Origin of the sequence: Actinomycetospora flava (assembly GCF_037400335.1) — a bacterium.
Lineage (GTDB): Bacteria > Actinomycetota > Actinomycetes > Mycobacteriales > Pseudonocardiaceae > Actinomycetospora > Actinomycetospora flava.
Genome location: NZ_JBBEGM010000004.1, coordinates 1 through 56794, shown reverse-complemented (window position 1 = coordinate 56794; position 56794 = coordinate 1). Strand labels below are relative to the sequence as shown.

Genomic DNA, 56794 nt, shown 5'->3' with positions numbered 1-56794 from the left:
GCGGCATCCAGTCCTACCTGCACGCGCTCGCCACGCACCTGCCCTCCGACGAGCTCGTCGTGCTCGCCTCCACGTGGAAGCGCACCGACGAGGCCCGCGCGGCGTGCCGGCGCTTCGACGCCGAGCAGCCCTTCGAGGTGCACCGGCTGCCGACCACGATGATGCTGCCCACCCCGGGCGCGACCCGGCGGGCGGCGGAGCTGGTCCGCGCCCACGGCGCGCGCACCGTCTGGTTCGGCGCGGCCGCGCCGCTGGGTCTCATGGCGCCCGCGCTGCGGCGCGCCGGCGCCGAGCGGGTGCTCGCGAGCACCCACGGCCACGAGGTCGGGTGGTCGATGCTGCCGGGCAGCCGCCAGCTGCTGGCGCGCATCGGGCGCGACAGCGACGTCGTCACCACCGTGAGCCGGTACACGCGCGGGCGGATCGCCCCGGCGCTCGGACCCGACGCCGCCCTGGAGCCGCTGCCGTCGGGCATCGACACCGACCGCTTCCGGCCCGACGCCGGCGCGCGCGAGGAGATCCGCCGCCGCTACGGGCTGGGGGAACGGCCGGTGGTCGGGTGCGTGTCGCGGCTGGTGCGCCGCAAGGGCCAGGACGTGCTGATCGGGGCGCTCCCGCGGCTGCGGCGGACCGTGCCGGGGGCCGCGCTGCTCATCGCGGGCGACGGTCCCGACCGCGACCGCCTGCGCCGGCTCGCGCGCAGCCACGGCGTCGCCGACCACGTCGTGTTCACCGGGCCCATGACCCCCGACGAGGTGCCGGCCCACCACGCCGCCGCCGACGTGTCCGCGCTGCCCTGCCGGACGCTCGGCGGGGGCCTCGACGTCGAGGGCCTCGGCATCGTGCTGCTCGAGGCCCAGGCGTGCGGGGTGCCCGTCGTCGCCGGTCGCTCCGGCGGCGCGCCGGAGACCGTGCGGTCGGGGAGGACCGGGCGCCTCGTCGACGGTCGCGACACCGTCGACGTCGCCGACACCCTCGCCGACCTCCTCGCCGCGCCCGACGCCGCCCGCGCGATGGGCGAGGCGGGCCGGCGCTGGATGCGCGAGGACTGGACGTGGGACGCCCGCGCGGCGCGCCTGCGCGCCCTCGCCGCCGGGTGATCGACGGGGACTTCGGACGCGTCGACGCAGCGAACGCCATGGTCGCTGCGGCCGACGCGCCCGCCCCGCTCAGCGCTGGTAGACGGCCTCGATGTCATCGGCGCGCTTCTCGGCGATGACGTTGCGCTTGAGCTTCATCGTCGGCGTGAGCTCGCCGCTCTCCTCGGTGAAATCGGTGCCGAGGATGCGCCACTGGCGGATGGCCTCGGCGCGCGAGACCGCCCGGTTCGCGTCGTCGATCGCCGCCGAGATCTCCGCCTGGACGTCCGGGTCGTCGGCGAGGGCGGCCGGGTCGGAGGAGTCCTTGCCGTGCTCGGTGCTCCAGCCAGGGAGGGCCTCGGGGTCGAGGGTGATCAGCGCGCCGATGTAGGGCCGGTTGTCGCCGACCACGAGCGCCTGGCTCACGAGGCGGTGCGCGCGGACCCGGTCCTCGAGCACCGCGGGCGCGACGTTCTTGCCGCCGGCGGTGACGATGAGCTCCTTCTTGCGCCCGGTGATCGACAGGTAGCCGTCGTCGTCGAGGCTGCCGAGGTCGCCGGTGTGGAACCAGCCGTCGACGATCGTCGTGGAGGTCGCCTCCGCGTTGTTCCAGTAGCCGCGGAACACGACGTCGCCCTTGGCGAGCACCTCGCCGTCCTCGGCGATGGCGATGGTGATGCCCGGGATCGGCTTGCCGACGGTGCCGACCTTGATCGCCCCGTTGGGGTTCGCGGTGATCGCGGCGCTGGTCTCGGTGAGGCCGTAGCCCTCGTGGATCGGGACGCCGATGCCGCGGAAGAAGTGGCCGATGCGGGCGCCGAGCGCCGAGCCGCCGGAGACCGCGCCGATCACCTTGCCGCCGAGCGCGGCGCGCAGCTTGCCGTAGACGAGCTTGTCGAACAGGGCGTGCTGCAGGCGCAGGGCGATCCCGGGCCCGCCGGTGTCGAGGGACTTGCTGTAGTTCACCGCGGTCGTCTCGGCGAGGTCGAAGATCCGGCCCTTGCCGTCGCCGTGCGCCTTGGCCTTCGCGCCGTTGTAGACCTTCTCGAACACCCGCGGCACCGAGAGCAGGAAGTCCGGCTGGAAGCGGGGGAGCTCGGAGGTGAGCTTCTTGGTGTCGGCGAAGTGGCCGACCGTGTAGCGGTACTCCTGGGCCGCGCACTGGATGACGCGGGCGAAGATGTGCGCCAGCGGCAGGAACAGCAGCGTGCTGTTGCCGGGCTGCATGAGGTCGCTGAACGTGTCGGCGACGGCGCGGACCTCGAACAGCAGGTTGCGGTGGGTGATCTCGCAGCCCTTGGGGCGTCCCGTGGTGCCCGAGGTGTAGATCAGCGTGGCGAGGTCGTCCGCGTGGACCGCGGTGCGGCGCTCCTCGAGCGTCGCGTCGTCGACGCCGGCGCCGGCCTCGCGCAGCGTGTCGACGACGCCGGAGCCGCCGTCGATCTGCCACACGTGCCCGAGCTCGGGGAGCTTCTCGCGCAGCGCCTCGACGATCTCGAGGTGCTCGTCGGACTCGACGACCACGCCGCGCGCGCCGGAGTCGGACAGGCACCACTCGACCTGGTCCGACGACGAGGTCTCGTAGATCGGCAGCGTCACCGCGCCGGCGGCCCAGAGCGCGTAGTCGACGAGCGTCCACTCGTAACGGGTCTTGGAGATCAGCCCCACACGGTCGCCGGGCTCCAGGCCCGCGGCGATGAACCCCTTGGCCACGGCCGCCACCTCGTCGCGGAAGGCCGCGAACGTGACGTCGTGCCACGTGTCGCTGACCAAGCGCCGATACGCGACGTCGCCCCCGTGCGCGTCGGCGTTGGCCCACGGCGCCGAGGTGAGGTTGTCGTCGTCGGCGACCTTGCCGACGGCCGGCTCCGTGTACTGCTGCATCTGCACCACTCCTGACCCCGCCTCACTGCGTCGGCTGTGACCATAGTCGCGGCGACTACTTCCGGGTAGCCGGACAATCCGCCCAGCGGCGTCGGCGGAACGGGTCCGGGTGGGGCCTGTCAGGCTGGTCGGCGTGGCGACCGTCGACGTGGTGGACGAGACCTTCCTCGCCGTGGCGCCCGCGCGGCTGGCCCCCGAGTTCTCCGACCCCGCGGTGTGGCGGCGCCTCTGGCCCGACCTGGCGCTGCGGGTGTTCGCCGACCGCGGCGACAAGGGCGTGCGCTGGAGCGTCGTGGGCGACGCCTGGCAGGGGAGCATGGAGGTCTGGCTCGAGGCCGTCGGGGACGGCACGGTGCTGCACTACTTCCTGCGCGTCGACCCGGTCGGCGCGCAGCTGTCCCCACGCGCGGCGACGCGGGAGGCCGTCCGCCGCCAGCGGGCGGCGAAGGCGCTGGCGTTCGGGCTCAAGGACCGCCTCGAGGCGGGGCGCCCGCCGGGCGTGCCGCCCCGGGACTGAGGGCCCGCTCACGTCGGCGCGGCCCGGTGAGGGCCCGGTCACCCGCTGTCGGCCGGGGCCTACCGGGCGTGCCGCCGCACTCGGGTGCGGCGGTAGCCTCTCGCGCCATGGCCGACGAGTCGACCCAATCCATCACGATCGCGGCGCCCGCCTCCGACGTGCTCGGGGTCATCGCCGACTTCGAGGCCTACCCCGAGTGGGCGGACTCGATCACGTCGGCCCAGGTGCTCACCCACGACGACGAGGGACGTCCCGAGCAGGTCCGGTTCAACCTGGACGCCGGGCCGATCAAGGACACCTACGTGCTGGCCTACGACTGGGTGGACGACGGCGTCACCTGGGACCTCGTGTCCGGGCAGATGCAGCGCTCGCAGCGGGGCCGCTACCGCGTCGCCGAGGGCGGCGACAGCACCGAGGTCACCTACACCCTCTCCGTGGATCTCGCGGTGCCGCTGCCCGGCCTGCTGAAGCGCCGGGCCGAGAAGCGGATCATGGACCAAGCGCTGACCGGGCTGAAGCGTCGCGTGGAGGGCTGAGTGCGGGTCCTGCTGTTCACCGGCAAGGGCGGGGTCGGGAAGACGACCACAGCGGCGGCGACGGCCGTGGCGCTCGCGCGCGGCGGGCGCAAGGTGCTCGCCCTCTCGGCCGACCCTGCGCACTCGCTGGGTGACGCGCTCGCCGGCCCCCTCGACGGCACCCCGCGCGAGGTCGCCCCGGAGCTCTACCCCGGCCTGTTCGCCGCCCACATCGACACGCGCGCGCTCGTCGACGACGCCTGGGAGCCGCTGCGGACCCAGCTGCGCACGCTGCTCGCGGGCGCCGGCGTCGACGAGATGGTCGCCGACGAGCTGACCGTCCTGCCCGGGGTCGAGGAGCTGCTCGCCCTCGAGGACGTCCGCCGCGCGACGGTCGACGGCCCCTGGGAGGTCGTGGTCGTCGACTGCGGGCCGACCGCCGAGACCCTGCGCCTGCTGGCCCTGCCCGAGGCCCTCGGCTCCTACCTCGAGCGGCTCTTCCCCACCCACCGGCGCGCCGTGCGCGGCGTCCTCGCCGGTCTCGCGGGCAGCAACGCCGCCGTCGCCAGGTGGGACGCCGCCGCGGCGTCGCTGTCGCGGCTGGCCGAGCAGCTCGCGGGCCTGCGCGACCTGCTCGCCGACCACCGCACGACGACGATCCGCCTCGTCCTGACCCCGGAGCGCGTCGTCGCCGCCGAGACGCGCCGCACGCTGACCGCCCTGGCGCTGCACGGGCTGCACGTCGACGGCATGGTCGCCAACCGTCTGGTGCCCGACGCCGGCAAGGGCCGCGGCGAGGCCGCCACCTGGGTCCGCGCCCGGCGCGCGGAGCAGGAGGCCGTGCTCGCCGACCTGTCCGGCGCCGGCGGCGACGTGCCGGTCCGCCGGGTGCCCCACCACGCCGGCGAGCCCGTCGGCGTCGAGGCCCTCGCCGCGCTGGCCGAGACCCTCTACGGCGACGACGACCCGCTCGACGGCCCGTCCGGCCGCGCGCTCGTCGCGGTCCGGCGCACCGCCGGGGAGGGGACCCACCCGGACAGCGAGTTCGTGCTCGACCTGCACGTCTCCGGGATCGGGGACGCCGAGGTCGACCTGGCCCGCATCGGCGACGAGCTCGCCGTCACCGTCGACGGGCGCCGCCGCGCGGTCTCGCTGCCGCCGGTGCTGCGGCGCTGCGAGGTCACGGGTGCCGACCTGGACGACGACCTGCTCTCGGTGGTGTTCCGCCCCGACCCCGCGGTGTGGATGCGGTGAGCGCGCCGGGGGGTGACGCCGGGCGGGCCGCCCAGGAGCGGCTCACCGAGGAGGCGCGCGCCACGGCGTCGGCGCTGATCGACTGGCTGGGCACGCGCGTCGACACCGCCGCCGCTCGCGGGACGCCGGGACCGGGCCGGACCGGCAACGCCCGGCTCGGCATGCGCCCGCCCCAGAGCCCGGGGCCGTGCTCGTGGTGCCCGGTCTGCGCGCTCGTCGCGGCGCTGCGGGGCGAGCAGCCGGAGCTCACCGCGCGCCTCGCCGAGCAGGCGTCGGGGCTGATGATGCTGCTGCGGCTGATGGTGCAGGCGCACCAGGACCCGGCCCACGGGCAGCACGCCCAGCACGGCCAGCACGGTCACGGCCACGCGTCGGGGACCGACGGACCCCCGCCCGGCTGGCCGTCCGAGTGGGGCGCGTGGGACGGCTGGGGTGCGGCTCCCGGGCCCGAGGGATCGGGTGACGACGCCCGGGACGCCGACGAGGCGGCACCGACCGCCCCGGAGCCCGGTCCCGCGGAGCCGACGGCGCCCGCGGCCGGAACGGGCGAGACCCCGCGGCCGCCCCGGACGCCCCGACCCACCCCGAGCGGCCCGGCGGGACGCCGGGTGCCGATCCGGCGGGCGTCCCCGCGCTCCGCGACGTTCCGCGACACGACGAGCGACGCGACCGGCCACGTGACGCCGGAACCCACGCCGGACGCCGCGGCCGGCGACGCCCCGAGCGGAGCCGCCGACCGCCCCGCCCGCCCGCGTCCGGCGCCGCGCCGCACGACCCCGGCCGCCACGCCCCCCGCGCCCACCCCGCCCACCGCGCCCACCGCGCCCACCGCGCCCACCGCGACCGCCGGCCCGCCTCACGCCGGGACGGCCACCCCGCCGACGGCATCGACCGCCCCGGGCCCCGCCGCCCCGTCGACGCCCGCGGGCGGCACCGCGCGCCCGTCCGTGCAGCGCATCGCCATCCGCCGCCCGGAGCGCCCGGCCCGCACGAACCGCCGTACCCCCGGCCCCGCCGGCCCTCCCGACAGCCAGGCGTCGTGCTGACCGTCGGCGTCGACATCGGCGGCACGTCGGTGCGCGCGGGTGTCGTGGAGGCCGACGGGACGGTGCTCGCCGAGGCGGCCGCGCCGACCCCGGACCGGGCCGGCGACCTCGACGACACCGTCGCGGACCTCGTCGGCGACCTCGCCGCCGGGCGGCCGATCGGCGCGGTCGGGCTGGCGGTCGCCGGATTCGTCGACCCCGAACGGCGCAGCGTCGCGTTCGGCGCCCACCTGCCGTGGCGCGACGACCCGGTCGTCGACCGCCTCACCGACCGCCTCGGCCTGCCCGTGGTGCTCGAGCACGACGCCAACGCCGCGGGCCTCGCCGAGCACCGGGTCGGGGCCGCCGCGGGCGCGTCCGTCGCCGTGCTGGTGGCCCTCGGCACCGGGATCGGGGCGGCGCTGCTCGTCGACGGCGCCGTGTTCCGCGGGGCGCACGGCGTCGCACCCGAGCTCGGGCACCTGACCGTCGTCCGCGGCGGGCGCCCGTGCCCGTGCGGCAAGCACGGCTGCCTGGAGCGCTACTGCAGCGGCACCGCGCTGGGCCGCTCGGCGGAGGAGCTGATCGCCGCGTCGGAGGACTTCTCGGTGCTCCGGGCGACGTGGGAGCGGGCCGAGCCGGTCACCGGGCGGGACGTCGCGCGCGCGGCCGAGGCGGGCGACGCGGTCGCCGGGCGGGTGGTCGACGAGTTCGCGGAGTGGCTGGGGCAGGCGCTCGCGCTGGTCGCGGACGTGTTCGATCCCGACGTCGTGGTGATCGGCGGCGAGGTCTCGGCGTCGGCGCCCCTGTATCTCGACCGGGCCCGGCGGCGCTACGCCGACGACGTCACCGGCAACGGGCACCGCCGGCTCGCCGAGGTCCGTCCGGCGATGCTGGGCGGGCGCGCCGGGATCATCGGCGCGGCGCTGGACGCGCGCGAACGGGCCGCGGGGTCCTAGAGGATCGCGCCGTCGTCCGGCCCGTCCTCGGGCTCGCGGTGGCGCCGCAGCCCGAACACGAGCCAGCCCAGGCCCGCCGTCATCGCGAGGAGGCCGGGCACGATGCCCAGTCCGACCGGCCCGCCGAGCAGGCCCGGCACCGCCAGCAGGACGACGCCGACCACCAGCAGCGCCAGCCCGAGCAGGCTCGAGAGGCCCAGGCGCGGCAGCGGCGGCGGCTCCGGCGGGACGTAGTGCTCGTCCTCGGGCGGTGTCGGCGGGACGTGTCGGCGGTGCCCCTCCGCGACGGGGTCGACGCGCGGGCGGGCCGCGGGCCGCGGGGTGTCGGGTCGCGGGGTGTCCGGCCGCGGCATGTCGGGGGAGGCCGAGCGCCGGGGCGCGGTCCCCAGCCCCGAGGAGGTGCCGTCGTCGGTGCGCGCCTCGGGGGTCCGCGGGAGCTCCGGGTGGCCGGGGACGTCGTCGTCCGGCCAGCGCGGCGCGTCGTCGGCGGCCCAGTCGGCGACGATCGAGGCGAAGGCGGCGTCGATGTCCTCGGGCAGGTCGGGACGGCGCCCGGCGTTGTCGGGACGGACCCCGTCGGGTCCGGTGGCGTCGGGGTCGGGCGCGGTCATGCGGAGGTCCCTGAGGTGGAGCCGGCGGAGTCCGTCGAGCGGGCGGCGTGCACGCGGCGGACGAACGCCACGCTGTCGGTGAAGATGCGCGGGGCGTCGTTGTCGAGCGTCGCGACGTGGTGGCTGTCGGCCAGGACGACGTCGGTGACGTCGTCCGAGCCGATCCCCTGGAGCACGAGGGTGCTGTTGACCGGCTCCACCACGTGGTCGGTGGGGGAGTGGAACAGCAGGACGGGGCAGCGCACCCGCCCGAGCTCGGGCCGCACGAGCTTCCAGAGGGCCGTCAGCGACACGGCGGCGCGCGTCGGCAGGCGGTCGTAGGCCAGCTCGGTGGCACCCGGCTTCTTGATGTCGTTGGCGACGCCGGGCACCCAGGGCACGACCCACTGGATGTACGGGGCGATCGTGGCGTCCTTGCGCAGGGTGGTGACCGACGGGTTGACCAGCGCGATGCCGGCCAGGTCGTCGCCGCGCTCCTGCGCGAGGCGCAGCGTGAGCGTCCCGCCCATCGACTGGCCGAACACGAACACCGAGCGGTACTCGCGCCGCAGGTCGTCGACCGCGCGCTCGACCTCGGCGTACCAGTCCGGCCAGCGGGTGCGGTTGAGGTCCTGCCAGCGGGTGCCGTGGCCGGGAAGCCGGGGCCCGCGCACACCGATGCCCTCCGCCGCGAGGTGCTCGCCCCACGCCCGCATGCTCTGCGGCGTGCCGGTGAGTCCGTGGCTGAGCACCACCGCGATCTCGCGCGCGCCGTCGCCGGGATCGGAGGCGAAAGGCTCGGCTCCGGGCAGCACGGGCACGGGGTCCTCCGAGCGCCGGACGGCGCGGCGTCAGGCCGCCATGGTGGCGGGGGAGCGGTTCGGGATCCCTATCGTGGCACGTCCCACACGGTCGGGTCACGCGCCGGGTCGTGTGTCGCGCCGGACGGTCCCCACCGGCGGCGTTCCGGGTGGTCGGTGTCCGGTTCCCGGGGCCCTCGACGGGTGTGACCCGTCGCGCGGCGGTGCCGTCGGGTGCCCCCACGACCTAAGCTCACGGGCCGACGGACGGGAGGCCCGGTGCTCTACTGGATCATGAAGTACGTGCTGCTCGGGCCGCTGATGCGGGTGGCGTTCCGCCCCCGGGTCGTGGGGGCCGAGAACCTGCCGCGCCACGGCGGCGCCCTGGTGGCGTCCAACCACCTCGCGGTGATCGACTCGTTCGTCCTGCCGCTGATGGTGCCTCGGCGCATGGCGTTCCCCGCCAAGGCCGAGTACTTCACCCAGCCCGGCCTCGTCGGCACGCTCAAGCGCTGGTTCTTCACCGGCATGGGCCAGGTGCCGATCGAGCGCGGCAACGGGCGCGCCGCGCGCGCCGCGCTCGACACCGGGATCGGCGTGCTGCGCGAGGGCCGGCTGTTCGGCATCTACCCCGAGGGCACGCGCTCGCCCGACGGGCGGCTCTACAAGGGCCGGACAGGCGTCGCCCGGATGGCGCTGGAGGCCGGCGTGCCCGTCGTCCCGGTCGCGATGATCGGCACGGACCGCGCCAACCCCGTCGGCTCGCGGTTCTGGCGCCCGTGCCGCATCGGCATCCGCATCGGCCCGCCGCTCGACTTCTCGCGCTACCTGGAGATCACCGACGACCGGCAGGTCGAGCGGGCCATGACCGACGAGATCATGGACGCCGTCCGGGTGCTCTCCGGGCAGGAGTACGTGGACGTCTACGCGAGCACGGTCAAGGACCAGCAGGACACCCCGCAGGCGGCCTGACGCGCGGCCCGCGACAATGAGGCCGTGGCCCGGTTCTTCTACGACTGCGAGTTCATCGAGGACGGGACCACCATCGAGCTGGTCTCGGTGGGCGCGGTCGACGAGCAGGGCCACGAGTTCTATGCGATCTCCCGCCAGTTCGACCCGATGCGCGCCGGGCCGTGGGTCCGCAGGAACGTCCTCGACAAGCTGCCCTCGATGTCGGACCCGGCGTGGAAGAGCAGGCTCGCGATCCGCGAGGAGTTCTACGAGTTCGTGACCGCCGGCGAGGGCCCCGTCGAGCTGTGGGCCTGGTACGCGGCGTACGACCACGTCGCGATCGCCCAGCTGTGGGGCGCGATGCCCGACCTCCCGCGCGCCCTGCCCCGCTTCACCCGGGACCTGCGCCAGCGCTGGGACGACGTCGGGCGCCCCGAGCTGCCGCCCGCCCCCGCCGACGCCCACGACGCCCTCGCCGACGCGCGCCACAACCTCGCGCGCTGGCAGGTGATCGACGAGCACTGGCGCCGGCGGCTCGGCAACGGCTCCGCGCCGTAGGCGACACGCCACGCGGCGAGGTCGTCACGGGGAACACAGCCGGCGCCGCGGACCGCACCATTACGCTGATGTGTCGTGTGGTCCGTCGACCTTCCCGTGGATGCTCTGCCCGGCCTGCCCCCGCTGCCGTCCCACCTGCGTGACCGCCTGGACGACGCCCTGTCGCGTCCGGCGGCCCAGCAACCGGACTGGCCCGACGCGCAGGCGGTGACGGACGTGCGCACGGTGCTCGAGCACGTCCCGCCGATCACCGTGCCCGCCGAGGTCGACCGGCTGCAGACGCAGCTGGCCGCCGTGGCGCGCGGCGAGGCGTTCCTGCTCCAGGGCGGCGACTGCGCCGAGACCTTCGCCGACAACACCGAGCCCCACCTGCGCGGCAACATCCGCACGCTGCTGCAGATGGCCGTCGTGCTCACCTACGGCGCGTCGCTGCCCGTGGTGAAGATCGGCCGGATCGCGGGCCAGTACGCCAAGCCGCGCTCGTCGCCGACGGACGCGCTCGGTCTCCCGAGCTACCGCGGCGACATGGTCAACTCGCTGGCCGCCCACGCCGAGCGCCGCATCCCCGACCCGGGCCGCATGATCCGCGCCTACGCGAACGCGGGCGCGGCGATGAACCTGGTGCGGGCGCTGACCTCCGGCGGCATGGCCGACCTGCACGAGGTCCACGAGTGGAACCGTGAGTTCGTGCGCACGAGCGCGGCCGGCGAGCGCTACGAGGCGGTCGCGGCGGAGATCGACCGGGCGCTGCGCTTCATGTCGGCGGCCGGGGTCACCGACCACTCGCTGCGCGGCACCGAGATCTTCGCCAGCCACGAGGCGCTCGTCCTCGACTACGAGCGGGCCCTGCTGCGCCTGGACTCGCGGGTCGAGGCCACCAGCCGCGAGGACGCCCGCCTGTTCTCCCTCGGCGCGCACTTCCTGTGGATCGGGGAACGCACCCGCGCCCTCGACGGCGCGCACATCGCCTTCGCGGAGCTGCTCGCCAACCCGATCGGCATCAAGATCGGGCCGGGGACGACCCCGGAGCAGGCGGTCGAGTACGTCGAGCGCCTCGACCCCCACCAGCAGCCCGGCCGGCTCACCCTGATCTCCCGCATGGGCGCGGGCAAGGTGCGCGACGTGCTGCCCGGCATCATCGAGAAGGTCACGGCCTCGGGGCACCAGGTGATCTGGCAGTGCGACCCGATGCACGGCAACACCGTCGAGGCCTCCACCGGCTACAAGACCCGGCACTTCGACCAGGTCGTCGACGAGGTGCAGGGCTTCTTCGAGGTCCACCAGCGCCTGGGCACCCACCCCGGCGGCATCCACGTCGAGCTCACCGGCGAGAACGTCACCGAGTGCCTCGGCGGGGCCCAGGACATCTCCGACACCGACCTCGCCGGCCGGTACGAGACGGCCTGCGACCCGCGCCTGAACACCCAGCAGTCGCTGGAGCTGGCGTTCCTCGTCGCCGAGATGTTGCGCGGGTAGTCAGCCGGGGAGGCCGAGGCCCCACCCGGCGGCCCCGGCCGCCACGGTCGCGATCGCCTCGAGCAGGAGCCAGGCGGCGAGCAGCCGGCGCGAGCGGGACCGCGCGCGGCGGCGCTCGATCTGCTCGATGGCGACGTCGATGTCGTCCACCGGGGCGTCGGCGCGGCGGCGGTCGGCGGGCTGGTCGTCCTCGCCGGCGTCGTCCTCGAGGTCGTCGTCGAGGAGGTCGTCGTCCTCCTCCCAGGCCTCGCCGTCCCAGGTGTCGTCGTCCTGCTCGTCGGCCCGCTCGTCGGGCCGCGGCTCGGCGCGCACCTCGTCGGCGTCGAGGTCCAGCAACCGCGTGCCCCGCAGCGGCCGGGAGCCGCCCGTGCTCGCGCGGCGCGGCGGCAGCGGCACGGGGTGGAACGGCAGGTCGGCGTCCATGCGCACCCCGCGGGCGGCGGCGAGGAACGCGTCGGCGTCGGCGAGCCGCACCTCGGGGTCGCGGTGGGTCGCCGCGATCACCAGGCGGTCCAGCGCCCGCGGGACGCCGCCGACCACCGACGACGGGGGCGGCACGTCGTTCCGGACGTGGCGGCGCGCGACGGACACCGCGTCCCCGCCGCCGTGGGGCGGGACGCCGGTGAGCAGCTCGAACAGCACGATGCCGGTGGCGTAGAGGTCGCTGCGCGCGTCGGCGCGGCCGTCGGTGACCTGCTCGGGCGCCAGGTACGCGACGGTGCCCAGCACCATCTCCCCGGAGTCGTCGGGGTCGGTCTCCCACGCGGCGGCGACCAGCCCGAAGTCGGCGACCTTCACCGACCCGTCGCGGCCGATCAGCACGTTCTCCGGCTTCACGTCGCGGTGCACCAGGCCCCGGTCGTGCGCGATCTGCAGCGCCGTGACGACCTGCTCGGCGACGGTCAGCGCCGCCGCCGGGTGCAGACGTCCCTGGTCGCGCAGGACGTCGCGCAGCGTGCCGCCCTCGACGAGCTCCAGGACGAGGAAGACGGTGCCGTCGGGGTCGCGGCCCTGGTCGTGGACGGCGACGATCCCCGGGTGCGCGAGGCGGGCGGCGGCCCGGGCCTCGCGCTCGAAGCGCCGCACGAACGCGGGGTCGGAGGCCAGTGCGCCGTCCAGGACCTTGATCGCCACCGGCCGCTCCAGGCGCAGGTCGACGCCCCGGTACACCACCGACATCCCGCCGCGCGCGAGCAGGCCGTCCACCCGGTAGCGCCCCTCCAGCACCGTCCCCTCGGGGTGGGCTGTCGGAGCGGCCATGGCCGCGATGCTACGAGGACGAACATGACCTGCGGGGATCCTCGGACGCGACGCGCCCTGCTCTGTCGGGTGACGGCCCTAGTCTGACCGGCGTGACGACATGGCTGCTGCTGCCCGGTGCGGGCGGCGCGGGATGGTTCTGGCACCTGGTGGCGCAGCGGCTGCGGGCCCGCGGTGACGAGGTCGTCGCGCCCGACCTGCCCGCCGACGACCCGGCGGCGGGCATCCCGCGCTACGTCGAGGTCGCGCTCGCGGCGCTGGGAGATCGCACCGACGTCGTGGTCGTCGGCCAGTCGCTGGGCGGGCCGAGCGCCACCGAGATCGCCCGCACCACGCCCGTGCGACGGCTCGTGCTGGTCAACGCCATGATCCCGGCGGTCGGCGAGTCACCGGGGGACTGGTGGTCGGCCTCGGGGTTCGAGGAGGCCAAGGAGGCCGCGGCCCGCGCCGCCGGGCGGGAGGACGCCGGGTTCGACGAGGAGTGGGAGTTCCTGCACGACGTCCCGGCCGACGTCGCCGCCGCGGGCGCTGAGCACCAGCGCGAGCAGACCGACGGCCCGTTCGCCGACGGCTGGTCGCTGCCGGCGTGGCCGGACGTGCCCGTCACCGTGATCGTCGGACGGGACGACCGCTTCTTCCCGGCCGACTTCCAGACGCGCCTGGCCCGCGAGCGCGCGGGCGTCGAGGCCGTCGTGGTGCCGGGCGGGCACCTGCTCGCGCTGGCCAACCCGGACGGGCTCGCCGCGGCGCTGGTCGACAGCCTCTGAGACGGTCACTCCGGGCCGAGCTCCGCAAGCTCCGTCTCCCCCCGCGCGTGCGGGCTCCGAAAGCGGCGCGCCTCTGGCATGGTGACCGCGTGTCCGAGTCCGCCGTCGCCGCCATCGTGGGACATGACATCGAGGTCGAGACGCTCGCCCAGGTCGCCGAGCGTCTCGGGGTGCCGCGCACCCGCGTCAGCCAGATGATCAAACAGGGTCAGCTGCTGGGGGTGCGGGAGGACGACCGGTGGGTGGTGCCCGCCGCGTTCCTCACCCCGGACGGGGTGGTCAAGGGGCTGCCCGGCACCATCCAGGTGCTCCGCGACGGCGGCTACGCCGACGGGGAGATCCTGCGGTGGCTCTTCGCCGACGACGAGTCGCTGCCGGGCATGCCGATCGACGCCCTGCGCTCCGACCGGGGGCGCGAGGTCAAGCGCCGCGCCCAGGCGATGGCTTTCTGAGGGGCTTCCTGAGCACACCCCGGGTCGCGTCCCCCAGGACGCCGTGGGTCCGCAGGGCCTGCAGGAGCCGGGCGGTGCGCCGCGCGCCGAGCCGCCGGACGAGCGCCGGTGCCAGCGCGGGGCCGGTCCAGGCGCGGACGCGGTCGTCGCCGTCGGTCGAAGTGATCTCGATGAGCGTGGGCACCTCGCCCTCCACGCCGGCCTCCGCCCGCCACAGCGCCACGCGGTAGTCGGCCAGCGGGAGCACGTCGAGGTCCGGCCCCACGGTCGTCGCGACGGTGGCCGCGACGGCCCGGCAGCGCGCGCACGCCGCGTCGAACGCGAGGACGAGCTCGCTCATGCCGACGCGCGGTGCCGCCACCGGGCGCCGACGGCGTGCGCGAGCCGCGGCAGGGCGACCGCCGCCCGCCGCCCGTTGCCGACGGCGACGCGCGTGCGCAGCACGTCGTAGTCGGCGGCCACGATCTCGTCGAGGATGCCGCCGTAGAGCACGTGCGCGGTGCGGACGCAGGGCCGCGACACCGGGTGGAGCAGGGCGATGCCGCGCTCGGCGCGCCGGTACACCGCGCGGGTGCGGGCGACGAGGTGGGCCAGCGCCCGGCGCACCCGGGGGTCGGTGCGCCCGGTGGCCCGGCCGTGCTCGAGCAGGTCGCGGTCGACGCCGAACGCGGCGAGCTCGTCGCGGGGGAGGTAGACGCGCCCGCGGTCGAGGTCCTCGCCGACGTCGCGCAGGAAGTTGGTGACCTGGAAGGCCACGCCGAGGTCGGCGGCGTAGGGCGCGGCCTCCTCGCGGGGCACGACGGTGCCGAGCACCGGCAGCACCTGCAGCCCGATCACCGCGGCGGAGCCGTGCACGTAGCGGGCGAGGTCGTCGAACGTCGGGTAGTCGGTGACGGTGAGGTCCATGGCCATCGAGTCCATGAAGTCCTCGAGGTGGCGGTGGTCGATGCCGTAGCGGGCGACGGTGTCCGCCAGCGCCGCGACCACCGGCTCGCCCTCCGCCACGAGCGCGCGGGGGTCGGTGCCCGCGAGGCCGCGCCGCATGCGGGCCCGCACCTCCTCCAGCCGGGCGGCGACGGCGGGCGGCGTGGCGTCGGCCTCGGGGTCGTCGACCACGTCGTCGGCCATCCGCGCGAAGCCGTACAGGGCGTGGATCGCCGGGCGCTGGGCGGGCGCGAGCAGGCGCGTGGCCAGGAAGTAGGTGCGCCCGTGCGCGGCGTTGAGCGCGCGGCAGCGGGTGTAGGCGTCGCGCAGGGCGGGGTCGGTGACGCCGGCCGCGTCCAGTTCGGTCGTGCTCATCCGGTGATCCGCGCCGCGGCCAGCTTCCCGGACACCAGCACGGTGGGGACCCCGACGCCCGGGGTCGTGCCGGACCCGGCGAGGACGACGTTGCCCTCGCCGCGCACGAGGTTGCCCGCCCGGAACGGGCCGGTCTGGGCGAACGTGTGCGCCGCGGAGAACGGGGTGCCGGCGGCGAGCCCGAGCCGCGACCAGTCGTCCGGGGTGATGACGTGCTCGACGACCGGCTCGCCGAGCTCGATCCCCCGCCCGGCGAGCACGGCGCGCAGCTCGTCGCGGTAGCGCGGCCCGATCCGCTCCCAGTCCAGCGGCGCGCGGTCGCTGTTCGGGCAGGGGGCGAGCACGCTGACCAGCTCGTGGCCCGCGGGCGCGAGCGAGGGGTCGGTGGCCGTCGGGTGCGTGACCAGCAGCGACGGGTCGGACATCAGCCGGCCCTCGGTGATGATCTCGTCGAACGTGCCCGCCCACGCGTCGCCGAACGAGATGGTGTGGTGGCCGAGCCCGGTGCCGGCGGGGACGCCCGCGTGCCACACGTACGCCGACGGCGACCAGCGTGTCGGCACCACACGGCGCGGCGTGCGCCCGAGCAGGCCGTAGGCGACGGGGAGGTCGCAGGTCAGCACGACGGCGTCGGCGGCGAGGCGGTCGCCGTCGGCCCCCGGCTCGCCGGTCGGCGCCGTCCGGATCGCCCGCACCCGCCCGGCGGAGCGCTCCAGGCCGGTCACCGTCGTGCCGTAGCGGAACTCGGCCCCCGCGTCGGCGGCCGCGTCGGCCAGGGCCTGCGGCAGCGCCCGGACCCCGCCCTTCGGGAACGAGACGCCCGCGATCGTGTCCATGTAGGCGATCACGGCGTACGCGGCGAGCGCGCGGGCCGGCGGCACACCGGCGTAGAGCGCCTGGAAGGAGAAGATGCGGCGCAGCCGCTCGTCGGCGAGGAACTTCCCGATCCGCGGGCCGAGCCGCCCGAAGCCGCCCAGCGCGCCGAGGCGGGCGAGGTCTCCGGAGAGCACGTCGAGCGGGGAGTCGAAGTTGGCGTCGATGAACGTCGCCATCTGGACCCGGTAGAGCTCGGTGAGCCAGGCCCGCAGCCGCCGGTAGCCCTCGGCGTCGGTCGCGGAGACCTTCTCGCGAATCTCCTGCTCCATCGCGCCGGGCTCGGTGTGCACGTCGATCGCGGACCCGTCGGCGAACCGTGCGTGGTACGCGGGGTGCAGGTCGACGAGCTCGAGGCGGTCGCCGAGCTTCTCGCCGACCGCGCCCAGGGCCTCCTCGATCAGCTCGGGCATCGTGATGACGGTCGGGCCGGTGTCGAGGCGGAAGCCATCCAGATCCAGGCGCCCGGCGCGCCCGCCGGGGGTGGGGTCGCGCTCGACGACGGTGACCCGCCGCCCCGCGCCGAGCAGGTGCAGGGCGGTCGCCAGCCCGGCGAGGCCGGCGCCCACGACGACGACGTGGTCGGTGGGGGACCGGACGGTGCGGGTCACTTCGCGGGACTCCTGGAGCGGTCGGTCGGGAGGGTCAGCGGGCGCGCCGGGTGGCGGCCACGGCCAGGTCGGCGAGCCGCTCCGGCGCGGGCGCGGCGAGGGCCGGGGCCCCGGCCCCGCGGACGGCGTCGAGCGCCGAGGCGGTGAGGTCGGTGATGCGCCGCTCGACGTCGTCGACGACACCGAGGGCCTGCAGCGCGTCGCGGGCGGCGGCGACGTCGTCGGCGGCGAGGTCGGGCTTGCCGAGGGTCCGCTCGACGACGGCGGCCGTGGCGCGGTCGGGGTGCTGCCGGCTCAGGGCGACGAGCAGGGTGAGCTTGCCCTCGCGCAGGTCGTCGCCCGCGGGCTTGCCGGTGACCGCAGGGTCGCCGAACACGCCGAGCAGGTCGTCGCGCAGCTGGAAGGCGATGCCGAGGTCGCGGCCGTAGTGGCGGAGGGCGCGCACCGTCGCGTCGTCGGCACCCGCGATCGCCGCCCCGAGGTGCAGCGGCCGCTCGACGGTGTAGGCCGCGGTCTTGTAGCGGCTGATGCGCAGGGCGGTCTCGGGGCTGGAGTCCGACGTCGCGTGCCCGCGGACGTCGAGGAACTGCCCGCCGAGCACCTCGGTGCGCATGGCCTGCCACACCGGGCGGGCGCGGGCGATCGCCGCGGGGTCGAGGCCGGCGTCGTGGAGCATGTCGTCGGCCCAGGCCAGCGCCACGTCGCCGAGCAGGATGGCCACCGCGGCGCCGAACCGCGTCGGGTCGCCCGCCCAGCCGTCGCCGGCGTGCCGGGACGCCCAGCGCGCGTGGACCGTGGGCTCGCCACGGCGGGTGGCGGAGTCGTCGATGAGGTCGTCGTGCACGAGCGCGCAGCCCTGGATCAGCTCGAGGGCGCTCACGGCCCGCAGCACCACGCCCGGGTCGTCGAGGCCGCCCGCGGCGCGCCAGCCCCACCAGGCGAACGTCGGGCGCAGCCGCTTGCCGCCGGCGAGGACGAAGCGCGCCAGGTCGTCGGTGGCCTCGGCGAACTCCTCGGCCACGTCGAGGGTGTCCCTGCGGCGGCCGGCGAGGTAGTCCGCGAGCTCGGCGGTGACGGCCGTGGGCAGGTCGCGTTCGAGGGCGTCGAGGTCGTACCGGCCGTCGGTGTCGAAGGGGTCCGCGGGCCCGCTCCCGACCGTCGTCGACGTTCCGCCGACCGTCATACGCACTCTTCCCCTCCGGACGCCTGCGGTGTATGGCACCGAGCGTAGGGGCGGGTGGGCGAACCGGCTGATCGGGCGGTCCCGGTCACAACCGTCCTCCGTGCGAACGCCCTGTCACCGTAGGGTCGACGGATGGCTACTGTGACGGAGCGCATCCAGCGCGGGGTGCCGACGTTCTCGGCGGAGTTCTTCCCGCCCAAGGACGACGAGGGCGAGGCGACCCTCTGGCGGACCATCCGTGACCTCGAGCCCCTGGACCCGGCCTTCGTGTCGGTCACCTACGGCGCGGGCGGCTCCAGCCGCGACCGCACCGTGCGGACCACCGGGCGCATCGCCACCGACACCACGCTGACCGCGATGGCCCACCTCACGGCCGTGGACGCCTCCCTCGACGACCTCCGTCAGGTGATCGGCTCCTACGCCGCGGCCGGGATCAGCAACGTGCTCGCGATCCGGGGTGATCCCCCCGGGGACAAGGACGCCGACTGGGTGCCGCACCCGGCGGGACTGAGCTACACCGAGGAGCTGGTGCACATGGTGCGCCGCCTCGGCGACTTCTGCTGCGGCGTCGCGGCCTTCCCGTACCTGCACCCGCGGTCGATCGACGAGGACTCCGACACCCGCTTCTTCATCCAGAAGGTGAAGGCGGGCGCGGAGTTCGCCATCACCCAGATGTTCTACGACGCCGACCAGTTCCTGCGGATGCGCGACCGCATCGCCGCCGCGGGCTGCGACATCCCGATCATGCCGGGGCTCATGCCGGTGACCACGCCCAAGTCGGCCGAGCGCGGCGCGGACTTCGCGGGCGCCCCGCTGCCCGCGGTCATGTCGGAGCGGCTCGACCCGTTGAAGGACGACAAGGACGGCTACCGCGACGCGGGCATCGACCTGTGCGTCGAGCTCTCGCAGCGGATGTTCGACGAGGGCGTCACCAACATCCACTACATCAGCATGAACCGCTCGCCGGCCGTGGTGGACGTGGTCGAGCGCCTCGGGATCGCGGCGCGGCCCGGCTCCTGACCGCTCCCACCCCGACCCCGCTCCGACCCCGCCCGGTGCTGCCGGGTTGGGTCAGCGGCGTGCGCGGGTGTGCACCTGGGTGCGCGACGACATCGCCAGCACCACCACGATCGCGACGGCGACCGCGACGACCGCGAGCAGCAGCAGCGCCCAGAGGATCCAGGACGGCGCGCTCGGGTCCGGGTAGTCGACCACCGCGTTGACGTCGGTGACGGTGCCGGGCTGGAAGGTCCAGCTGATGACGCCGTTCGCGGCGGTGCCGTCGGTCTGGCGGATCTCGCCGGGGAAGGCGATCTTGAGCTGGACGTCGGAGCTCTCCGGCGTCACGCGCGTCAGGTCGACCTGCCCGGTGACCACCACCCGGTCGCCGGAGCGGCGCATCTGCACGCGGATCGCCTGCCCCGTCGACGGGCTGACCGTCGGCAGGACGCGCGTGACGTCGTCGAAGGTCAGGTCGTCGAAGCGCAGCCGCGAGCCGATGTAGCCGTCCTGCTCGTAGCGCTCGACGGACACGTCGCCGCTGAGGTCGTCGGGCACCTGCAGCGGCGGGCCCGACCCGCCCGGAGCCCCGTCGGGCGTCGCGATGTCGACGACGCCGGACACCCGGTCGTCGGGGGAGACGGCCATGCCCGCGCGCACCCGCACGCACCCGGAGCCCAGGACGCCCACCAGCGCGAGGAGCACGGCGAGCAGGACGAGGGTGCGGCGCGGGCGGCCCCGGCGCGGTCCGGTCGTCGGCGCTGTCGTCGGCACTGTCGTCGGCACTGTCGTCGGCACTGTCGTCGGCGCTGTCCTCGGCTCGGACGTCGTCTCGGGCCCGGCGGTCGGGGCGGGAGCGGTGTCGGGCACCCGCGCATGGTGCCAGGCGACCCCGACGGTCCCGCTCAGGCGCGGCCCTCCGGCGGGCCGGTCGGCCCGGGCGGGTCGAGCGGCAGCGGGCGCCCCAGCACGGCGAACGGGCGCGGGTCGCTGGTGAACCGGTGGTGGCGCAGCACGTCGTGGAAGCCGAGGCGCCGGTAGAGCGACCACGCCCGGGTCGGGTTGTCGGCCTCCGGGGTGGAGAGCAGCACGTGCCGGTCGAGGGGGTGGGCGAGCAGGCGGCGGGCCAGTGCCTCGCCGATCCCGCCGCCCTGGACGTCGGGGCGCACGTGCAGCTCGGTGAGCTCGAAGTAGTCGCCGAGGACGGCCTCGGCCAGCTCGCGGCCCGGGGCGCCGGAGGCCAGCAGGCCGCGGCGCACCTCCTCGTACCACCACTGGCCGCGGGCCCCGGGATAGCCGTAGGCGATGCCCCACAGGGAGCGGTCGGGCCCGATCGCGGCCGCGGCGTGCCAGCCCGCGCGGCGGGAGTGCTCGACCCACATCGGACGGCGCTGGCGCACGGTGCCGGGCGGGTAGCCCATCGCGCGGACGTAGACCGTGAGCGCCTCGTCGAGCCGCGCCGCGAGATCGTCGGGCGTCAGGTCGACGACGGACGCGCGGGCGGGGGCGGCGGTCACCGGCCGGCTCCCGGACCAGCGGAGGCGGGGTGGGGCACCCCGTCATCTCACCACGACTTCTCTCCCCGATGCGGCCCTCGGTCCACCCGTCCGTCGTCCGGTGGAGGGGGGTGCCGCGGTGGTCCCGACACCCCCTCGGGGCGACTTGACGGCGCCGGGCCGAGCGGGTTCACTGGTCGACATCGAACACATGTTCGATAGCTCGGGCGGCGGGGCGGGGGAAGCGCCCCGCCGTCCGGGAGTGCCGCCGGCTCCCCACGGTGGCAGGCACCCACCCGGCCCGAGCCTCGGGCCGGGGAGCACAGAGCCGCCGTGGAGGACGCATCGTGGTTCGCAGTCCCTCGCCGGTCCAGGTCCGCTGCGCGGACGGCGACCCCGTCGAGTTCCATCGCCGCCCGAACCGGCGCGACAGTCACTACCTGGTCACGGAGGTGCGCGAGCGCTGGATCGAGGAGTCGCGGTGGCCGTTCCTGTCGGCCATGCCCGTCGGGGGCGACCGGTGCCGGTGCTGGCGGGTGCTCGCCTGCCGGTCCGACGAGCCCCATCTGCCGCCCGGCGAGTTCGTGCTGCGCATGCGCTCCGGGCCCGGCGTGTGGGATCTGCGCTGGGCCGGTGCCTGACCCCTGCTCGCCCCGCCTCGGAGGAGACCGACCATGACCAGCGCACTCGCGATGCCCGGACTGTTCGACACCACGCCCGACGACGAGCCCGCCGGCTCGCCCGCCCCGGCCCGCCCGACCGCCGTCCCGGCCCCCGCCCCGGGACGCGAGGGCCGTCCGGTGCGCTCCGCCACGCGCGGGGCCACCGGCCGGTCCGCGGAGTCCGCCGCGCCCGCCCCGCCGCCGCCACCGCCGTCGCGCACGGTGGTGCAGCTGCTGGGCGCGGCGCGCGACGAGCTGCGGGCGGCCCAGGCCGCGGACGATCCCGCCGACCGGTTCTGCTCGGCCCACCTCGGGGCGCTGCGCGCGGCCGCGGCCGTCCTCGCTCTGCGGGCGCGTTCGAAGCGCGCGTCGCGGCCCACCGACGCGTGGACCCTGCTCGCCTCGGTGGCGCCCGAGTACGGCGAGTGGGCGGCGTTCTTCGCGGCCCACTCGGCCACGCGCTCGGCGGTCGAGGCGGGCGTGCGGGGGCGCGTGTCGCAGCGTGACGCCGACGACATGGTGCGCCAGGCCGATCTGTTCCTCGCCCTCGTCACGCGCACGGTGGCGGGCCGGGGGCGCTGACGCAGGGCCCGTCAGGCCTCCGGGGCGCGGCGGGCGCGGGCCCGCCCCGTCCGGCCCGAGCGCGACCGGACGATGCGGCCGAGCAGCGAGTCGAACTGGCCCGAGATCTCGCGGGCGCCCGGGGTGTCCCAGCGCTGGATGGGCACGCCGGCGCCCTGGGCCTGCTGCACGGCGCTGCGGTCGGGCAGCGCGCCGGAGAGCACGAGGGGGCCGAACAGCTCGCGGAGCTCGGCGACGCGGAACTCGTGCTCCGAGGACCGCGAGCGGTACTTGTTTACCAGCACGCCCAGCGGCTGGAGGTCGGGGTTGTGCTCGCGCTCGGCCTGCACGGCCTCGAAGGCGCGCTGCACGCCCGAGACGGCGAAGATCGTCGGCTCGGTCACCAGCACCGCGCGGTCGACGGCGACCAGCGCGGACCGGGTCAGCTGGCCCAGCGAGGGCGGGCAGTCGATGAGCACGAGGTCGTACGCCGCGATCCCCGTCTCGGTGGCGTCGTGGCCGTCACGGGGCAGGGCCGCGAGCAGCTGCGCGAGCCGCCCGAGACGGTCGGAGCCGGGGTCGGGGTGGTTGTGGCGCTCGACGTCCTCGGAGCCGACGAGGACGTCGACGTCGTCGCCCCAGGCGCTGGGGGAGATCGAGGTCGCCAGCACGCCCGCCGACGGGCGCTCCATGGCCTGCGCGATCGTCGTCTCGGCCGGTTCGGGCTCGAGTGCCGTCGTCGCGTTGCCCTGGGGGTCGAGATCGACCACCAGGGTGCGCAGACCGGCCCGGAGCGCCGCTCCGGCCAGGCCCAGGACGACGGTCGTCTTGCCGACACCGCCCTTGAGGCTCAGCACCGCCGTGACGTGCACGCGGTGAACGTACCGGCCGGACGCGGAGCCTGCCCGAGCCGGACCGGCGGATCCTGTGGCGCCGAGCACCCGTCACACGTTCTACGGTGTCGCGGTGACCCGTGCCGCGTCGTTCGCCCCGGTCGACGTCGTCGCGCGCACCCTGCGCGTCGAGCTCACCGCGGCACGCTCCCGCCGCGACGGCGCCGCGCCGCGCGTCCTCGACGTCGGCGGGGGCAGCGGCACCTGGGCGGTGCCGCTGGCCGCGGACGGCTGCGAGGTCACCGTGGTCGACTCGAGCGCGAACGCCCTCGCCGTGCTCCAGAGCCGCGCCCGCGAGGCCGGCGTGGCCTCGGGGGTGCGCGCCGTGCAGGGCGACGCGGACGCCCTCGCCGACGCGGTCGGCGACACCGAGGCCGACCTCGTGCTCGGCCACGGGCTGCTCGAGTACGTCGACGACCCCGCCGAGGCGTGCCGAGCGCTCGCCGGCGCCGCCGCCCCGGGCGGCGCGGTGTCGCTGCTCGTCGCCGGGCGCTTCGCCGCCGTGCTCTCCCGGGTCGTCGCGGGCCGGCTGGTCGAGGCGCGCCAGGTGCTCGTCGACCCGACCGGCCGCTGGGGCCCGGGCGACCCGCTGCGCCGGCGCATGGACGTCGAGGAGATCCGCACGCTGGTCGAGGCCGGCGGGCAGCTGGCGGTCGAGCGGGTGCAGGGCCACCGGGTGCTCGCCGACCTCGTGCCCGACGGCGTCCTCGAGTCCGGCTCGTCGGACCCGCTCACCGAGCTCGAGGACATCGCCGCGGGCACCCCGCCGCTGCGCGACATGGCCGCGCGCCTGCACGTCCTCGCCCGGCGGCCGGGCTGAACGGCGCACCCGCCGGGCGCGACGCCGGGTGCGGCGTCCTGCACGTCGACATGGACGCCTTCTACGCCGCCGTGGAGATCCGCTCGCGGCCGGAGCTGAAGGGCCGTCCGGTCGTCGTCGGCGGAGGGCCCGAGCGCGGCGTGGTGCTCTCGGCGAGCTACGAGGCGCGCGCCTTCGGGGTCCGCTCGGCGATGCCGTCGGCCCGGGCGCACCGGCTGTGCCCGCAGGCCGTGTTCCTCCCGCCGGACTTCGGCGCGTACGCCGAGGTCTCCCGCGGGGTGATGGCGGTGTTCCGCGCGGTGACCCCGCTGGTGCAGCCGCTGAGCCTCGACGAGGCGTTCCTCGACGTCTCCGGGGCGCTGCGCCGGCTGCGCACCACCCCGCTGGGCGTCGCCGCGGCGATCCGGGCGGAGGTGGCCGCGAGCCAGGGGATCACGTGCTCGGTCGGCGTCGCGTCGACGATGTTCGTCGCCAAGCTCGCGTCGCGGGTCGCCAAGCCCGACGGCGTGCACCTCGTGCCGGCCGACGGCGTGCGCGCCTTCCTCGACCCGCTGCCGGTCGGCGCGCTGTGGGGCGTCGGCGCGAAGACCGAGGAGGTGCTCGGGCGCCACGGCATCACCACCGTCGCCGACGTCGCGGCCGCGGGACCCTCGACGATGCGGCGCGCGGTGGGGGAGGCGCACGCCGCGCACCTGATCTCGCTGGCGCACGGGATCGACGAGCGCCGCGTCGACCCCGACGGCCGCGAGAAGTCCGCGGGCGCCGAGGAGACCTTCGCCCGCGACCTCGTCGACCCCGCCGTCCGGCGCCGCGAACTGCTGCGCCTCGCCGACCGCGCGGCCCGGATGCTGCGCCGCCGCGGGATGCGGGCGCGGACCGTCGCCCTCAAGGTCCGCTTCGACGATTTCACGACGATCACACGCTCGCGGACCCTCCCGGCGCCCACCGATCTCGCCCGCGACCTCCACGCCACCGCGGTCGAGCTCCTCGACGCGCTCGGGGAGATCGGGCCGGTCCGATTGCTCGGCGTGCGCGGCGAGGGTCTCGTCCCGGCGGACCGCGCGCCCGAGCAGATCGTCCTCGGCGAGCCCGAGCACGGGTGGTCCGACGCCGAGCGGGCCGCTGACCAGGCGCGATCCCGCTCCGGAGTCGCGGCGATCCGCCCGGCGAGCCTGCTCGGCGACCCGGACCCGGACCGGGCGCGCTCGCCCGTGGAGGCCGGCGACCCGGCCCGGAGCGGTCACCGACCGCATCCGCCTGCTTCCCGTGCGACATCGGTCCGGCGCCGAACGGATGATCAGTGACGGCAACACGCCGGTCCGGGTAGTCGGACCGCCGACGGACTCGTAGGATGGTGCTGGGTCATCAGGACGATGCCCGCCAGACCCTGACGGGTCGGGCGAATTTTCCATTCCGGTGCCGGAGGAGAATCATGCCGCTCTCCGAGCACGAGCAGCGTCTGCTCGAGCAGATCGAGCGCGCTCTCTACGACGAGGACCCGAAGTTCGCGTCCACGGTTCGGGGAGGCAAGCTCCGACGCCCGTCACGTCGCCGGCGCATCCAGGGCGTCGCGCTCTTCGTGATCGGCGTCGTGATGCTGGTGCTCGGCGTCGTCTTGTTCAGTACCTCGACGGTGGGGGTCATCGTCAGCGTCGTCGGCTTCCTCGCCATGTTCGGCGGTGCCGTCCTCGCGATCACCTCGTTCGGCGCCCGCAAGAAAGAAGCGGCCGCCGAGGGTGAGGCCGCCGCGCCCGGCGCCGCCGGCGAGAAGGAGCGCAGCCGCTTCACCTCGCGCATGGAAGAGCGCTTCCGCCGCCGCTTCGAGCAGGAGTAGCTCGCCCGTTCTCCGACGCGCCGCCGACCCCCGGGTCGGCGGCGCGTCGTCGTTTCCGCGTGTCCCCCGGGCCTGCCGCAGCGAACGAGCTGTTCGTTGCTTCTCCGCGCGCGAAGTCCCCGGTCGCTCCGCCGGACCCCACCTCGCCCCACGGGGGAGGACGCGAGGGGCACGCTGCGCATGATCGAGAGCGCCGGCGGGGTGCGGGACGTGCCGCTCGCCGGGGGCGCGGCCCGCTTGGGCCGCCTCCCGCCGTGATCACGAGCGCGGTATCCACCTCGAAGGCGCCGGCGAGGTGGACGACGACGCCCCTGATCACGACGCGGGCGCCGCCTCGGCAGGGAGCCGCCGCCGCGGACCCGCCCGCCGAGCCGGCGCGCCCCACCTCGCCCCCACTCCCACCCACCGCCGTCCCCACCTCGCCCCACCGGGCGCGCCACGACCCCCCACCGCGCCCCCCGGGCACCCCCACCACGCCCCCCACCGCGCCCCCGACAGGCCCCCACACCGCCCCACCTGGCGCATCCGCCCTGCTCGGGGCCGGGGGAGAGGCCCGCGAGCGGCGTGTCGGGTCGACCTCCGGGGGCCGGAGCCGTCAGGGTCACGCGCGGTTCCCCCACCACTCCCCACCGTCGCTGACCAGCGAGAACTCCCTCGATCGGGGATCACCGCGCCCGCAGGATGGTTTGGTTGTGGGGCTGGGTGGGGTATGGTGGTGAGCAGTGGGGCGAACGGGGCCGCACAGGGGAGGTGGGCGCCGTGTTCCTCGGCGCCCACACCCCGAGATTGGACGACAAGGGCAGGTTGACGCTGCCCGCGAAGTTCCGTGACGAGCTCGCAGGGGGGTTGATGATCACGAAGGGCCAGGACCACTGCCTCTACGTGTTCCCCCGTGACGAGTTCGAGCAGATGGCCCGCAAGGTGGCCGAGGCGCCGTTCACCGACGAGCGGGTGCGCGCGTACCAGCGCTACCTGTTCGCCGGCACCGACGAGCAGCGTCCCGACTCCCAGGGCCGCATCCCGATCGCGGCCGAGCTGCGTCGCTACGCCGGGCTCGAGCGGGACTGCACCGTGATCGGTGCGGTCAACCGCCTCGAGATCTGGGACAGCGCCGCCTGGGCCCGCTACCAGGACGAGCACGAGGCCGGCTACGCCCAGGCCCAGCAGGAAGTGCTGCCGGGCGTCTTCTGACGCCGACCGCACCGACGACAAGCGAACAGGCGGCGCCCCGCGCGGGGCGCACGGTCCGGTGCCGTGAGGCCCCGGCCCGCAGGGCGACGGCCCTGGCGCACCTTCCCCGGCGCCAGGTCCGTCGATCTGCGGACCGGGACGTGACGACATCGGACATCGGAGCAGTGGCGACGAGTCGGTGGAGGGCGTTCGGTGGACGAGCACGGGGCACGGCCCCCGGGGGACGACCCCGCAGACCCCGCACAGCGTGAGCGTCACGTCCCCGTCCTGCTCGACCGCATCGTCGCCCTCTTCGACCCCGCCCTCGCCGACCGCGACGCGGTGCTCGTCGACGCCACCCTGGGGGCCGGCGGCCACTCCGCCGCGCTCCTTTCTCGGCACTCGAGACTCACTCTTGTAGGTGTTGACCGCGACCGATCGGCGTTGCGGCTCGCGTCCGAACGGCTCTCCGGCTACGCCGAGCGCACCCACTTCGTGCACGCCGTGTTCGACGCGCTGCCCGAGGTGCTCGACGACCTCGGCTACGACGCGGTGCAGGGCGTGCTGTTCGACCTCGGTGTCTCCTCGATGCAGCTCGACGAGGACGAGCGCGGCTTCTCCTACGCCCGCGACGCGCCCCTGGACATGCGGATGGACTCGTCGACCGGTCCCACCGCCGCGGACGTCCTCAACACCTACGCACCCGGCGACCTGATCCGGGTGCTCCACGACTACGGCGAGGAGCGTGCGGCCCGACGCATCGTCGAGGCCGTCGTGCGTGCCCGGCGGCGGGCTCCGTTGCGGACCAGCGCGGAGCTCGTCGCCCTCCTCGAGGACGCCATCCCGGCCGCCGCCCGGCGCACGGGCGGCCACCCCGCGAAGCGCACGTTCCAGGCGCTGCGGGTGGAGGTCAACGGCGAGCTCGACGCCGTCGCGACCGCCGTCCCGGCGGCGGTGGACGCGCTCGCGGTCGGCGGCCGGGTGGTCGTCATGTCCTACCAGTCCCTGGAGGACCGCATCGTCAAGCGGGTGCTCGCCGAGCACACCCGCTCGAAGGCACCGCCGGACATGCCGGTGGTGCGCCCGGAGGACGAGCCCGACCTGCGCCTGCTCACCCGCGGCGCCGAGAAGGCCGACGACGACGAGATCGCCGCCAACCCCCGAGCGGCGTCGGTGCGGCTGCGTGCCGCAGAGCGAGTGCGGGAGGCCGCAGCATGAGCACCGCGACCCTGGCCGAGCCCCGCACGGGGACGAGCACGACCCGCCCGCGGACCGATCCGCGGCGCGAGAGCACGACGCGGACGTCGGCGACGCGCCCGGCCGCGAAGGCCCCGGCGCCCGCCGACCCGCGCTCCGGCGGCACCGCCCCCTTCGTGCTCCTGATCATGGTGCTGCTGACCGGCGGCCTGGTGGCGACGCTGTGGCTCTCCACCGCGGCCGCCGCCGACTCCTACCGCCTCGACGAGTCCCGCCAGGTCGCCCGGGACCTCTCCGAGCAGACCGAGCGCCTGCACCGCGACGTCGCCGCCGCGCAGTCGGCGCCCGCGCTCGCCGCCGCGGCCCGCGCGCAGGGCATGGTGCCCGCGGGGGAGCCGGCGGTCCTGCTGGTCGCGCCGGACGGGTCCTCCCAGGTCGTCGGCGACCCGAAGCCGGCCGAGGCCGCCGCCCCGCCGCCCGCACCCGCCGCCCCCGCGAACCCCGCGAACCCCGCGAACCCCGCGAACTCCGCGAACCCCGCGAACCCCGGCCAGTCCACCGGCGCCCAGGCCGCCACCGACGGACAGCCCGCCCCGGCGCCCGCCGGCGCCGCGGCCGCCGAGGACCACCTCACCGCGGTCCCGAGCCAGGACGACGACACCCCTCGGGCCGGTCGGTGATGGCGCGCGGCGCGCCGACCCTGAGCCGTCCGCCGGCCCGCGGCCCGGGCGGTCGCGCCCCGAGCGGTCGCCGTCCCTCGCCGCCGCCCCCGCCGCCGCGCCGCCCCGCCCGCCGTCCGTCGTCCCGCCCGCCGGACCCGCGGCGCCGGCTGCGCGTCGGCCGGGTGCTGCTGGTGGCCGTGCTGCTGCTGTGCACGCTGAAGCTGGTGGAGGTCCAGGGCCTGCGGGCCGGCGAGCTGTCCGCGGACGCGGCGCAGCAGCGCACCACGCGCCTCAACGTGCCCGCCGAGCGCGGCGCGATCCTCGACCGCTACGGCACGCCGCTGGCGTTCAGCGTCGAGGCCAAGGCGCTCGTGGCCAACCCGCGCCGCATCACGGACGACTGGAACGAGCCGGCCGTCCGCGCCCAGCCGGGCTCGCCGACCCCGGATCAGCGCAAGTCGGCGATCGCGGTCGGCATGGGCCGCATCCTCGGCCTCGACCCCGGCCCGATCTTCGCGTCGCTGACCTCGGACCGCAGCTACGTCGTGCTCGCGCCGCTGGTCGACCCGGGCGCGGCGCGGCAGGTCCGCGAGGCGTTCCCGGAGATCGCCGAGGAGGACCGCGAGTCGCGCCAGTACCCGGCGGGCGACGTCGCCTCGACCGTCGTGGGCAGCGCGTCCTGGAACATGGACCGCCAGAAGATCCGCGGCTCGATCGGGCTGGAGAGCGCGCTCGACACCACCCTCGCGGGCACCGACGGCTTCCGCGTCGTCGACACCGCCGAGGGCAGCGACGCCGTCATCCCCGGCACCACCCGCGCCGAGCAGCCCGCGCAGGCCGGTCGCGACGTCGTCCTCACCCTCGACACCGACCTGCAGTACGCCGTCGAGCAGCGCCTGCGCGACTACACGGCGAAGGTCGGCGCCCGCAGCGGCAGCGCCGTGGTGCTGGACGCCCACACCGGCCAGGTGCTCTCGATGGCCAACTCGGGCGGGTTCAACCCCGCCGCACCCGGGGCCGCCGGCGCCCAGCTGAGCAACCCCTCGGTGACCTCGCCGTTCGAGCCGGGCTCGGTCAACAAGCTCGTGACGATGGCGGCGGCGATCGAGAACGGCGTCGCCCGCCCCGAGGACGTCCTGCAGGTGCCGGGCAGCATCCGCGTCGCCGACCGGACGATCAGCGACGCCTGGTCGCACGGGACGATCAACATGACGCTGAACGGGGTGCTCGGCCGCTCGTCGAACGTCGGCACGCTGATGACCGCGCAGCGCCTCGGCCCGGACCGGTTCAACGCGATGCTCCGTGCGCTCGGGATCGGCCAGCGCACCGGGATCGAGCTCCCCGGCGAGAGCTCCGGATCGGTGCCGGCCCGCGAGGACTGGTCGGGCAGCACGTTCGGCAACCTGCCGATCGGCCAGGGCCTGTCGATGACGACCCTGCAGATGGCGAGCATGTACCAGGCCGTGGCCAACGACGGCGTGCGCGTGCCGCCGCGGGTGGTCGAGGCCGAGGTCGGCGGGGACGGCGTGCGCATCCCGTCGGCGGCGCCGGAGGGGGTGCGGGCGATGAGCCCGGAGACGGCCCGAACGATGCGCGACATGCTCCAGTCGGTGACCCAGAACGGGACCGGCGCCAACCGGGGCACCGGTCCGGCGGCGGCGATCCCGGGCTACCCGGTGGCCGGCAAGACCGGGACCGCCCAGCAGGTCGACCCGGGCTGCGGCTGCTACTCGCAGTCGAACTACTGGATCACCTTCGCCGGCATGTTCCCCGCGCAGGACCCGCGCTACGTCGTCGCCCTGATGCTCGACCGCCCGCCGGGCGGCGACTCCGCGGCGCCGCTGTTCCACGAGATCGGCGCGTACCTCGCGCAGCACGGGGCGGTGCCGGTGTCGACCGCCCCGCCGCGCGAGGTGCCGCTCACCCTGCCGTAGCAGCTCCCCGACAACACTGCGCAGGCCGCAGGGCCTTCACGGAGGCCCCGGAGACGGTGAGTAGCCTGCGCGATCGTGCCCGCCGCACCGCCGAGGACCTTCGACGACGCCGCCGGCCCCGCCCGGGGGCGGGTCGTCGGGGGCGATTCCGGGGGCGCCCCCGACCAGACCGACGCGGGCCCGTTGCGGCCCCGTCGGACGGAGCCCGTGATGATCACTGCCGTGGCCGAGCGCATCCGCTCCGCCCGCCCCGACGACGGGCCGGTGGAGATCGTCGGTGACGACGCCGCCCGGGTCACCGGGGCCACGCTGCGCGCGCAGGAGGTCCGGCCCGGCGACCTGTTCGCGGCGCTGCCCGGCGCCCGGGCGCACGGCGCGGACTTCGCCGACCAGGCCCTGGCGCGCGGCGCGGCGGCGGTGCTGACCGACGCGGCGGGCGCCGACCGCGCGGCCCTGCGCGACGGCGACGTCCCCGTCCTCGTCCACGCCGACCCGCGCGCGGCGATCGGCCCGGCGTCCGCCCTGGTCTACGGCGACCCGTCGACGCGCCTCGACGTCCTCGGCGTCACCGGCACCAGCGGCAAGACCACCACCGTCTACCTGCTCGAGGCGGCGCTCGCGGCCGCCGGCGCGACGACGGGGCTCATCGGCACCGTGGAGACGCGCCTCGGCGGCGAGCGGCTGCCCAGCGCCTTCACGACGCCCGAGGCGCCCGATCTGCAGGCCCTGCTCGCCCGGATGGCCGACGACGGCGCGACGCACGTGGCGATGGAGGTCTCGAGCCACGCGCTGGCGCTGGGCCGCGTCGCGGGCACCGGCTTCGCGGTCGGGGCGTTCACGAACCTGTCCGCCGAGCACCTCGACTTCCACGCCGACATGGAGGACTACTTCGCGGCCAAGGCGCGCCTGTTCGACGGGCGCAGCCGGGCCGAGGTGGTCTGCGTGGACTCGCCGTGGGGTCGCCGCCTCGTGCGCGAGGGTCCGGGGAAGGCCACCGTGACCGTCGGCGCCCCCGACGCCGACTGGCGCGCCGAGGACGTCGTCGCCCTGCCCGACGGCACCCAGCGCTTCACCGTCCACGGCCCCGACGGACTCGTGCTGCCGGTGGCCGTGCGGCTGCCCGGCGCCTTCAACGTCACCAACGCCCTGCTCGCGCTGGCCTGCGGCGCCGCGACCGGGTACGACCCGGCCGTCCTCGCCGGCGGGCTCGCGCAGGTCCGCGTGCCGGGCCGGATGCAGCGGGTCGAGGCCGGACAGCCGTTCCTCGCGGTGGTCGACTACGCCCACAAGCCGGCCGCGGTCGAGGCGCTGCTCGAGACCCTGCGCGCCGGCACCGACGGGCGCCTGCTCACGGTGCTCGGCTGTGGCGGCGACCGCGACCGCGCCAAGCGCCCCGTGATGGGCCGGCTGGGCGCCCAGCTCTCCGACCACCTCTGGATCACCGACGACAACCCGCGCTCCGAGGACCCCGCGGCCATCCGCGCCGAGGTGCTCGCCGGGGCGCGTGACGTCGACGGCGCCCTGGTCGACGAGATCGGCGACCGGCGCGCGGCCATCGCCGCCGCCGTCGCCGACGCGCGGCCGGGCGACGTGGTCGTCGTGGCGGGCAAGGGCCACGAGACCGGCCAGCAGGTCGGTGACGAGAAGCTCCCGTTCTCCGACGTCGACGAGCTGGAGCGGGCCCTGCGGACCGGTGGTCGACCGTGATCGAGCTGACCCTCGCCGACGTCGCCCGCGCCACCGGGGGACGGCTGCACGCCGCCACGGGGGAGGAGCGGGTCACCGGCTCCGTCGAGTTCGACAGCCGCGCGGTCACGGCCGGCGGGCTGTTCGTGGCCCTGCCCGGCGAGCGTGTCGACGGGCACGACTTCGTCGGCGCCGCCCTGGCCAACGGTGCGGCGGGCGTCCTCGCCGCCCGCGAGGTCGACGCGCCGGCGGTGATCGTGCCGCCGGTCCACCAGGTGTCGTCCTCCTACGTCCTCGCGGCCGACGAGAACGGCGCCGGTGCCGGGGTGCTGGCGGGCCTCGCCGCCCTCGCGCGCCACGTCGTCGACCTCCTGACCGCCGACGGGCTGCTCGTCGTCGGGATCACCGGCTCGTCGGGCAAGACGTCGACGAAGGACCTGACCGCGCACCTCCTGGAGTCCGCCGGCGAGACCGTCGCGCCGCCCGGGTCGTTCAACAACGAGCTCGGCCACCCGTGGACCGCGCTGCGCGCCACGCCGACCACCCGCCACCTCGTTCTCGAGCTCTCCGCGCGCGGGCCCGGACACGTCGACGCCCTGTGCCGCGTCGCGCCGCCGCGCATCGGCGTCGTGCTCAACGTCGGGTCGGCGCACCTCGGGGAGTTCGGGTCGCGCGAGGCGATCGCGCAGGCCAAGGGCGAGCTGGTCGAGGCGCTGCCGGCCGACGGCGTCGCGGTGCTGGGCGCCGACGACCCCGTGGTCGCCGCCATGGAGCGCCGCACCGCCGCGCGCGTCGTGCACGCCGGGCGGGCGCCCGAGGCGACGGTGCGGGCGGTCGACGTGACGCTCGACGACGCCGGGCGCGCCGCGTTCCGCCTGGTCACCCCGGCCGGCGAAGCCCCGGTGCGCCTGGCGCTGCACGGCGCCCACCACGTCGACAACGCGCTCGCCGCCGCGGCCGTCGCCCTCGAGGCGGGGCTGGGCGTCGACGCGATCGCCGAGCGTCTCGGGACGGCGGCGCCGCGCTCGCGCTGGCGGATGGAGCTCACCGAGCGCGCGGACGGCGTGCGGGTGCTCAACGACGCCTACAACGCGAACCCCGAGTCGATGCGGGCCGCGCTCGCGACGCTCGGGGCGATGGGCGGGCGGCACACCGCGGTGCTCGGCGTCATGGCCGAGCTCGGCGACGACGCCCCCCGCGCGCACACCGAGATCGGCCGCGAGGTGGCCCGCACCGGGGTGCAGCGCCTGATCGTCGTCGGTGACGGCGCCCGGCCGCTCCACGAGGCGGCGGCGTCGGAGGGCGTCGACTCGCGGCTGGTGCCCGACGCCGCCGCGGCCGCCGAGCTGGTGAGCGCGGGTGTGTCCCCGGGCGACGTCGTGCTGATCAAGGCGTCGCGCTCGGCGGGACTCGAGAAGGTGGCCGAGGCACTGACCACGGGAGGAGCCTCATGAGAGGCGTGCTGGTGGCGGCAGGGGTCGCGCTGGCCGTGTCGATCCTCCTGACGCCGTACGTGATCCGCCTGTTCATCAAGCAGGGGTTCGGGCAGGAGATCCGCGAGGAGGGCCCGCAGAGCCACCGCGGCAAGCGGGGCACGCCGACCATGGGCGGCGTCGCGATCCTCGCCGCGGTGTGGATCGGCTACCTCGCCGCCCACCTCGTCGGCGACGTCGCGATCTCGGCGTCGGCGCTGCTGGTGCTGATGCTCATGACGGCGCTGGGGATCGTCGGGTTCCTCGACGACTTCATCAAGATCCGGCGCCAGCGCAACCTGGGCCTGAACAAGACCGCGAAGCTCGTCGGCCAGTTCGTGAGCGCGGTGGTGTTCGCCGTGCTGGCGCTGCAGTTCCCCGACGAACAGGGCCTGCGGCCGGTTTCCACGAACCTCTCGTTCGTGCGGGACATCGCCGTGGTCGGCTTCGGCGCGGTCGGGTTCGTGCTGTTCTGCTACCTGATCGTCACGGCGGCCTCGAACGCCGTGAACCTCACCGACGGGCTCGACGGCCTCGCCGCGGGCACGTCCGCGATGGTGCTGGCGACCTATCTGATCGTGTCGTTCTGGCAGTTCCGCAACGCCTGCGGGGTGCAGATCGAGGCGGGCTGCTACCAGGTCAGGGACCCGCTCGACATCACCCTGGTGGCGGCCGCGGCCATGGGGGCGTGCATCGGGTTCCTGTGGTGGAACGCCGCGCCCGCGCGGATCTTCATGGGCGACACCGGCTCGCTCGCGCTCGGCGGGCTGTTCGCCGGCCTGGCCATGGTGACGCGCACCGAGCTGCTGCTGGTCGTGCTCGGCGGCGTGTTCGTCGTCGAGGCGCTGTCGGTGGTCATCCAGGTCGCGGTGTTCCGGACGACGCGCCGGCGGCCGTTCCGGATGGCCCCGTTCCACCACCACTTCGAGCTCGCGGGCTGGGCGGAGACCACGGTCATCATCCGGTTCTGGCTGCTCGCGGCGATCTGCTGCGCGCTGGGGCTGGGCCTGTTCTACAGCGAATGGCTGGCGGCGTCGGGTGGCTAGCTGGACGCGGAGCGAAGCCGGAGCCGGACCATCGAGCTGGCCGGAGCGCCACGTCCTGGTCGCCGGGGCCCGCCGGACCGGCATCTCGGTCGTCGACGTGCTGCTGCACCTCGGCGCGACCGTGACCGTCGCCGACGGCGACCCGGCCCAGCTGGACACCCTGGGCGAGCGGCCCGTCGCGCGGACGCAGGACATGGCGTCCGTGCCCGACGGGGTCGACCTCGTGGTGACGAGCCCCGGCTTCCGCACCGACTCGCCCCTGGCGCTGGCCGCGCGGGCGGCGTCGGTGCCGATGGTCGGCGAGCCCGAGCTGGCCTGGTGGCTGGGCGAGGACCCGGCGGTGTGCCCGGACGGGCCGCCGCGCTGGCTCGCGGTCACCGGCACCAACGGCAAGACCACCACGACGACGATGCTCGAGGCGATCCTGCGCGCGGCGGGGGAGGACACCGTCGCCTGCGGCAACATCGGCCTGCCCATCCTGGACGCCCTGCGCGCGGGACACCGGGTGCTCGCCGTCGAGCTCTCCAGCTTCCAGCTCGAGTGGTCGCCGTCGGTGCGCCCGTTCGCGGGGGCGGTGCTCAACCTCGCCGAGGACCACCTCGACTGGCACGGCTCGATGGCCGCCTACGGCGCGGCGAAGGCCCGGGTCCTGCGCGGGGAGGTCGCCGTCGGGGGCCTCAACGACCGCGAGGCGGCGGCGCTGCTCGTCGCCGCGCCGGCGCCGCTCCACGTCGGCTTCACCCGCGGCGAGCCGGCGCCCGGCGAGCTGGGGATCGTCGACGGGCACCTCGTCGACAGGGCCTTCGGCGACCGGGTCCGGCTCGCGGCGGTCACCGACGTCGCGCCGCCCGGCCCGCCCGGCGAGGCCAACGCGCTCGCCGCCGCCGCGCTCGCCCGCGCGCACGGCGTGTCCCCGGAGGCCGTCGCGGCCGGGCTGCGCGCGGTCGCCCCGGGTCCGCACCGCGGGGCCGTCGTGGCCGAGGCCGGCGGGGTGCGCTGGGTCGACGACTCCAAGGCCACCAACCCGCACGCCGCCGCGGCCTCGCTCGCCGCGCACCCGAGCGTGGTGTGGGTGGCGGGCGGCCTGCTCAAGGGCGCGGACGTCACCGACGTCGTCGTGGCCCACCGCGGGCGGCTCGCCGGCGCGGTCGTGCTCGGCCGCGATCGCGCGGTCGTGGCCGCGGCGCTGGCGCGACACGCCCCCGAGATCCCCGTCCTGGACGCGGGCGGGGGCGACGATGGGTCCGTGAGCGAATCCGAGCCCGGCATGCTGGCCGCGGCACGGGCCGCGGCGACCCTCGCGCGGCCCGGCGACACCGTGCTGCTCGCCCCCGCGGCGGCGTCGATGGACATGTTCCGCGACTACGCCGCCCGCGGCGACGCGTTCGCCGCCGCGGCGCGCACGGTGGCGGGCGGGGTGGGCGCGCACGGCGCGGCCAGCCCCGACGTCGAGACCTCGCCGAGCACGTGAGCGCGCCGGCCCGCGGTCCGGGCCGGTCGGGTCGTGCGGGGCGGGGTCCGTCCCGCCCCGGCGTCCTCGCCGCCGCCCGCACGGCGCTGCACCAGTGGCTCGAGCGCCCGCTGACGTCGCTGCACCTCGTGCTCGCGGTGTTCGGGCTGCTCACCGCGCTCGGGCTGGTCATGGTGCTCTCGGCGTCGGCGGTGTCGGCCTACGCGGCGGGCGGGTCGTCGTACGGGGTGTTCCTCCGCCAGGCCGCGTTCGCGCTGATCGGCCTCGCCCTGTTCTGGCTGGGCCTGCGCGTGCCGCCGCGCAGGCTGCGGGCGGCGAGCCCCTGGCTGCTCGCCGGCTGCCTGGTGCTGCTCGTGCTCGTGCTCGTCCCCGGGCTGGGCGCGGTGGTCAACGGGTCGCGCAGCTGGTTCCGCGTCGCCGGGCTCTCGCTGCAGCCCTCCGAGCTGACGAAGATCGCGCTCGCGCTGTGGGGCGCGCACGTGCTGGTGCGCCACCGCCCCCACCCGAAGACCTGGCGGGCCGCGCTCATGCCGCTGCTGCCGGTGTCGCTGGGCGTGCTCGGGCTCGTGCTCGCGCAGCCCGACCTGGGCACCACGGTGTCCCTGATGATCATCGTGTTCGCGCTGCTGTGGTTCGCGTGCGCGCCGCTCGGGCTGATGGCGTTCATCGTCTCGAGCGGTGTCGTCGCCTCGGTGGTGCTCGGGGTGGTCGCCACCTACCGGCAGAGCCGGATCACCGCGTTCCTCAACCCCGAGGCGGCCGATCCGCTCGGCCCGGCCTACCAGGCGCGGCAGGCCCTGTACTCGCTCGCCGACGGCGGCCTGTTCGGCGCCGGCCTCGGCCAGGGCCGCGCGAAGTGGGACTACCTGCCCAACGCCGACAACGACTTCATCTTCGCGATCATCGGCGAGGAGCTGGGGTTCGTCGGGGCCGCGGCCGTCATCGCCCTGTTCGCGACCCTCGCCTACGTCGGCCTGCGGATCGCCGTGCGCAGCGTCGACCCGTGGATCCGGGTGGTCGCCTCGACGCTCACGGTCTGGCTGGTCGCGCAGGCGTGCATCAACATCGGCTACGTCGTCGGCCTGCTGCCGGTGACCGGCATCCCGCTGCCGCTGGTGTCCTCGGGCGGCACGTCGCTCGCGCTCGCGCTGCTCTCGGGCGGCCTGCTGGCGAACTTCGCGCGCCACGAGCCGGAGGCCGCGCGGGTGCTGCGCGCCCACGGCCAGGGCCGCCTCGCCCGCACGCTGCGGCTGCCCGAGCCGGAGGTGGCGTCGCGGCCGGCGTCCAGGGGAGGGGGCCGGTGACGGCCCGTTCCGGCGGCCCGGACCATAGGGGCATGGACACCCCGCTCTCCGTGGTCGTGGCCGGCGGCGGCAGCGCCGGGCACGTGGAGCCCGCCCTGGCCACCGCCGACGCGGTCCGCCGCCTGTGCCCGGACGCGCGGGTCACGGCCCTGGGCACGGAGAAGGGCCTCGACACCCGCCTGATCCCGGCGCGCGGCTACCCGCTCGAGCTGATCCCGCCGGTGCCGCTGCCCCGCAAGCCGGGCGCCGACCTGGCTCGCCTGCCCTTCCGGGTGGTCCGCTCGGTGCGCCGGACCCGCGCGGTGCTGCGCGAGGTCGGCGCCGACGTCGTCGTCGGCTTCGGGGGCTACGTCGCCCTGCCCGCCTACCTCGCCGCCGCCTCGATGCGCCTGCCGATCGTCGTGCACGAGGCCAACGCCCGCGCCGGCATCGCGAACAAGGTCGGCGCCCGGTTCGCGCGCGAGGTCCTCGCCGCCGTGCCGGGCAGCGGGCTCGCCGGGGCGCGCGTCATCGGCATCCCGCTGCGCCGGGCGATCACCGACCTCGACCGCGCCGGCCTGCGCGCGCAGGCCCGCGAGCACTTCGGGCTCGACCCGCAGGCGCCGGTGCTGCTGGTCTTCGGCGGCTCGCAGGGCGCGCGCTCGCTCAACGAGGCCGTCTCGGCCGCCGTCCCCGCGCTCACCGCCGCCGGGATCTGGGTGCTGCACGCGCACGGCCCGAAGAACGCGCCCACCGTCGAGGCGCCCGGGTACGTGCCCGTGCCCTACCTCGAGCGGATGGATCTCGCCTACGCCGCGGCCGACGTCGCCCTGTGCCGGTCCGGGGCGATGACCGTCGCCGAGGTCTCGACGGTCGGGCTGCCCGCGATCTACGTGCCGCTCCCGCACGGCAACGGGGAGCAGGAGCTCAACGCGACGCCCGTCGTCGAGGCGGGCGGCGGCGTGGTCGTGCGCGACGCGGACCTCACGGGCGAGAAGGTCGCCGAGCTCGTGACGGGCCTCGTCGCCGACCCCGCACGGCTCGCCGCGACCGCCGAGGCGGCCCGGCGTTCGGGCCACGCGGGGGCGGACGAGACACTGGCGCGGACAGTGCTGGGCGTGGCGGGTCACGTCGGCGCGAGCGCGACGGGGAGGACGCAGCCATGAGCCCGACGGAGCAGGTCCAGCAGCAGGTCGGCCCGGACTCCGGCGTGCCGCCGCTGCCCCGGCTGCTCTCCCGCGTGCACTTCATCGGTGCCGGCGGCGCCGCGATGAGCGGCATCGCGCGGATCCTGCTGGCGCGCGGCGCGATGGTGTCGGGCTCCGACGCGAAGGACTCCCGGGCGGTGCTCGCGCTGCGCACGCTCGGCGCCGAGGTCACCGTCGGCCACGACGCGCACAACCTCGACCTGCTGCCCGGCGGCCCGACGTGCCTGGTCACGACGAAGGCCGTGCACCAGGCCGACCCGGACAACCCCGAGCTCGTCGAGGCCGCCGCGCGCGGCATCCCCGTGCTCCACCGGTCCGCGGTCCTCGCCGAGCTCATGGCCGACCACCGCGCCGCCTGCGTGTCGGGCAGCGCCGGCAAGACCTCGACGACCTCGATGCTCGTGGTCGCGCTGCAGGCGTGCGGCGAGGACCCGTCGTTCATGATCGGCGGCGACCTGCTGGCCTCGGGCTCCAGCGCGCACCACGGCCTCGGCGACGTGTTCGTGGCGGAGGCCGACGAGAGCGACGGCTCGTTCCTCGCGTACTCGCCCGCGGTCGCCATCGTCACCAACGTCGAGCCCGACCACCTCGACCACCACGGCACCGCCGAGGCCTACATGGCCGTGTTCGACGCGTTCGCCGCGCGGATCGAGCCCGGCGGCGCGCTCGTGGTCTGCGCGGACGACCCCGGCGCGGCGACGCTGGGCGACCGCGCGGCGGAGTCCGGGATCCGCGTGCGCCGCTACGGGCGCGCGGCCACGGGCCCCGACGACGTGCAGGTGCTCGACTACCGCGCCGAGGGCTCGGCCGGGATCCTGCGCCTGGCGCTCGCCGGGCAGGAGCACGAGCTGCGCCTCGGCGTGCCGGGGGAGCACCAGGCGCTCAACGCCTGCGCCGCGCTGCTCGCGGGCCTCGACCTCGGCGCCCCGATCGACGGCCTGCTCGGCGGCCTCGCCGGGTTCGACGGGGTGCGCCGGCGCTTCGAGTACCGCGGCACCGCCGCCGGCGTGCGGGTCTACGACGACTACGCCCACGCGCCCACCAAGGTCGCCGCGCAGCTGCGCGCCGCCCGCCCGGTGCTCGGCGAGCACGGGCGCCTCATCGTGGCGTTCCAGCCGCACCTCTACTCGCGCACCCGGGACTTCGCGGCCGAGTTCGGCGCCGCGCTCTCGCTGGCCGACGAGGTCGTGGTGCTCGACGTGTACGGCGCCCGCGAGCAGCCCGAGCCGGGCGTCAACGGTGAGCTGATCGCCCGCCAGCTCACGCTGCCCGACGAGAACGTGCACTACGAGCCGTCGTGGGGCCAGGTGCCGGCGCTGCTCGCCGACCTCGCCCGCCCCGGCGACCTCGTCGTCACCATGGGCGCCGGCGACATCACCGTGCTGGGCCCCGAGGTGCTCTCCGAGCTCGAGCGCCGCGAAGCGCAGGCCGAGACGCGGTGACCGGCCCCGTATGACCGGCTCAGCCCGCCCCACCGGACGACCCGGCCGCACCGGCCGGGCGAGCCGGTCGGGACGGGCGGGCCGCCCCGAGCGCCCGGACCGCACCGAGTCGCGCGAGCGTCGCCACGGCGGCGCCGGGGCGCGCCCCCAGGGTGCGGCGGCCGGCTCACCCGGTCGGGCGCGCCGTCCCCGCCCGCCGGTCACCGCGACCGCCCGGCGGCGGCGCGGGCTGTGGATCGGCGTCGCCGCCGGCGTCCTGCTCGTGGCGGCGGTCGTGTACCTGACGGTCTGGTCGCCGCTGCTCGACGTCCGCGAGGTCCAGGTCGTCGGGGCCGCGCCCGACCAGGTCGAGCCCGTGCGCGCCGCCGCGGCCGTCCGGCCCGGCACCTCGCTGCTGTGGCTCGACACCGACGGCGTCGCGGACGGCGTGCGCGAGCTGCCGCGCGTCGCGACGGTCGACGTGTCCCGCGACTGGCCCGGCACCCTCGTCGTCACCGTCGCCGAGCGCGAGCCGGTGCTGGCCGCGCCCGCCCCGTCCGGCGGGGTCGTGCTCGTCGACGCCACCGGGTTCGGCTACCGGACGATGCCCGCGCGCCCGCCGGGCGTGCCGGCGCTGACCCTGCCGCCCGGGATGCTCCCGTCGCCCGACGAGCCCGGCACCCGCGCGGCCGCCGACGTCGTCGTGGCGCTGCCGGCGGCCCTGCGCGCGGACCTCGTCGAGGTGCGCGCCGACGGCCCCTACGACGTCGCGTTCGTGCTCACCGGCGACCGCGAGGTCCGCTGGGGCGCCGACGCCGACAACGAGCGCAAGGCCGCCGTGCTCGGCGCGCTGCTCACCCGCCCGGGTTCGGTCTACGACGTGTCGACCCCGGACCTCGCCGTCGTCCGCTGACGCGCGCCTGTTCTCGACCGAAGGGCCCCGTCGGTCGAATAGATCGGCGAGGGGAACCCTTCGCCGGAACGCGTCCCGGGCAGCGCCGCGGGCGAGCGGAACGTCGCGCAGGTCCGCGAGCCCGTCGATCATGCGCGGGGTGCCGCTCGCGGGGTGCCGGAGCCCGTCCCGTGATCAGGGGCGGCGTCATCCACCCCGACGTACGGCTCCGGGTGGATGACGCGCTCGTGATCTCCGCGGGGCCCACTCGGGACCGACATCTCGGCCCGCGCCACCTTCCGGTGAAGGGTGCCCTCGGCCCATCTGTCCAACCGAAGGGGCCCTTCGGTCGGAACTCCGCACCCGAACCGTCGAGTGTCGGTCGAGGGTTTGCGGCCCGCGACGACCGCCCGGCGAGTGGGTGACAGGAGGTCGGGACACGCCCGGCGCGCCTCGTGGAAATGCGGCGTGGGGCCTGCCTACCGTGCGCGTGTCGCCGAGAAGCCCTCACCGTAAACCTCCACTCGAGGTCGAGGCTTGCGACACGCCGGACCCGGACGACCACCGTCGCCTAGACCCAGCTCGAAAGGCGGATCCATGACGCCCCCGCACAACTACCTGGCCGTGATCAAGGTGGTCGGCATCGGTGGTGGCGGCGTCAACGCCGTCAACCGCATGATCGAGGTCGGCCTCAAGGGCGTCGAGTTCATCGCGGTGAACACCGACGCGCAGGCGCTGCTGATGTCCGACGCCGACGTCAAGCTCGACGTCGGCCGCGAGCTCACCCGCGGGCTCGGCGCGGGCGCGGCGCCCGACGTGGGCCGCCGCGCCGCCGAGGACCACCGCGAGGAGATCGAGGAGGTCCTCAAGGGGGCCGACATGGTCTTCGTGACCGCGGGCGAGGGCGGCGGCACCGGCACCGGCGGCGCGCCCGTCGTCGCGAGCATCGCCCGCAAGCTGGGCGCGCTGACCATCGGCGTCGTCACCCGGCCCTTCAACTTCGAGGGCAAGCGCCGCGCCACCCAGGCCGAGAACGGCATCACCGAGCTGCGCAACGAGTGCGACACGCTCATCGTCATCCCCAACGACCGCCTCCTGCAGCTCGGCGACGTGGGCCTCTCGCTGATGGACGCCTTCCGCAGCGCGGACGAGGTGCTCCTGTCCGGTGTCCAGGGCATCACCGATCTCATCACCACGCCGGGTCTGATCAACCTCGACTTCGCCGACGTCAAGAGCGTCATGTCCGGGGCGGGCAGCGCGTTGATGGGCATCGGGGCCGCGCGGGGCGAGAGCCGCTCGGTGGAGGCCGCCGGCAAGGCGATCAACTCGCCCCTGCTCGAGGCGAGCATGGACGGCGCCTACGGCGTGCTCCTCTCCATCGCCGGCGGGTCGGACCTCGGCCTCTTCGAGATCAACGAGGCCGCCTCGCTCGTGCAGGAGGCGGCGCACCCCGAGGCGAACATCATCTTCGGGACGGTCATCGACGACTCGCTCGGCGACGAGGTCCGCGTGACGGTGATCGCCGCCGGCTTCGACTCCGGCTCGCCGACCCACAAGAAGCTCGAGCCGCAGGCGCTCGCGTCGGCCTCGGGCTCGTCGACAGCCACGGCGTCGGCGCAGGCCGGGCAGGTCCAGCGTCCCGGCGGGCACACCGCGCCCCCGGTCACCGCCGGCAACCCGTCGCCGTCCTCGGCCCCGACGGTGCCGGCCGCCCCGGCCGTCGACCGCCACGCGCTCGACCGGACGTCCGCCGCCCCGACCGGCACGACGACCAACGGCGCCACCCACGCCACCACCAACGGCGCCGGCTCGGGCGGTCCCGCCCCGAGCGACCCCGCGGGCGAGGCGGCGGCGTCGAAGCCCCCGGAGACCTCGACCGCCGCGTCGGGGACGTCCGCGGCGTCGGCCACCGCGCCGACCACCGAGACGCCGGCCGTCCGGGCCGCCGACGAGGACGACGTGGACGTCCCGTCGTTCATGAGAAGCTGAGGGCGTGGCTGCCGGCTCAGGTTCCGCGACCGCGTACGACGCCGACGGCGGCGGATCCGCCCCGTCGGTCCGGGTCCGGCGTGTCCTGACCACCCGGGCCGGCGGCCGGTCCGCGCCGCCGTACGACCGGTTCAACCTCGGCGACCACGTCGGGGACGACCCGTACGCCGTCGCCGCCAACCGCCGCCGTCTCGGCGAGGGGATCGGGCTGGGGCCGGAGCGCGTGGCCTGGATGAACCAGGTCCACGGCACCGACGTCGCCGTCGTCAGCGCCCCGGGTGGGGAGACGCCGACCGCCGACGCGCTCGTCACCGACCGCCCGCGCCTGGCGCTGGCCGTCGTCGTCGCCGACTGCGTGCCCGTCCTGCTCGCCGACCCGGGCGCCGGGGTGGTCGCGGCCGCACACGCGGGGCGTCGCGGGGCCGCCGACGGCGTCCTCGAGCGCACACTGGAGGCGATGGCCGAGCTCGGCGCGGAGACCGGGCGGGTCGAGGTGCTCCTCGGCCCGGCGATCTGCGGCGAGGACTACGAGGTGCCCGCCGCGATGCGCGACGAGGTCGAGGCCGCGCTGCCCGGCAGTGCGGCCACCACGCGCATCGGGACGCCGTCGCTCGACCTGCGCGCGGGCCTGCGCCGCCGCCTCGCCGACCTCGGGATCACGCGCGTCGACGTCGACGCCCGCTGCACCTTCGAGGACGACCAGCTCTTCAGCCACCGGCGCGCCCGGCCAACCGGCCGGCTCGCGGCCGTGACGTGGTGGGAGTACCCGCGCCCGTGACGGACGACCGTCGTGCCGAGCTCGAGGAGGCCCTGGCCGCGGTGCGCGAGCGCGTGGCCGACGCCGCGCGGGCCGCGGGCCGCGATCCCGCCGAGGTCGGGCTGCTCGCGGTCACCAAGACCTGGCCCGCCGAGGACGTCGCCCTGCTCACCGACCTCGGGCTCGCGGCCTTCGGGGAGAACAAGGAGCAGGAGGGCGCGGCGAAGGCCGCCGAGCTCGCCGCGCTGCGTCCCGGCGCCACGGCGCGCTGGCACGTCGTCGGCCGGCTGCAGCGCAACAAGGCCCGCAGCCTCGTGCGGTGGGCCCACGCCGTCGACTCGGTCGACTCGGCCCGGCTCGTCGACGCCCTCGAGGCCGCGGCGGCCAAGGCGATCGACGCGGGGGAGCGGTCCGATCCGCTCGAGGTCCTGGTGCAGGTGAGCGTCGACGCCGACCCCGGTCGCGGCGGCGCGCCCGTCGACGAGGTCCCGGGCCTCGCCGACCGCGTCGCGTCCGCCGGGCACCTGCGTCTCGGCGGCGTCATGACCGTCGCCCCGCAGGACGTCGCCCCCGAGGAGGCCTTCGCCACGGTGTGGGAGCTGGCGGGGCGGGTACGCGCGGCGCACCCGGGCGCCACGACGCTGTCGGCGGGGATGTCGGGGGATCTCGAGGCGGCGGTCTCGTACGGGTCCACGTGCGTGCGTGTCGGAACGGCGTTGCTCGGCCGACGGTGAGCTAGCGTTCCGTGTGAGTGAACGACACGGATGTGACTCACCGCGTGTGGCGCGCGGGGTCTCCGTCGGACAGGGGAGACGGCCATGACCACTCTGCACCGCGTGAAGGCGTACTTCGGGATGGTCCCGGCCGACGAGCTGGACGACTACGACGGCTACGGCGACGAGCGCGACGACCGCTACGACCGTGACCGGCTCCCGGCCGAGCGGCACTCGGGCGACCGGCACCGCTACGGCGCGGACCGGTACGACGAGCGCTACGACGACCGCTACGAGGCCCGCGACTCCTACGAGGGCGGCTACTACGGTCGCGGGCGCTCCGAGGACGTGCGGGACGTTCGCGACGTCCGTGACGCGCGCGAGGCCCGCGAGTCGCGCTACGACCGCTACGACCGCTACGAGGACTCCCGCGAGCGCCGCACCCCGCGCCCGCGCGACCCGGAGGTCACCGAGATCCGTCGCGACGACGACGCCACGGACGCGCTCTCGCGCGCCGGCCGCGGCCGCAGCTGGGCCGCCGGTGGCGGGCCGGGCCACACCTCGGTGCGGCCGACCACGCCGCGCACCCCGCCGTCGCTGTCGTCCGCGTCGTCCTCCTCCGCGGGGAGCGCGTCGACCTCGTCCGCCCCGGCCGCGCCCGCGAAGAGCGTCTCGGACGACGCGCCGAGCTCGCCCGCCGAGATCACCTCGCTGCAGCCGAAGAGCTACAACGAGGCCCGGGTGATCGGCGAGCGCTATCGCGACGGCATCCCGGTGATCATGAATCTCACGGAGATGGACGACGTCGCGGCCAAGCGGCTCGTCGACTTCGCCGCCGGCCTGGCCTTCGCGATGCGCGGGTCGATCGAGAAGGTCACCAACCGCGTGTTCCTGCTCTCACCGCCGAACGTCGAGGTCTCCGCGACCGAGCGCCGCAAGCTCGCCGAGACCAACTACGCGTCCACGTCGTAGTCGACGCTGCGCCGGACGGGCGGACCCGAGTTCTTCGTTTACCGGTCATCCGCGACGTTCTGCGTCTTCTCGGCGGTTCCGGCTCACATCCGCGGGCCCGCGAGCGATGGAGGTCACGCGGGACGGCGTCCATGATCGCCTCTCGTACAGAGGGTTCGCCACGCGGCCGAACGGGCGACGTCGGGCGCGGCGCGCCGGATGGCCTCTCCCGTGCGCCGAGCGTGTCGCTCCGGCTACCGGGAGCCCGGCGGGCTCGGGAACTGCTCCTGTCACCGCACGTAGAGGGACACGAAGCGTCACGACCCGACCGGCGGATCGCCGCTCGGCCGGAAAATCGGTAGGTCTGTGGGTTTTCGCGCGGCCACTCGTGGCGCTGCGTCACCATTCGGGCGGCGAGGGCAGCGCGTCACTGGACCCGTCCATTATGGTTCTGTCGCTCGCAGAGGTCATACTCTGCGGGTGGCGGAGCTCGAAGAGCCCGAGGTACCTGGGGTTCCGCAGCCGAGGAGTGCTTGAGGAGATCCGATGCCGCTGACCCCCGCCGACGTTCACAACGTCGCGTTCAGCAAGCCACCGATCGGGAAGAGGGGCTACAACGAGGACGAGGTCGACGCTTTCCTCGACCTCGTGGAGGCCGAGCTGGGCCGGCTGCTGGAGGAGAACAACGACCTCCGCGAGCAGGTCGAGCAGCTCGAGCAGCAGCTCTCGTCGGCCCACGCCGATCTCGACGACGCGCGCAGCAAGGCCGGCGCGGCCCAGAGCGCGGGTGCCAACTCGGGCCCGCAGACGCAGGTCTCGGCCCCGCCGCCGAGCCGCCCCGTCGAGGACGCGCCGCGCACCGTGCAGCAGCCGATGCCGCCGCAGCAGCCCCAGCAGCCCCCGATGCCCGCCCAGACGCAGCAGGCCGTCGTGCCGCCGCCATTCGGGATGTCCGAGCAGGGCCAGGGCGGTGCGAACGGTGGCGACCACCACGTGCAGGCCGCCAAGGTCCTCGGGCTCGCCCAGGAGATGGCCGACCGCCTCACCGCGGAGGCCAAGTCCGAGGCGGACGGGATGCTCGCCGACGCGCGCACCAAGTCCGAGCAGCTCCTCTCCGAGGCGCGCACCAAGTCGGACAGCATGGTCAACGAGGCGCGCACCCGCGCCGAGACGATGCTGAACGACGCGCGCACCCGCGCCGAGACGCTCGAGCGGCAGGCCCGCGACAAGGCCTCGACCCTCGAGCGCGACGCGCAGCGCAAGCACAACGAGACGATCAGCCTCATCGAGCAGCAGAAGGGCGGGCTCGAGAAGAAGATCGACGAGCTGCGCACCTTCGAGCGCGAGTACCGGACCCGGCTGAAGACGTACCTCGAGTCGCAGCTCCGCGACCTCGACGGCCGGGGCTCGGCGGCGCCGGACAACGGCCGCAACGGCACCGGCGGGTACGCGACCAGCGGCTACGGCTCCCGCGCCGAAGCCGGCAGCTGACGGACGCCGCGCGGCCCGCTCACGCCTGAGGCGGAGCGGGCTCGTGGCCCTACGTTGGGGGTCCGACCGTGCTGCTCCTCGTCCTGCTCTGCGTGCTGATCGCCTTCGGGCTCCTGGTCGTCGCGGTGGTCACCTCGGTGGCCACCTGGGCCTGGGGCTCGGTGGTGGCCAGCGTGCTGGCCGCGGCCCTGCTCGTCGCCGACGTCGTCCGTCGACGCCGGCGCGAGCGCGAGAGCCGCAGCCGGGCCGTCGCCCCGGCGGCGTCCGGGTCCTCGGGACCGATCGCGTCGTCGTCGTCCTCCGGGTTCGCCCCGGGCGTGCACTCCTCGGGCCCGGGACAGGGCTCCCCGGAGGCGGCGCCGACCTCGGTCACCGCAGGATCCCCGCCGCCGTCGGGCGGGCCGGGCGCACCTGGTCAGCAGGGCCCCAACGGTCCCCAGCCCCCTGGGCCACAGGGTCCGCCGCAGGGCCCGCCGCAGGGCTCCGCGCCACAGGGGTCGGCCGAGGCCGCCGGTGCCGGGGCGTCGCGCGGCGCCGCTCCCGACGGCCAGCAGGGCCCCGACGACCAGGGGCAGAACGCTCCGGCCGCGCACGCCGGCTCCGGCGAGCGCAACGGTGACCGTCCGGGCGGTGCCGCCGCGGGCGGCGCGGCGGCGCTGGGAGCGGCCGGGCTCGCGGCGGGTGCCGCGGCGGCCTCCCGCCCCTCCGGACCGCAGCAGCCCCCGGCGGCCGGTCCGCCCGGGCCTGCCGGTGGGCCTGCCGGGCCTCCCGGGTCGTCGCCGAGCTCCCGGTGGGCGACCACCACCGCCCGTCCGGGCTCCGAACCCTCCCGCGTGCCGGGCGCACCCCAGGGATCGCGCATCCTCGGGATGCTCCCGATGCCGGGGACGCCGGCCGAGGCCCGCCTCGGTGGCGGCGCGACGGGGACCCCCGCCGCCGGCGCCCCGCCCGCCGGACGCCCCTCCGGCGCCCCCACGGGAGCCCCCACGGGACGTCCCGGCGGCGAGGGCGGCGACGACGCGGCCACGACCCGCATCGACATGAACGACATCTCCCGGATGCGCCACCAGGCCCCGGCGCAGCAGGCGCCCGTGGACGGCGCCGGCGCCAACGGCGGCCCCGGCCGGCCCCCGCACGGGCCGCCCGGCCAGCCTGCGGGGCCACCCCCGGGCGCGCCCCCGACCGGTCAGGCACCCGCCGGGCCCCCGCCAGGTCAGGGCTTCGCGGGCCGGCCCCCGGGCGGACCGCCGCCGGGTGCCCCGCCGCCTCCGCCGCCCGCCGCGCAGCCGGAGGAGGAGGTCGTCGACGACGCCACCCGCCAGTCGGTGGCCGGCCTCGACGACGAGGTCCTCGTGATCGACGAGGAGCCGTTGTTCCACCTCGGTCGCTGCAGCTACCTCTACGGCCGCGAGGTCATCCCGCTGCCCGTGGGCGAGGCGGTCGACCTCGGGTTCACGGGCTGCTCCTGGTGCACGCCGGTCGCGGCGCTCACCGGGGCGCAGAGCGCCGACAGCAGGCGGTGAACCGCCTCACCGACCGGAGATCCCGGGAGGTTCCGGGCACGTCCGCTCGCTAGGGTCGTCCCTTCCGCTGGGGAGGGGGGACACGCATGGACCAGTTGCCCTTCCTGCTCGGGATCGGCGCGGCCGTCGTGCTCGTCTCCGTCCTCGCGGTGCGGGTGTCGACCCGCGTCGGGCTGCCCTCGCTGCTGATCTACCTCGGAATCGGGGTGGCGCTGGGGGAGTCGGGGCTCGGCATCCGCTTCGACGACGCCGGACTCACCCAGGCGCTCGGCGTCGCCGCGCTGGTCCTCATCCTCGCCGACGGCGGCCTGTCCACCCGCTGGAACACCGTGCGGCCGGCGCTGGGTCTCGGGCTGGCGCTCTCGACGGTCGCGGTCGCCGTGAGCATCGGCGTCACCGGGCTCGCGCTCTGGTCGCTGCTCGGGCTCGACCTGCGCGTCGCCTTCCTCTGGGGCGCCGTGCTGTCGTCCACCGACGCCGCCGCCGTGTTCAGCGTGCTGCGCAACCTGGGCCTGAGCGGGCGGCTGACCGGGTCCCTCGAGCTCGAGTCCGGGCTCAACGACGCCCCGGTCTTCCTCGCCGTCGTGATCCTCTCCTCGGCGACGGCGCTGAGCTGGCTCGACCCGCTGCTCGTCGTCTACGAGCTCCTCGTCGGCGGCCTGCTCGGAGCCGCGCTCGGGCGCGTCGGCGCGCTCGGCCTGCGGCGCGCGGCGCTGCCCGCGACCGGCCTGTACCCGCTGGCCACGCTCGCGGTCTGCATCCTGTCCTTCGCCTCGGCGCAGCTGCTGCACGCGTCCGGGCTGCTCGCGACCTACGTCGCCGCGCTGGTGCTCGGCAACTCGACGCTGCCCCACCGCGAGGGCTCGCGGTCGTTCGCGGAGGGCCTCGGCTGGCTCGCGCAGATCGGGCTGTTCGTGCTCCTCGGGCTCTACGTCTCGCCCGACCGCCTCTCCGGCGCCGTCGTGCCCGCGCTGATCGCCGGGGCCGTCCTGCTCTTCGCCGCCCGCCCGCTGTCGGTGGCCGCCGCCTCGATCGGGTTTCGCGTGCCCTGGCGCGAGCAGATCTTCCTGTCGTGGGCGGGGTTGCGCGGTGCCGTCCCGATCGTGCTCGCGCTCGTGCCGCTCACCGGGGGGCTGCCCGGCGCGCGGGACCTGGTCGACGCCGTGTTCGTGCTGGTCGTGGTGCTCGTGCTCGTGCAGGGCACGACGCTGCCGTTCGTGGCGCGCAAGCTCGGGCTGGCGGGGGACTCCCGGGTCGAGGAGATCGAGGTCGACGCCGCGCCCCTGGACACCCTGCGCGCCGATCTCCTGCAGATGACCGTCCCGGTCGGCTCGCGGATGCACGGCGTCTACGTCCGCGAGCTGCGCCTGCCCGAGGGCTCCGGGCTGAGCCTCGTCGTGCGCGCCGGCACGAGCTTCACCCCGCAGGGCGAGAGCCGGATCCAGGAGGGCGACCAGCTGCTCGTCGTCACCACCGAGACCGCGCGCGACGCCGCCGAGGAGCGTCTGCGGTCGGTCGACCGCTCCGGGCGCCTGGCGCGGTGGCGCGGCGACACCGGTGGCACGCCGGGGCTGCGGGGGGAGGGCCGGACCACCGACCGCGGCACCCCGCCGAGGGACGGGACGGGTCCGGGGACGGGCCCTGGGAAGATGGGGCGGTGAGCAGCGCACCTCCCGCCGACAGCCCGCCCGAGGCGGACCGGCCGCCCAAGCGCATCGGGATGCTGGTGGCGATCGCGGTGACGATCGTGCTCCTCGACCTCGTCACCAAGATCGTGATGGTCTCGTGGCTGGCCGACGGCGAGCGCGTGCCGCTGATCGGCGACCTGGTGTCGTTCACCCTCATCCGCAACCCGGGCGCGGCCTTCTCCTTCGCCACGGGCATGACCTGGGTGCTGACGCTCATCGCGGTCGCCGTCGTCATCGGGATCGCGCGGTTCGCCCGCCGTCTGCGCTCGAAGGGCTGGGCGCTCGCCCTGGGCCTCGTGCTCGGCGGGGCGCTCGGCAACCTGCTCGACCGGTTCTTCCGCGGCCCGGGCCCGCTGCAGGGACACGTCGTCGACTTCGTGTCGGTGGGCTGGTTCCCGGTGTTCAACGTGGCCGACTCGGCGATCACCGTCGGGGGTGTGCTGCTCGTGCTGCTGGCGCTGCTCGGCCGGGATCTGGACGGCACCCGGGCGGGCGCGCACGAGGACGAGAAGGACCCCGCATGAGCCTGCGCACGCTGCCCGTCCCCGACGGGCTCGACGGGATGCGCCTCGACGCCGGCCTGGCGCGGATGCTGGGCATGTCGCGCAGCGCCGTCGCCGACCTCGCCGCCGACGGCGCGGTGCGCGTCGACGGGTCGACGGCGGGCAAGTCGGACCGCCTCGTCGCGGGCGCCTGGCTCGAGGTCGACCTCCCCGAGCCCGCCGAGGCCGGGGCGGGCGGGGGCGGCATCGTCACCGCCGAGGCCGTCGAGGGCCTCGTCGTGCTGCACGAGGACGAGGAGATCGTCGTCGTCGACAAGCCGGTCGGCGTCGCCGTGCACCCCAGCCCCGGCTGGACGGGCCCGACGGTCGTCGCCGGGCTCGCGGCCCTGGGCATCCGCATCGCCACCAGCGGCGCCGCCGAACGCCAGGGCGTGGTGCACCGCCTCGACGCCGGCACCACCGGGGTGATGGTGGTGGCCAAGTCCGAGCGCGCCTACTCCGTGCTCAAGCAGGCCTTCCGCGAGCGCACGGTGGCGAAGGTCTACCTCGCGGTCGTGCAGGGACACCCCGACCCGAGCGAGGGCACCATCGACGCGCCCATCGACCGCCACCCCAGGCAGGACTGGAAGTTCGCGGTGGTGACCGACGGCCGGCCCAGCGTCACCCACTACCGCACGCTCGAGGCGTTCCGGGCGGCGTCGCTGCTCGAGGTGGAGCTCGAGACCGGGCGCACCCACCAGATCCGCGTGCACTTCTCCGCGGTCCGCCACCCCTGCGTCGGCGACATCACCTACGGCGCCGACCCGGTACTGGCGCGGACCCTCGGGCTGACGCGACAGTGGCTGCACGCCCACCGCCTCGGCTTCCACCACCCCGCCGACGGCCGCTGGGTGGAGTTCGTCAGCGAGCCGCCCGGCGACCTCGCGCAGGCGCTCGACACGCTGCGGGCGGCGAGCTGAGCACGCCCGACGACCCGGCCGAGGACGACGACCGGCCCCTGCGCTGGCCGACCGTCGCCATCGTCCTGGCCGTCGTCCTCGTCGTCGCCCTGGTGACGGCGTGGGTGGCGGGCTCCGGCGCGTCGGGACCCTCGGACGCGATCCCCGGCAGCACCGACGCGACGCGCCTCGGTCCGGCGGCGGGCGAACCGGTCGCCGGCTACCTGGAGCGCACGCGCGCCGTCCCGCCCGGGCCCCCCGGACCGCGTCCCACGTTGGTGACCTTCGCCGCGGAGCAGGACGTCGCCGGCGCCGCGGCGCTCGTGCGTGGCGCGACCGCCCGGGAGGCGGTGTTCCGCGTGCCGCTGCCGCGGGTGCAGACCGCGCTGCGGCAGGTCACCCTCGGCACGACCGACCCGGACGACGCGCTGCGCCTGGCCGAGGCGCAGGCCGCGAACCGGGCGGGGGAGCAGGCCCGCACCGCGTCCGGACGCTCCGCGCAGATCGCCGCCACCGAGTCGGCACGGCTCGCGGCGGGGTGCCCGTGCACGCTCGCGCTGGTCGTGGACGCCGACCCCGCGCTGGCGCCGGTCCTGGCCGCCCGGCCGGGGGTGCGGGCGGTGGAGGTGGCGCCCGCCGGTGCCCGGACCGGCGCGCTCGCGGTGTCGCCGCTGCTGCCCGAGCAGACGGAGATCGTCGGCCCCGTGCCCGACGATGGGCCGGTGCCCCCGCCGTGACGATGCCGACAGGTGACGTGGCGGGGTCGCCTCCCCGGGCCCGGCGTGACGGAGGACGATGGCGGGTAGAGCGGTGAGGAACCGCCCGTCGGATCGGCCCTGAATCGTCACGGCCAGCACCGACGGTCAACGCGAGAGGAGTGCGGGCACCATGACCGCCGATCCGTCGTCCCGCGACGAGCCCACGGGCACGTCGATCACGGACGCCGACCCGCGGCCGCACGTCGTCGTGCTCGGCGCCGGTTTCGCCGGCCTCTCCGCCGTGCGCGCCCTGCGCAAGGCCCCGGTCCGCGTCACCCTCGTCGACCGGCACAGCTACAGCACGTTCCAGCCGCTGCTCTACCAGGTGGCGACGGGCGCGCTGAACCCCGGCGACATCACCTACGGTGCCCGCGGGTTCGCCGCCCACACCGGCGCGTTCTTCCGGAAGGGCGAGGTCACGAGGGTCGACCCCGAGACCCGCACGGTCTCGCTCGACGTCGGCCCCGACCTGCACTACGACTACCTGGTCATCGCCAACGGCGTGACCACCAACTACTTCGGTGTCCCGGGCGCGGCCGAGCACGCCTTCCCGATCTACACCCGCGCCGAGGCCCTGGCCGTGCGCGACCGCATGACCGGCTACCTCGACCACATCGCCGCCACCGGCGAGGCCCGCGGCGCCTCGGTGGTCGTCGTCGGCGGCGGCGCCACCGGGGTCGAGATGGCGGGCACGCTCGCCGAGCTGCGCAACACGGTGCTGCCCAGCCGCTACCCCGAGCTGGACCCGAACGAGGTCCACGTCGTGCTCGTGGAGATGACCGACAAGGTCCTGCCGCCGTTCGCGCCCCGGCTGCGCGAGTACGCCGCCCAGCAGCTGCGTGCCCGCGGCGTCGAGCTGCGCCTTGAGGCCGCGGTCAAGGAGGTCCGGCCGGACTCGGTGCTGCTGGCCGACGGGTCGGAGCTCGGCGCGCAGATGACCGTCTGGGCGACGGGCGTCGCGGCGCACGAGCGGGTGAAGAGCTGGGGCCTGCGGCAGGGCAAGGGCGGACGCATCGTCGTCGGCGGCGACCTGCGGGTGCCGGACCACCCGGAGATCCTCGTCGCGGGCGACATCGGGGTCATCGAGGACGACGCGCTGCCCCAGCTCGCGCAGCCCGCTCTGCAGACCGGGCGGCACGCGGGCCGCACCATCGCCCGCCTCGTCGCCGGGGAGCCGACCGAACGGTTCCACTACAAGGACAAGGGCACGATGGCGACCATCGGACGCCTCTCGGCGGTTGCCGACATCGCCCACGGGCCCAAGCTCGTCGGCGTGCTCGCCTGGCTGACGTGGATGTTCGTGCACATCTTCGCCCTGCTGGGCAACCGCAACCGGATCATGGTGTCGCTCGGGCTGGCGTTCCGGTACCTCGCGCAGCGGCGCGGGGTCATGGTCGTCGGCGACGACTGAGGCTGGGTGCGCGTACCGCGACCCGGCGTGCGAGGCTCCGGCCGCGATCAACGGCCGCGATCGACCCCTGAATCGAGAGAAAGCAGGAGCACAGGCATGGCGCCCACCCCCGTCAACGTCACCGTCACCGGAGCCGCCGGGCAGATCGGCTACGCGCTGCTCTTCCGCATCGCGGCCGGCGACCTGCTGGGGGAGGGCGTGCCGGTCCGGCTGAAGCTGCTGGAGATCCCGCAGGCCGTGAAGGCCGCGGAGGGCACGGCGCTGGAGCTCAACGACGGCGCGTTCCCGCTGCTCGACGGCATCGACGTCTACGACGACGCCACCCAGGCGTTCGAGGGCACCAACGTCGGCCTGCTCGTCGGCGCCCGGCCCCGCACCAAGGGCATGGAGCGCGGCGACCTGCTCGAGGCCAACGGCGGCATCTTCAAGCCGCAGGGCCAGGCGCTCAACGGTGCCGCGGACGACGTCAAGGTGCTGGTCGTCGGCAACCCGGCCAACACCAACGCGCTCATCGCGCGGTCCAACTCCGACGTGCCGGCCGACCGCTTCACCGCGATGACCCGCCTCGACCACAACCGCGCCGTCGGCCAGCTCGCCACCAAGTTCGGCGTGCGCGTCGGCTCGGTCGCCAAGTTGACGATCTGGGGCAACCACTCGGCGACCCAGTACCCCGACGTCACCTACGCCGAGGTCGACGGCAAGCCGATCGCCGACCAGGTCGAGCAGAGCTGGCTCACCGACGAGTTCATCCCGCGCGTCGCCAAGCGCGGCGCGGAGATCATCGAGGCGCGCGGCGCGTCCTCGGCGGCGTCGGCGGCCGCGGCGGCCATCGACCACGTGTACACCTGGGTCAACGGCACCAAGCCGAACGACTGGACCTCGGCGGCCATCGTCTCCGACGGCTCCTACGGCGTGCCGGAGGGCCTGGTCTCGTCGTTCCCGGTCACCGCGTCGAACGGGAAGTTCGAGATCGTCCAGGGCCTCGAGATCAGCGACTTCTCGCGCGAGCGCATCGACGCGTCGGTCAACGAGCTGGCCGAGGAGCGCGACGCGGTGCAGAAGCTCGGCCTGGTCTGACAGGCTCGTCGCCGTGAGCAGCGAACCCGTCGAGGTCTTCCGCGGCGACCAGCTCGCCGAGGGCGACCCGACGCCCGGCATGCGGCGCGAGGTGGCGTTCTCGTCGGACTCGTTGTGGGCGGGCCTCGTCCACACCGAGCCGGGCGCCGCCTCGGGCTGGCACCACCACGGCGAGCACGAGACGAGCCTCTACGTGGTGCGCGGTGCCATGCGGCTGGAGTTCGGCCCCGGCGGCGGGGACGTCGTCGAGGCCGGCCCCGGCGACTTCCTGCGCGTCCCGCCGCACACCGTGCACCGCGAGTCGAACCCCACCGAGGACCGCTCGACGGCGGTCATCGGGCGCGCCGGCGACGGCCCGCCCACGATCAACGTGGACGGGCCGGACCCGGCGTAGACCTGTCGCGGTGCTGTGGGGCAACCTGAGGTCATGAGTCTCGGAGCCGTCCTCACCGCCATCGTGACCCCGTTCACCCCCGACGGCGCGGTGGACGAGAAGACCTTCGTCGACCTCATGGGCCACCTGTACGCGAACGGCTCCGACGGGCTCGTGGTGTGCGGCACCACCGGCGAGGCGTCCACGCTCTCCACCGAGGAGCACCTGCGTCTCGTCGAGCTGGCCGTCGAGCACCGTCCCGCCGGCAGGACGATCGTCGCGTCGACCGGGTCGAACGACACCCGCCACGCGTGCGAGATGACCGAGCGGGCCACCGAGCTCGGCGCCGACGCGATCCTGTCGGTGACGCCGTACTACAACAAGCCGAACCGGCGCGGCATGCTCGCCCACTTCGGCGCGGTCGCGCGGGCCACCGACAAGCCCGTCGTGCTCTACAACATCCCCTCGCGCTGCGTGGTGGACCTGCCCAACGAGCTCCTCGCCGAGCTCGCGCAGATCGAGCGGATCGACTACGTCAAGCAGGCCAACAACGCGAACCTGGCGCCCATCGACGGCCTCGGGATCTACGCGGGCAACGACGACCTGTTCGGCTCCGTCCTCGAGATGGGCGGCTGCGGCGGCATCCTCGTCGCGAGCCACGTCGTCGGGAACGAGATGCGCCGCATGGTCGACGAGCCCGACCAGCGCGCCGAGATCGAGGCGTCGCTCAAGCCGGTGTTCGACGCGCTCGGGGTCACCACCAACCCGATCCCGATCAAGGCCGCCCTCGACCTCCTGGGCCGGCCCGTCGGCGGCCTGCGCCTCCCGCTCCTCGAGGCCGACGAGCACGAGCGCGACGTCGTCGCCTCTGCCCTGCGCGGGGTCGGGCTGCTGTAGGGGCCCTTCGGAGGAGATCACGGGCGCCGTGGTGCACCTCGCGGTCTTCGGTGGAGTCGACAGCGCGCTCGTGATCTCCGCGCGGCGGGGCTCGGGCGTCGCCCCGTGGAGATCAGCAGGCGGAAAGGCACCTCGGCGGGCCTTCCGCCGGTGTCTTTCGACCTCCTGATCTCCGCGCGCCCCGGCGTTGTCGGGGGTCCGGCGCATGCTCCTGCCCAGCGGCGATCCGAGGAGGAGCGATGAGCAGGCGCAGGCACGACGGTCGGCGGCGGGCGGCGAAGGTGGAGAGGCGTCTCGAGCGGCGCCGGACGCCGCGGCCGCCGCGCGAGGGACGGTCCCCGGCGGGCACGGCGCCGGCGAACGCGCCGCTGGCACCACGCGCGGCCGAGCCGGAACGCGCCACGGCCGAGCTCGGCGCGCTCCTCGGCGGGTTCCTCGCGGACCTCGACGACGATCTCGACGACGAGGGCTGGGACGACGGCTGGGACGACGAGGACGACGACGAGGACGACTACTTCGAGCTGCTCCAGGACCGCGTGCGCACGGTCGTCGCCGACACCGTGGACCGGGAGGACGGCGAGATCGCCCGGACGTTCGTCGCCGGCTGCCTGGCCGGCAGCCGGGTGCTCGTCGACGTCACGGTCGCGGCGTGGCTCGCGAAGGCCGGCCGGCGCGTGGGCGGCGACGTGTCCCGTCGCGCCGTCCGCTGGGTCGCCGAGCACCTCGGCGAGGCCGGGCCGGTGGTCGACGACGCCGCGCGGCTCCTCGGGTCCGAGGCCGCCGCCGCACGCAACGAGTCCTTCCTCCGGACGCCCGACGACGTCCTCGTCGCGCGCCTCTGGTTGCTCGCCGCGCTCCTGACCCCCGCGGTGGGCGGCGCCGCCGCCCGGGTCGACCTCCTCTGCGGCCCGTGACCCCGGCCCCTGCCGCGGAGATCAGCAGGCGGAAAAGCACCTCCGAGGGCC

The 56794-nt window shown here is 75.7% G+C and carries 55 protein-coding genes (1 of these 55 cut by a window edge); 44 read left to right on the top strand and 11 right to left on the bottom strand.

Annotated elements, in window-relative coordinates:
• Positions 1-1100: the 3' portion of a glycosyltransferase family 4 protein gene (locus WCD58_RS11945; protein ID WP_337703009.1), read on the top strand. 46 nt of this gene lie to the left of the window's left edge; the window shows 1100 of its 1146 coding nt (coding positions 47-1146); the start codon falls outside the window, past its left edge; it ends in the stop codon at positions 1098-1100.
• A gap of 69 nt (positions 1101-1169) precedes the next feature.
• Here WCD58_RS11945 and WCD58_RS11940 read toward each other — a convergent pair whose 3' ends face one another.
• On the bottom strand, positions 1170-2963 hold the full coding sequence (locus tag WCD58_RS11940) for an AMP-dependent synthetase/ligase (RefSeq protein WP_337703007.1): 1794 nt from the start codon (positions 2961-2963) through the stop codon (positions 1170-1172).
• 133 nt (positions 2964-3096) lie between these two features.
• Between WCD58_RS11940 and WCD58_RS11935 the strand changes: the two genes are divergently transcribed.
• The 5 genes from WCD58_RS11935 to WCD58_RS11915 all read left to right on the top strand — a co-directional run bounded on the left by WCD58_RS11935 (position 3097) and on the right by WCD58_RS11915 (position 7233).
• Positions 3097-3480 (top strand): polyketide cyclase / dehydrase and lipid transport, encoded by a 384-nt coding sequence (locus WCD58_RS11935; protein ID WP_337703005.1) that lies wholly within the window; start codon positions 3097-3099, stop codon positions 3478-3480.
• Positions 3481-3587: 107 nt separating this feature from the next.
• On the top strand, positions 3588-4016 hold the full coding sequence (locus WCD58_RS11930) for an SRPBCC family protein (protein ID WP_337703003.1): 429 nt from the start codon (positions 3588-3590) through the stop codon (positions 4014-4016).
• Positions 4017-5249, top strand: coding sequence for an ArsA family ATPase (locus WCD58_RS11925; RefSeq protein WP_337703001.1), 1233 nt, complete (start codon positions 4017-4019; stop codon positions 5247-5249). It begins immediately after the preceding gene.
• Entirely contained in the window at positions 5246-6295 is a 1050-nt protein-coding gene (locus tag WCD58_RS11920) for a hypothetical protein (RefSeq protein WP_337702999.1), read from the top strand. The genes WCD58_RS11925 and WCD58_RS11920 overlap by 4 nt, the downstream gene beginning before the upstream one ends.
• Positions 6289-7233: an ROK family protein gene (locus tag WCD58_RS11915; RefSeq protein ID WP_337702997.1), complete on the top strand. Its 945-nt coding sequence runs from the start codon at positions 6289-6291 to the stop codon at positions 7231-7233. Before WCD58_RS11920 ends, WCD58_RS11915 begins: the two co-directional genes overlap by 7 nt.
• Here WCD58_RS11915 and WCD58_RS11910 read toward each other — a convergent pair.
• Together WCD58_RS11910 and WCD58_RS11905 are read right to left on the bottom strand one after the other, a co-directional pair.
• Complete coding sequence (locus WCD58_RS11910) at positions 7230-7844, bottom strand: hypothetical protein (RefSeq protein WP_337702995.1); 615 nt, start codon at positions 7842-7844, stop codon at positions 7230-7232. The two genes, WCD58_RS11915 and WCD58_RS11910, sit on opposite strands and share 4 nt — an antisense overlap.
• Complete coding sequence (locus tag WCD58_RS11905; RefSeq protein WP_337702994.1) at positions 7841-8644, bottom strand: alpha/beta hydrolase; 804 nt, start codon at positions 8642-8644, stop codon at positions 7841-7843. The genes WCD58_RS11910 and WCD58_RS11905 overlap by 4 nt, the downstream gene beginning before the upstream one ends.
• A 258-nt stretch (positions 8645-8902) precedes the next feature.
• Here WCD58_RS11905 and WCD58_RS11900 point away from each other — a divergent pair, with 258 nt between their 5' ends.
• From WCD58_RS11900 to WCD58_RS11890, 3 genes are all read left to right on the top strand, one after another.
• Positions 8903-9595, top strand: coding sequence for a lysophospholipid acyltransferase family protein (locus tag WCD58_RS11900; RefSeq protein ID WP_337702992.1), 693 nt, complete (start codon positions 8903-8905; stop codon positions 9593-9595).
• A 24-nt stretch (positions 9596-9619) separates the two neighbouring features.
• Positions 9620-10132, top strand: coding sequence for a polyadenylate-specific 3'-exoribonuclease AS (locus WCD58_RS11895; protein ID WP_337702989.1), 513 nt, complete (start codon positions 9620-9622; stop codon positions 10130-10132).
• Between the two features lie 75 nt (positions 10133-10207).
• Positions 10208-11608: a class II 3-deoxy-7-phosphoheptulonate synthase gene (locus WCD58_RS11890; protein WP_373696215.1), complete on the top strand. Its 1401-nt coding sequence runs from the start codon at positions 10208-10210 to the stop codon at positions 11606-11608.
• Here WCD58_RS11890 and WCD58_RS11885 read toward each other — a convergent pair whose 3' ends face one another.
• The gene (locus WCD58_RS11885) at positions 11609-12868 is read right to left on the bottom strand and encodes a protein kinase domain-containing protein (protein ID WP_373696214.1); all 1260 of its coding nucleotides are present in this window, start codon (positions 12866-12868) and stop codon (positions 11609-11611) included.
• Positions 12869-12960: 92 nt separating this feature from the next.
• Here WCD58_RS11885 and WCD58_RS11880 point away from each other — a divergent pair, with 92 nt between their 5' ends.
• Both WCD58_RS11880 and WCD58_RS11875 read left to right on the top strand, forming a co-directional pair.
• On the top strand, positions 12961-13635 hold the full coding sequence (locus WCD58_RS11880; protein WP_337702983.1) for an alpha/beta fold hydrolase: 675 nt from the start codon (positions 12961-12963) through the stop codon (positions 13633-13635).
• 89 nt (positions 13636-13724) lie between these two features.
• Positions 13725-14087 (top strand): Rv2175c family DNA-binding protein, encoded by a 363-nt coding sequence (locus WCD58_RS11875; RefSeq protein ID WP_337702981.1) that lies wholly within the window; start codon positions 13725-13727, stop codon positions 14085-14087.
• Here the strand turns inward: WCD58_RS11875 and WCD58_RS11870 are convergent.
• From WCD58_RS11870 to WCD58_RS11855, 4 genes are read right to left on the bottom strand one after another with little or no spacing between them, the layout of a single operon-like run.
• Positions 14056-14427, bottom strand: coding sequence for a hypothetical protein (locus tag WCD58_RS11870; RefSeq protein WP_337702980.1), 372 nt, complete (start codon positions 14425-14427; stop codon positions 14056-14058). The genes WCD58_RS11875 and WCD58_RS11870 overlap by 32 nt on opposite strands.
• A complete protein-coding gene (locus WCD58_RS11865; protein ID WP_337702978.1) occupies positions 14424-15386 on the bottom strand; it encodes a phytoene/squalene synthase family protein in 963 nt (320 codons plus the stop codon). Before WCD58_RS11865 ends, WCD58_RS11870 begins: the two co-directional genes overlap by 4 nt.
• The gene (crtI, locus tag WCD58_RS11860; RefSeq protein ID WP_337702976.1) at positions 15383-16870 is read right to left on the bottom strand and encodes a phytoene desaturase family protein; all 1488 of its coding nucleotides are present in this window, start codon (positions 16868-16870) and stop codon (positions 15383-15385) included. Before crtI ends, WCD58_RS11865 begins: the two co-directional genes overlap by 4 nt.
• A 34-nt stretch (positions 16871-16904) precedes the next feature.
• On the bottom strand, positions 16905-18053 hold the full coding sequence (locus WCD58_RS11855; RefSeq protein WP_337702974.1) for a polyprenyl synthetase family protein: 1149 nt from the start codon (positions 18051-18053) through the stop codon (positions 16905-16907).
• Between the two features lie 132 nt (positions 18054-18185).
• On the opposite strand from WCD58_RS11855, the gene WCD58_RS11850 reads away from it, so the two are divergent.
• Complete coding sequence (locus tag WCD58_RS11850; protein ID WP_337702971.1) at positions 18186-19073, top strand: methylenetetrahydrofolate reductase; 888 nt, start codon at positions 18186-18188, stop codon at positions 19071-19073.
• A 51-nt stretch (positions 19074-19124) separates the two neighbouring features.
• Here WCD58_RS11850 and WCD58_RS11845 read toward each other — a convergent pair whose 3' ends face one another.
• Together WCD58_RS11845 and WCD58_RS11840 are read right to left on the bottom strand one after the other, a co-directional pair.
• Positions 19125-19922, bottom strand: coding sequence for a DUF3153 domain-containing protein (locus WCD58_RS11845; protein ID WP_337702969.1), 798 nt, complete (start codon positions 19920-19922; stop codon positions 19125-19127).
• Positions 19923-19957: 35 nt separating this feature from the next.
• Positions 19958-20569, bottom strand: a complete 612-nt coding sequence (locus tag WCD58_RS11840; protein WP_337702967.1) for a GNAT family N-acetyltransferase — start codon at positions 20567-20569, stop codon at positions 19958-19960.
• 326 nt (positions 20570-20895) lie between these two features.
• Between WCD58_RS11840 and WCD58_RS11835 the strand changes: the two genes are divergently transcribed.
• Together WCD58_RS11835 and WCD58_RS11830 are read left to right on the top strand one after the other, a co-directional pair.
• Positions 20896-21189, top strand: coding sequence for a hypothetical protein (locus WCD58_RS11835; protein WP_337702965.1), 294 nt, complete (start codon positions 20896-20898; stop codon positions 21187-21189).
• A 33-nt stretch (positions 21190-21222) separates the two neighbouring features.
• Complete coding sequence (locus WCD58_RS11830; RefSeq protein WP_337702963.1) at positions 21223-21792, top strand: SAV_6107 family HEPN domain-containing protein; 570 nt, start codon at positions 21223-21225, stop codon at positions 21790-21792.
• 11 nt (positions 21793-21803) lie between these two features.
• Here WCD58_RS11830 and WCD58_RS11825 read toward each other — a convergent pair whose 3' ends face one another.
• Positions 21804-22643, bottom strand: coding sequence for a ParA family protein (locus WCD58_RS11825; RefSeq protein WP_337702962.1), 840 nt, complete (start codon positions 22641-22643; stop codon positions 21804-21806).
• A 94-nt stretch (positions 22644-22737) separates the two neighbouring features.
• Here WCD58_RS11825 and WCD58_RS11820 point away from each other — a divergent pair, with 94 nt between their 5' ends.
• The 30 genes from WCD58_RS11820 (at position 22738) to WCD58_RS11675 (ending at position 56743) form a co-directional block, all read left to right on the top strand.
• Positions 22738-23484, top strand: a complete 747-nt coding sequence (locus tag WCD58_RS11820) for a class I SAM-dependent methyltransferase (RefSeq protein ID WP_337702960.1) — start codon at positions 22738-22740, stop codon at positions 23482-23484.
• A complete protein-coding gene (gene dinB, locus WCD58_RS11815) occupies positions 23481-24788 on the top strand; it encodes a DNA polymerase IV (RefSeq protein ID WP_373696220.1) in 1308 nt (435 codons plus the stop codon). The genes WCD58_RS11820 and dinB overlap by 4 nt, the downstream gene beginning before the upstream one ends.
• A gap of 128 nt (positions 24789-24916) precedes the next feature.
• Positions 24917-25318, top strand: coding sequence for an SCO2097 family morphological protein (locus tag WCD58_RS11810; protein ID WP_337703576.1), 402 nt, complete (start codon positions 24917-24919; stop codon positions 25316-25318).
• A gap of 759 nt (positions 25319-26077) precedes the next feature.
• A complete protein-coding gene (gene mraZ, locus WCD58_RS11805) occupies positions 26078-26509 on the top strand; it encodes a division/cell wall cluster transcriptional repressor MraZ (protein WP_337702958.1) in 432 nt (143 codons plus the stop codon).
• A 192-nt stretch (positions 26510-26701) separates the two neighbouring features.
• Entirely contained in the window at positions 26702-27706 is a 1005-nt protein-coding gene (gene rsmH, locus WCD58_RS11800; RefSeq protein WP_337702956.1) for a 16S rRNA (cytosine(1402)-N(4))-methyltransferase RsmH, read from the top strand.
• Complete coding sequence (gene ftsL, locus WCD58_RS11795) at positions 27703-28365, top strand: cell division protein FtsL (protein WP_337702954.1); 663 nt, start codon at positions 27703-27705, stop codon at positions 28363-28365. Before rsmH ends, ftsL begins: the two co-directional genes overlap by 4 nt.
• Positions 28365-30281, top strand: a complete 1917-nt coding sequence (locus tag WCD58_RS11790; RefSeq protein WP_337702952.1) for a peptidoglycan D,D-transpeptidase FtsI family protein — start codon at positions 28365-28367, stop codon at positions 30279-30281. The genes ftsL and WCD58_RS11790 overlap by 1 nt, the downstream gene beginning before the upstream one ends.
• 210 nt (positions 30282-30491) lie before the next feature.
• A complete protein-coding gene (locus WCD58_RS11785; RefSeq protein ID WP_337702950.1) occupies positions 30492-31988 on the top strand; it encodes a UDP-N-acetylmuramoyl-L-alanyl-D-glutamate--2,6-diaminopimelate ligase in 1497 nt (498 codons plus the stop codon).
• On the top strand, positions 31985-33421 hold the full coding sequence (locus WCD58_RS11780) for a UDP-N-acetylmuramoyl-tripeptide--D-alanyl-D-alanine ligase (protein WP_337702948.1): 1437 nt from the start codon (positions 31985-31987) through the stop codon (positions 33419-33421). The genes WCD58_RS11785 and WCD58_RS11780 overlap by 4 nt, the downstream gene beginning before the upstream one ends.
• A complete protein-coding gene (mraY, locus tag WCD58_RS11775) occupies positions 33418-34485 on the top strand; it encodes a phospho-N-acetylmuramoyl-pentapeptide-transferase (RefSeq protein WP_337702945.1) in 1068 nt (355 codons plus the stop codon). Before WCD58_RS11780 ends, mraY begins: the two co-directional genes overlap by 4 nt.
• Positions 34478-35956, top strand: a complete 1479-nt coding sequence (murD, locus tag WCD58_RS11770) for a UDP-N-acetylmuramoyl-L-alanine--D-glutamate ligase (protein WP_337702943.1) — start codon at positions 34478-34480, stop codon at positions 35954-35956. The genes mraY and murD overlap by 8 nt, the downstream gene beginning before the upstream one ends.
• Positions 35953-37260, top strand: coding sequence for a putative lipid II flippase FtsW (ftsW, locus tag WCD58_RS11765; protein WP_337702941.1), 1308 nt, complete (start codon positions 35953-35955; stop codon positions 37258-37260). The genes murD and ftsW overlap by 4 nt, the downstream gene beginning before the upstream one ends.
• A gap of 32 nt (positions 37261-37292) precedes the next feature.
• Complete coding sequence (gene murG / locus WCD58_RS11760; protein ID WP_337702940.1) at positions 37293-38405, top strand: undecaprenyldiphospho-muramoylpentapeptide beta-N-acetylglucosaminyltransferase; 1113 nt, start codon at positions 37293-37295, stop codon at positions 38403-38405.
• Entirely contained in the window at positions 38402-39889 is a 1488-nt protein-coding gene (gene murC, locus WCD58_RS11755; protein ID WP_373696213.1) for a UDP-N-acetylmuramate--L-alanine ligase, read from the top strand. Before murG ends, murC begins: the two co-directional genes overlap by 4 nt.
• Before the next feature lie 10 nt (positions 39890-39899).
• Positions 39900-40781 carry a cell division protein FtsQ/DivIB gene (locus WCD58_RS11750; RefSeq protein WP_337702939.1) on the top strand — a complete coding sequence of 294 codons (882 nt, stop codon included), beginning with the start codon at positions 39900-39902 and terminating at the stop codon, positions 40779-40781.
• Between the two features lie 576 nt (positions 40782-41357).
• On the top strand, positions 41358-42749 hold the full coding sequence (gene ftsZ / locus WCD58_RS11745; RefSeq protein WP_337702937.1) for a cell division protein FtsZ: 1392 nt from the start codon (positions 41358-41360) through the stop codon (positions 42747-42749).
• 85 nt (positions 42750-42834) lie between these two features.
• The gene (pgeF, locus tag WCD58_RS11740) at positions 42835-43527 is read left to right on the top strand and encodes a peptidoglycan editing factor PgeF (RefSeq protein WP_337703574.1); all 693 of its coding nucleotides are present in this window, start codon (positions 42835-42837) and stop codon (positions 43525-43527) included.
• On the top strand, positions 43524-44240 hold the full coding sequence (locus WCD58_RS11735; protein ID WP_337702934.1) for a YggS family pyridoxal phosphate-dependent enzyme: 717 nt from the start codon (positions 43524-43526) through the stop codon (positions 44238-44240). The genes pgeF and WCD58_RS11735 overlap by 4 nt, the downstream gene beginning before the upstream one ends.
• Positions 44241-44324: 84 nt before the next feature.
• Complete coding sequence (locus WCD58_RS11730; RefSeq protein ID WP_337702932.1) at positions 44325-45191, top strand: cell division protein SepF; 867 nt, start codon at positions 44325-44327, stop codon at positions 45189-45191.
• A gap of 525 nt (positions 45192-45716) precedes the next feature.
• Positions 45717-46661 (top strand): DivIVA-like cell division protein Wag31, encoded by a 945-nt coding sequence (gene wag31, locus WCD58_RS11725; RefSeq protein ID WP_337702930.1) that lies wholly within the window; start codon positions 45717-45719, stop codon positions 46659-46661.
• Positions 46662-46729: 68 nt separating this feature from the next.
• Positions 46730-48184, top strand: coding sequence for a hypothetical protein (locus WCD58_RS11720; RefSeq protein WP_337702929.1), 1455 nt, complete (start codon positions 46730-46732; stop codon positions 48182-48184).
• Positions 48185-48270: 86 nt separating this feature from the next.
• Positions 48271-49845, top strand: a complete 1575-nt coding sequence (locus WCD58_RS11715; RefSeq protein ID WP_337702927.1) for a potassium/proton antiporter — start codon at positions 48271-48273, stop codon at positions 49843-49845.
• Positions 49842-50396 (top strand): signal peptidase II, encoded by a 555-nt coding sequence (gene lspA / locus WCD58_RS11710; RefSeq protein WP_337702925.1) that lies wholly within the window; start codon positions 49842-49844, stop codon positions 50394-50396. Before WCD58_RS11715 ends, lspA begins: the two co-directional genes overlap by 4 nt.
• Positions 50393-51334, top strand: coding sequence for an RluA family pseudouridine synthase (locus WCD58_RS11705; RefSeq protein WP_337702923.1), 942 nt, complete (start codon positions 50393-50395; stop codon positions 51332-51334). Before lspA ends, WCD58_RS11705 begins: the two co-directional genes overlap by 4 nt.
• A 92-nt stretch (positions 51335-51426) precedes the next feature.
• Complete coding sequence (locus WCD58_RS11700) at positions 51427-52050, top strand: hypothetical protein (RefSeq protein WP_337702921.1); 624 nt, start codon at positions 51427-51429, stop codon at positions 52048-52050.
• A 151-nt stretch (positions 52051-52201) separates the two neighbouring features.
• Positions 52202-53482, top strand: a complete 1281-nt coding sequence (locus WCD58_RS11695) for an NAD(P)/FAD-dependent oxidoreductase (RefSeq protein ID WP_337702919.1) — start codon at positions 52202-52204, stop codon at positions 53480-53482.
• Positions 53483-53578: 96 nt separating this feature from the next.
• Positions 53579-54559 carry a malate dehydrogenase gene (locus WCD58_RS11690; protein WP_337702917.1) on the top strand — a complete coding sequence of 327 codons (981 nt, stop codon included), beginning with the start codon at positions 53579-53581 and terminating at the stop codon, positions 54557-54559.
• Positions 54560-54572: 13 nt separating this feature from the next.
• The gene (locus tag WCD58_RS11685; RefSeq protein WP_337702915.1) at positions 54573-54953 is read left to right on the top strand and encodes a cupin domain-containing protein; all 381 of its coding nucleotides are present in this window, start codon (positions 54573-54575) and stop codon (positions 54951-54953) included.
• Between the two features lie 33 nt (positions 54954-54986).
• Positions 54987-55829, top strand: a complete 843-nt coding sequence (gene dapA, locus WCD58_RS11680) for a 4-hydroxy-tetrahydrodipicolinate synthase (protein ID WP_337702913.1) — start codon at positions 54987-54989, stop codon at positions 55827-55829.
• Positions 55830-56068: 239 nt separating this feature from the next.
• Complete coding sequence (locus WCD58_RS11675; RefSeq protein ID WP_337702911.1) at positions 56069-56743, top strand: hypothetical protein; 675 nt, start codon at positions 56069-56071, stop codon at positions 56741-56743.
• Positions 56744-56794: the final 51 nt, after the last annotated feature.

Bases quoted from the DNA above. Each gene is read 5' to 3' on its own strand.
- WCD58_RS11715 (WP_337702927.1), top strand. From the start codon at position 48,271: ATGGACCAGTTGCCCTTCCTGCTCGGGATCGGCGCGGCCGTCGTGCTC.
- dapA (WP_337702913.1), top strand. From the start codon at position 54,987: ATGAGTCTCGGAGCCGTCCTCACCGCCATCGTGACCCCGTTCACCCCC.
- WCD58_RS11730 (WP_337702932.1), top strand. From the start codon at position 44,325: ATGACCACTCTGCACCGCGTGAAGGCGTACTTCGGGATGGTCCCGGCC.
- murG (WP_337702940.1), top strand. From the start codon at position 37,293: ATGGACACCCCGCTCTCCGTGGTCGTGGCCGGCGGCGGCAGCGCCGGG.
- WCD58_RS11855 (WP_337702974.1), bottom strand. From the start codon at position 18,053: ATGACGGTCGGCGGAACGTCGACGACGGTCGGGAGCGGGCCCGCGGAC.
- WCD58_RS11870 (WP_337702980.1), bottom strand. From the start codon at position 14,427: ATGAGCGAGCTCGTCCTCGCGTTCGACGCGGCGTGCGCGCGCTGCCGG.
- WCD58_RS11750 (WP_337702939.1), top strand. From the start codon at position 39,900: ATGACCGGCTCAGCCCGCCCCACCGGACGACCCGGCCGCACCGGCCGG.
- mraY (WP_337702945.1), top strand. From the start codon at position 33,418: ATGAGAGGCGTGCTGGTGGCGGCAGGGGTCGCGCTGGCCGTGTCGATC.
- WCD58_RS11850 (WP_337702971.1), top strand. From the start codon at position 18,186: ATGGCTACTGTGACGGAGCGCATCCAGCGCGGGGTGCCGACGTTCTCG.
- WCD58_RS11930 (WP_337703003.1), top strand. From the start codon at position 3,588: ATGGCCGACGAGTCGACCCAATCCATCACGATCGCGGCGCCCGCCTCC.
- WCD58_RS11810 (WP_337703576.1), top strand. From the start codon at position 24,917: ATGCCGCTCTCCGAGCACGAGCAGCGTCTGCTCGAGCAGATCGAGCGC.
- WCD58_RS11690 (WP_337702917.1), top strand. From the start codon at position 53,579: ATGGCGCCCACCCCCGTCAACGTCACCGTCACCGGAGCCGCCGGGCAG.
- WCD58_RS11910 (WP_337702995.1), bottom strand. From the start codon at position 7,844: ATGACCGCGCCCGACCCCGACGCCACCGGACCCGACGGGGTCCGTCCC.
- ftsL (WP_337702954.1), top strand. From the start codon at position 27,703: ATGAGCACCGCGACCCTGGCCGAGCCCCGCACGGGGACGAGCACGACC.
- WCD58_RS11940 (WP_337703007.1), bottom strand. From the start codon at position 2,963: ATGCAGCAGTACACGGAGCCGGCCGTCGGCAAGGTCGCCGACGACGAC.
- WCD58_RS11830 (WP_337702963.1), top strand. From the start codon at position 21,223: ATGACCAGCGCACTCGCGATGCCCGGACTGTTCGACACCACGCCCGAC.
- WCD58_RS11885 (WP_373696214.1), bottom strand. From the start codon at position 12,868: ATGGCCGCTCCGACAGCCCACCCCGAGGGGACGGTGCTGGAGGGGCGC.
- WCD58_RS11695 (WP_337702919.1), top strand. From the start codon at position 52,202: ATGACCGCCGATCCGTCGTCCCGCGACGAGCCCACGGGCACGTCGATC.
- WCD58_RS11705 (WP_337702923.1), top strand. From the start codon at position 50,393: ATGAGCCTGCGCACGCTGCCCGTCCCCGACGGGCTCGACGGGATGCGC.
- ftsZ (WP_337702937.1), top strand. From the start codon at position 41,358: ATGACGCCCCCGCACAACTACCTGGCCGTGATCAAGGTGGTCGGCATC.
- WCD58_RS11675 (WP_337702911.1), top strand. From the start codon at position 56,069: ATGAGCAGGCGCAGGCACGACGGTCGGCGGCGGGCGGCGAAGGTGGAG.
- WCD58_RS11785 (WP_337702950.1), top strand. From the start codon at position 30,492: ATGATCACTGCCGTGGCCGAGCGCATCCGCTCCGCCCGCCCCGACGAC.
- murC (WP_373696213.1), top strand. From the start codon at position 38,402: ATGAGCCCGACGGAGCAGGTCCAGCAGCAGGTCGGCCCGGACTCCGGC.
- WCD58_RS11790 (WP_337702952.1), top strand. From the start codon at position 28,365: ATGGCGCGCGGCGCGCCGACCCTGAGCCGTCCGCCGGCCCGCGGCCCG.
- wag31 (WP_337702930.1), top strand. From the start codon at position 45,717: ATGCCGCTGACCCCCGCCGACGTTCACAACGTCGCGTTCAGCAAGCCA.
- WCD58_RS11865 (WP_337702978.1), bottom strand. From the start codon at position 15,386: ATGAGCACGACCGAACTGGACGCGGCCGGCGTCACCGACCCCGCCCTG.